Here is a 57671-nt window from a genome sequence, read left to right as displayed (position 1 = left end):
GAGCTGGAGTAGATTTAGCTGGCGTCAATATCATGACAATGGATTATGGGGGAAGTCGTAATTCAGAACTCTCTATGGCAGACAATTCGATTAATGCCTTGAAAAAAACCCATCGCCAACTAAAGATTATTTATCAAAAACAAGGAGTTAACTTGAGTGATAAAGCATTGTGGAGAAAACTCGGCGCAACACCAATGATTGGCCAAAATGACATCCAAGGTGAAGTTTTTGGTTTAGAAGATGCTGCTAAGCTGAATCAATTTGCCGTAGAAAATGGTTTGGGACGATTGTCTATGTGGTCAGCAAACCGTGACAGGAAGTCCAGTGAGAATAGTGTTGGAATTCAAAGTGTTTCCAACTTTTACAGTGGTGTTAAACAAAACAATCAAGAGTTTGCAACGATTTTGAAACAGAATATGAATGGTAGTGTTTCTAGTGATGCAAAACGGACAACCAAGTCAGATGTAACGGATATAGATTTGAATAAACCGGATGATCCGAAAACTTCTCCGTATGAGATATGGAATGAATCTACAACCTATTTAAAAGGTACTCGTGTTGTATGGAAGCACAATGTGTATAGAGCTAAATGGTGGACAAAAGGAGATGCTCCTGATGCACCTATTTTAGATGAAAATACAATTCCTTGGGAACTTGTTGGTCCGGTATTGCCTGGAGAAAAACCATTGCCAAAAGTTAGCTTGCCTAAAGGAACCTATCAGGAATGGGAAGAAGGAGCAGTCTATGGAGCTGGTGATCGTGTAATGGTTAATGGCATCCCGTATGAGGCAAAATGGTGGAACAAAGATGAAAATCCTGAAAAACCCCTTGCTAATGATGATGCAGCACCATGGGAACAGTTGACTCAGGATGAAATTAAGAAAGTGTTGAAGGAAATTAGGAAATAATATAATAGGAGATTAATTAATCTTTATAGTCATAGTTTACGACATAAAATCGAAGAACTTCCGAATTATCCTAAATAGATTAAAACGATTAAAGGAAAAGGCTATCGGTTTGAATCGCTTCTTAATTGAATAGAGTAAAATTAAAAAGCTAGGTGAATTCTTTTAAAGGATCCATTTTAGCTTTTTTATTTTTATAAGGCAGAGGCTTGGATAGAGAAATGCACTTTTATTGTTTTTAATAAAAAAATAGACAAATTTTTTATTAAAAATTAAATAAAAAATTTTTTTTTTTGTACTAACCCTATTAAACAAAATGCTAGGGTAAAAACGTACAAATTGTATACAATTTTTATAACTAAACAACAAAAATAACCAATCTGTTTATTTACCATATATTGGTAATATTAAAATTTCGATATAACAAAAAGATGCATAAGAAATACTCTTTTAAAATTTTTGTATCTCAAGTTGAGGTAAATAGTCAGAGAAGTAGGAATTTTGTTGTCTTTTGTTTTATCGAAAATAAGAGGAAATATAAGTAATTGGATACAGCATTTACATATGAAACATTGGTAAATGAAAAAGCTAGGTGAATCCAAATTAGGAAGTTCACCTAGCTTTTTATTTTATAAGTGCAGTAAACCAAAGTTGTAAGATCTTACTCAGAGTGATGTAACATATACGTATAAGCCGTGTCGTAAAGGTGCTCTAAATCAGCATCTGTCATGAAAACTAAGTCCTCAGTTGATAATCCTTTTGTTAATTCCAAAAATTGAACCATGTTTTTACGCTCTTCTCTACTCATCATTAACAACACTCCCTTTGATTTAAATGATTGATTAATTTGTATTCAATCTGTTTTAATACAGTATATTTATTTATTAGTTATTATATAACAGTAAAACCAAAATGTGCTAGTGATTTTTACTAAAAAGGTAAAAAAACATTTTTACGATTTCAGTAATTATTATTCAATTTACAACATATGAATTATTCTAATATAATATCTATTGTTACAATTTTCATTAATGAATGTAACATAACTAGACCAGTTTGTAAGGGTTTCCATAAAGTGGGTAAATAATCCGACAAAATACCTTTTTTTATGGTAAATTTAACCAAAATCCCCTATATGTTGATTAATTTTTACTTAACTTTTTGTTAAGTAATTGTTATACTAGGCACTGTTGAATCTGAGTGTATATTTTAATAGAATAATAAACGTATAGAATTTAAGGAGGAAGCGATGGAAGAGACGATTAGTTTACAGGAATTATTCGGCGTTATTAAGAAACGTCTAATCATGATAATTAGTATTACAGTTGTAGCCACGGTGGTTACAGGAGTCATTAGCTTTTTATTTTTAACCCCGATTTATCAATCTTCAACACAATTATTAGTTAATCAAAAAGAAACAAAAGATTCTTCGATTTATCAAAATAACCAAGTACAAACAAATGTTCAATTGATCAACACATACAATGTAGTTATAAAGAGTCCAGCTATTTTAAATGAAGTTATTAATCAATTAAATTTAGATTATACAGTTGCAGAACTGACGGATAATATCACAGTTGCAAACGAAGCAAATTCACAAGTATTTACTGTTTCTGTACAAGATCCTGATCCAAAGCAAGCACAAGCGATTGTGAATACGATTGCAAGTGTATTTCAGGCAAAAATTAAAACAATTATGAGTGTAAATAATGTAACTGTTTTAGCAAAAGCAGATTTAAGTGAAAATCCGATTAAACCAAATAAGAAATTAAATATTGCAATTGGTTTTGCTGTTGGATTAATGCTTTCAGTTGGTATTGCATTCTTACTTGAGTTTTTAGATAACACAGTAAAAACTGAAAAACAACTTGAAGAATTATTAGAATTACCAATTTTAGGTGTTATTACTGAAGTATCAAAGGGGAAAATTACTCCTAAAATAAATTTAAAAATGGGAAAGGGTGCGTAAACGTAAAATGGTTAGAAAAATGGCTAAAGAAAGTTTAAAAAGATTTCTTATTACATTAACAAACCCTAAATCACCATTTGCAGAGCAATATAGAACGGTTCGTACTAATATCCAATTTTCTTCAATCGATAAAAAAATAAAATCGATTTTAGTAACATCTTCCGAGCCTTCAGAAGGTAAAACAACGACAATTGCCAATCTTGCTGTTACATATGCTCAGCAAGAAAAGAAAGTTCTTTTAGTAGATGCAGATCTACGTAAACCTCAATTGCATTCCGATTTTAAATTAGAGAATTTTAAAGGTTTAACAACTGCAATTGCGCAAGAAAAGTCCTTAAAGGACGTTATACAAAAAACTGATATTAGCAATCTATCCATTCTAACTTCAGGACCAATACCGCCAAATCCATCTGAGCTATTATCTTCAGAAAAAATGAAGAAGTTGATTGCACAAATGTATGAACAATATGATGTGATTCTTTTTGATGCTCCTCCATTGTTAGCAGTTACTGATGCACAAATCATTTCACAAGTATGTGATGGTACGATTTTAGTTGTCCGTAGAGGATACACGGCAAAAGAAAAAATTAAAAAAGCAAAAGAGCTATTAACATTAGTAAACGCAAATATTCTAGGTGTTGTGTTAAATCGAGCGGAACAGGATAAAGACGGTTATTACGATTATTATGGTAGCGAAAAATGATTGATCTTCACTGTCATATTTTACCAGGCCTAGATGACGGTCCAATTACAATGGAAGATAGTATTAATATGGCTCGAGCAGCCGTGGACAATGGGATTCATACAATTGTTGCATCACCTCATCATCAGAACGGACGTTACAATACAGACAGAAAAAAGATTTTAGAAAAAGTAGAAGAGCTAAATTATGTATTAAAACAAAAAGCTATACCTTTAACAATATTACCAGGGCAAGAGGTAAGGCTTTATGGGGAATTGATTCAAGACTTTGAGCTTAATCGAATTGTTTCAATTAATGATGGAAGACGCTATTTACTATGCGAGCTTCCGTCATCCCATATACCACATTTTACTAAAAAGTTATTTTATGAGATGCAAGCAAATCGAATTATACCGATACTTGTACATCCTGAACGGAACAAAGTTCTTATAAACGAACCAGATATTCTTTTTGAATTTGTCCAAAAAGGGATTTTAACTCAACTAACTGCTTCATCAATAACAGGAACATTCGGTAAAAGAATTCAGAAGTTTGCTTTTAAATGTATTGATGCGAATTGGGTACATACAATTGCATCAGATGCTCACAATACGAAAAATCGGAATTTTGAGTTATTAGATGCGTATGGGATCATTCGAGAAAAATATGGAATAGAAACTGAGTTCCTAATGAGAGAAAATGCACAATCAATTGTAAATGGTGATATTCTTTATCCAGAACAACCTTTTAAAATAAAACAAAATATTTTTAGTCGTTTATTAGGAATTTAATAAATGAATGGTGATATCTCCTTACCGTTATCAATGGAGGTACTCGGCTTTACTGTGGTAGATGATTTTAAAAGTGTTTTGCTTACTTTAGACATGTGATTAGTTCCAGTGAAAAAATTCAATCATCGGACTAATACTTCATATTCTGTAAGATAAAACATGTATTATAAATATTCCTTTACTTAGACGCGAGTCGTCAAGAGTATGGTGTGAGGATGGGTTAGATGCCCTAAATTATATTTGATATAAATGAAAATAAAGTTTCTTTTTGTGTATTTATTCGCATGAATATAGAAGGAGAAACTTTATATTTTTTGGGGAAAGAAAGCGATGGGGGGACTTAGAGAAATGAAGAAAGTAAGAAAAGCAATCATACCGGCTGCGGGATTAGGAACACGCTTTTTACCTGCAACAAAAGCAATGCCGAAAGAAATGCTACCAATCGTAGACAAACCAACAATTCAATACATTGTTGAAGAAGCAATTGAATCAGGAATTGAAGATATCATTATCGTAACAGGTAAAGGAAAACGTGCAATTGAAGATCATTTTGATTATTCATATGAGCTAGAACAAAATTTATTAGAAAAAGAGAAATATGCGTTATTAGAACAGGTTAAAGCGCCGTCTAATATCGACATTCATTATATAAGACAAAAAGAACCTAAAGGACTAGGTCATGCGGTGTGGTGTGCACGTAATTTTATCGGTAACGAACCATTTGCAGTATTGCTTGGGGATGACATTGTTGAAGCAGAAACACCAGGATTAAAGCAGTTAATTGACCAATATAACAATACTTATTCATCTGTTATTGGTGTACAAAGTGTTCCGGAAGAAGAAACGCATCGTTATGGAATTGTAGAACCAATTATGCAAGAAGGTAGAAGATATGAAGTACAAAACTTTGTTGAAAAGCCAGCACCAGGTACAGCTCCTTCTAATTTAGCAATCATGGGTCGCTATGTATTTACACCTAAAATTTTTATGTACTTAGAAGAGCAATCAATTGGTGCAGGTGGCGAAATTCAATTAACAGATGCCATTCAAAAATTAAATTCAATTCAACGTGTGTTTGCATATGACTTTGAAGGAAAACGTCATGATGTTGGTGAGAAATTAGGGTTTATTAAAACGACAATTGAGTTTGCTTTACAGCATGAGGACTTAAAAGAAGATTTATTGAAATTTATGGATGAAGTTTTAAAAAAAACTGATTTTAGTTTAAGAGAAATAAATTAAAGTTATGTGAGTAATTTAGTTGATTTTTTTGGAATTGAGTAAGGGGGATATATAATGTCATATCAAAAAAGAATTTCACTTTTAGCATTTCTCGATTCTATAATCGTTCTTACCTCTGTTTATTTAAGTTATTGGTTTTTATATCCAAATATATTTGATGATATCCCACCTTTTTTAATTATAGGTTCAGTTACAATTTTAATTTGTCATCATATTTTTGCTTTCTATTATAAGCTCTACAAGAAATCGTGGGAATACGCAAGTGTTGGAGAACTATTTCATATTTTTAAGGCAGTATCATTTTCTATTGCGATTACTGCAATTGTGCAGTTAGTTTTTACAAATGGAATTTATATTCGTGTCTTAATGATAACTTGGATGCTTCATATATTACTAATCGGCGGTTCTCGTTTTGTTTGGCGGATGATCCGTGATTCATTTATTGCTAAGTCTACAAACAAAAAGAGAACTTTAATTATTGGGGCTGGAAAAGCAGGGACAATGGTAGTACGTCAGTTAATTAGAAGTAATGATACAGAACTATGTCCTGTTGCATTTATAGATGATGATCCAGCAAAGTTTAAATTAGAAATAATGAATATTCCAGTTGTGGGTAAAACAAATGAAATTGAACAAGTTGTTGAAGATTACAATATTGAAACAATCATAATTGCTATGCCATCTTTAAATAAAAAAGGAATTAATTCCATTTTTCAAGAGTGTAGTAAAACTAAGGCTAAAACCCAAATTGTTCCAATGTTAGAGGATATACTACAGGGGAAAGTTGCAGTAAATGAATTTAGAGAAGTAAAAGTAGAAGAGTTATTAGGAAGAGATCCAATTCAACTAGATGATGAAGGAATTCTAGATTCTATAAAAGATAATACGATTCTAGTAACAGGAGCAGGTGGATCAATAGGTTCAGAAATCTGCCGTCAAGTTTTAAAATACCAACCATCAAAAATTGTTCTATTAGGTCATGGGGAAAACAGTATTTATACAATAGAAATGGAATTAAGAGAAACATATAAAGATAGTATTGAAATAATTACTGAAATTGCTGATATTCAAGATCGAAATAAGATATTTGAGGTCATTGATAAACATCGACCATATGTAATATATCATGCAGCGGCGCATAAGCATGTACCGTTAATGGAAAGAAATCCTGAAGAAGCGGTAAAAAATAATGTGTTTGGAACAAGGAATGTGGCAGAAGCTGCAGATACATTTGGAGTTAATACATTTGTTATGGTATCAAGCGATAAAGCAGTTAATCCTACAAATGTGATGGGAGCAACAAAAAGGGTCGCAGAAATGGTAGTCCAACAAATGGCTTCTGCTAGTAATACAAAGTTTGTTGCGGTTCGATTTGGAAATGTCCTTGGTAGTAGAGGTAGTGTTATTCCATTATTTAAAAAACAAATTCAAAAAGGAGGCCCTGTTACGGTAACCCACCCAGATATGATTCGTTACTTTATGACAATTCCAGAGGCTTCACGGTTAGTAATACAGGCTGGTGCCATTGCTAGGGGTGGGGAAATTTTTGTCCTGGATATGGGTGAGCCAGTTAAGATTGTGGATCTAGCAAAAAACTTAATTACAATGTCAGGCTTTTCAACTGAAGAAATAGAAATCGAATTCTCAGGAATTCGCCCTGGAGAAAAATTGTTTGAGGAATTATTGAATGAAAATGAGGTTCATCCAAAGCAAATTTTTCCTAAGATACATGTGGGTAAGGCAGTCCTTTTGGATCGTGAAATTATTGAAATGTTTATGAATGATTTTGATAATATGAGTAAAGAAGTAATACGTGAAAGACTCTTAGATATGGCTAATTATAAATCTCTAGTTCATATTCGATGAAATTGATATTTAATACTAACTAGATTACATTTCATATAAAACACATAGAAAATTAGCCATTAGGTAATCGAGAACTTGAAAAAAATATCTGGTCAAAGCATTATGTAAGTATTGAAAAAATAGTGAGAAAAGTAGTGAGAGGTTATTAGTATTTTAGTAGATTTTTAAAAGTGCTTATTTCTAATTAAACACTAAGCTACTCTCCTAGGATATAATAATGGAGCTGATTTTCTTGAAAGAAAATTTACTAATACTGGGCGCTGGTGGTCATGGAAGAGTAGTTAAAGAAACTGCTATTGCAATGGATTGTTTTGCCAAAATTGATTTCCTAGATGACTACTCTGATATAGCGATAGGAATTTGCAATGATTATAGATTGTTTGTTAACAAATACAACTATGCTTTTGTTGCTATAGGTAACAATGAGCAGAGGATGAGATGGCTTGAAGAATTGATTGAAGCAGGCTTTCAGATTCCAGTGCTGATGCACCCTACTGCTTATAAAAGTCCGTTAGCGAGGGTTGACCTAGGATCTATAATTTGCGCAAAGGCAGTTGTTAATACAAATGCAAAACTAGAGAAAGGCTGCATCATTAGTATAGGAGCATTAGTGGATCACGATAGTTTTGTTGGTGAGGGTTCACATATTAATTCAGGTGCTATTGTTAAAGCAGGATGCAGAGTTGACCGACAAAAGAAATTAGATGCTGGTAGGGTTTATTCTAAAAAAAAGAAATTAAGAGAATATAGTTTTGAAGCTGGGGTGTGAGAAAAATGTATTTGAAGGTAAAAAGGTTTATTGATATTATTCTTTCTTTCTGTGGGTTATTCTTTTTATCACCAATATTTTTACTTCTTATCTTGGCGATAAAATTGGATTCAAAAGGTCCAGTGTTGTTCAAACAAAAACGTATCGGTATTCATAAAACTCATTTTCATATATTAAAATTCCGAACAATGAGTATAGATACACCAAATGACACACCAACACATCTTTTGGAAAATCCAGAGCAATACATTACAAAAATGGGTAAATTTATGAGGAAAACTTCTTTAGATGAGTTACCACAAATATGGAATATATTTGTTGGACAGATGAGTATTATTGGTCCAAGACCAGCACTGTGGAATCAATATGATTTAATTGCTGAACGAGATAAATATGGAGCTAATAATGTGCTACCTGGACTCACTGGGTGGGCGCAGATTAATGGTAGAGATGAGCTACCTATAAAAATAAAGGCAAGGTTGGATGGGGAATATGTTAAGAAAATAAGTTTTTGGATGGATGTTAAGTGCTTCTTTGGGACCATCGTAAGTGTTGTAAAGAGTGAGGGCGTTGTTGAAGGTAAGACTGGAACATTGGAAGAAAAAGAGGTCGAAGAAAGTGTAGTATAAAATGACGTCCATTAATTCAAAAATAGGAGGAAATTAAGATAATGGCAGTGGGGATTGTTAGCTTTAATAACCTCAATGATTTTGAGGATGGTAACAAATTGGTTGTACTACCGCTAGTTAGCGTAATCGTTGCAACCTATCGACGGGATACATCCTTGGAAAAAGCACTGGTCTCACTTATGAGACAAACATATGAACATGTAGAGATTGTTGTGGTTGATGATAATGCAGATGGTACATGGAATAATAAGGTCAAATCTATCATTGATAATTTTGAGCCTCAATTAAATAAGAGGATTAAATATATTCAGAACAAAGTTAATAAGGGTTCAGCCGAAACCAGAAACATTGGTATTAAAACTGCTTCTGGTGAATATATTACATTTCTTGATGATGATGATATTTATTTACCAAACAAAATTAAAAATCAGGTAGAGTTTATGATAGAAAACGAGACTGATTTTTCCATAACTGATTTATTCCTTTATGGTGAAAATGGCAAACTGCTTGAAAGGCGTAATCGGAAATATATCAAGAAAACAACTAAAAGTGATTTACTTAGGTACCATCTCATGCACCACATGACAGGAACCGATACAATGATGTTTAAAAGAGAATTTATAGTGAGTATCGGAGGCTTTCCTCCAATTAATGTAGGTGATGAATTTTATTTGATGCAGAAAGCTATAGAGTCTGGAGGTAAATTTGGCTATCTGTCTGTCTGTGATATTAAGGCATATGTTCATACAAATACAGATGGACTATCAAGTGGGAAAAGTAAAATTGAGGGTGAAAATAATTTGTTTGAGTATAAGAAGCAATTCTTTTCACAGCTAACTAAAAAGGATATTCGATATATAAAAATGAGACACTTTGCCGTACTGGCTTTTGCAGAGTTAAGAAGAAAAAAATATACTGACTTTGCTAAGTATTCAATCAATGCATTTATCACATCACCTATTTATAGTTTGAAACTATTATTAAAGATAGGATAGGAGAAAATTATGAAATTAGAAGTTTTAGTTTCAACCATGCATCAGAAAGATAATAGTTTGTTAGAAAAAATGAACATTCATTCAAATGCAATATTTATTAATCAGTGCGATAAAGTTATATTTGAAGAATTTCCATATAAGGGAAATATTATAAGATTTTTATCTTTTAATGAACGTGGAATTGGTTTAAGCAGGAATAATGCACTTATGAGGGCAACAGGAGATATTTGTTTATTTGCTGATGATGATGTTATATATAATGACGAATATGAAAATATTGTATTAAATGCATTTAAGGGTGATCCAAATGCAGACATAATAATTTTTAATGTACCAAGTTTAAATAAAGAAAGAGAGAACACTGCTGAAATTAAAAGAAATTCACAAGTCAATTATTTTAATTTTATGAGGTATGGGGCAGTTAGTATAGCGTTTAAAAGAGAAAGTATAAAAAAAGCAAATGTATATTTCTCCTTATTATTTGGTGGTGGAGCTAAATACAGTGCAGGTGAAGACACACTCTTCTTATTTGAATGTTTACAAAAAGGATTAAAAATATCTACAAATACCGCTCAAATAGGTACAGTTAGTCAAAAAGACTCAACTTGGTTTAGGGGCTATAATAAAAAATATTTTTATGACAAAGGGATTTTATATGCTACTCTTTCCAAAAAACTCTCTTATTTGTTAATTTTACAGTATGCAATAAGAAAGCATAATTTGTATAAAAACGAAATGGGCATGATTCAAGCAATAAAATATATGAGTGAAGGTAGAAGAAATAATTTTGTATAATGTTAAGTCATCTAGCAGTAGAAAATTAAAATCATATAGGGTTGATGACTTGTATGAAGATATAAAAATTATTTTTATATTAAAATACCGAATATGAAAATATTTTGTTAAGCATTCAATAAAAATTTCTATTAGTAATGATTCAGAAAAGATGGATTAATAGATTTAGATTATATTTATATTTTTATTCTAGAAATGAAATAAAGTTGGAGGATCGTATGGCTAATGGAAAGAAAAAAGTGCTTATTGTGAATAATAACCTTGCAACTGGTGGAGTACAGCGTTCTTTAGTAAATCTTATTAACCAAGTAAAAGATCAATATGATCTAACACTATTTGTATTTGATTACAGTGGAGACTATTTAAAATTAATACCTTCACAGATAAAAGTAATCGAGGCACCACCATTATTAAAATTGCTCGGTATGTCACAAGCACAAACAAAAAAAATGGGGTTTTTGTTCTATGCTATTAGGGCTACTTTTGCTTTATATACAAAAATTTTTAGTAATCATTTACCTATCTCCTTACTTGTTTCGACTCAGAAGAAGTTATCAGGGTTTGATATTGCAATTTCATTTTTGCACAATGCTGATAAAAAATCCTTTTATGGTGGGTGCAATGAGTTTGTGTTAAAAAGAGTAAATGCAAAACAAAAGATTACATTTTCTCACTGTGATTTTTTAAATTATGGAGGGAATACATCCCGAAACCGGGAAGTATATAGGTATTTTGACAAGATAGCCGCTGTATCAGAAGGGTGCCGACAAAGTTTTATAAAAGCCATTCCAGAGCTGGCGAAGAGAACTCATTGTGTTTATAACTGTCATAACTATAATGAATATATTAATAAGGCTAACGTTAACCCTGTTAAATACCCCAGAGAAAGTTTAAATATTGTGACAGTTGCTCGACTAAGTCCTGAAAAAGGGATTTTAAGAGGGATAGATGTCATAAATAGACTCGTTAAAGAAAATTACAAGATACGATGGCATCTCGTTGGTGACGGTTCACAAAAAAGTGAAATTGAGAATCAAATTTTAATTAATGATTTGTCAGAGCACGTTATTTTATATGGCAATCAGGATAATCCATATCAGTATATTAAAAACGCAGACCTATTTTTTCTTCCTTCATTTCATGAAGCAGCGCCAATGGTATTTGATGAGGCTAAATGCCTTGGGGTACCAATATTTACCACAAATACTACATCTGCAGAGGAAATGGTAAGAGAGGGATTTGAAGGTTTTGTTTGCGAAAATAATGAAGAAGAAATATATAACAAATTAAAAAGAGTTCTTGACGAGCCTCTTTTTATTGAAAAGTGTAGAGAATATCTAAGTGCACAAAACCACACAAACGAAACAGCAATCGAACAGTTTAGTAAGTTGGTATCAGATGAGGAGCTGTAAAAAAATGGAGCAAGTTAGGAAAAAAAATGTAAAATTATTAATTTTAGCCTTAATAAGCGTACTTAGCCTCTCAATTGGACATGTTTTTAACAATCAAATATTACTATTGGGTTCATTGCTGATGTTTACAGGAGTAGCATTGGTTCCTCACAAAAAATACTTTTTACCAATTATGCTGTTTTATCTTCCATGGTCCCCAGTTCTAAAGACGAATCCAGGTACGCTTACATTCTTTACTCTAGTTGTACCTTGTGTCTTCCTTCTTATGATCTTGAATGGGTTTACCAAGTCAATATCTTCAAAAGTGCATATATTTCTGCCACTTTTTTTTATAGCATATACACTGGTGGTTAAAATGTTGAAGGGCCTCTCCATTGATATGTCTTATTTATTTTTTATCATGATGCTCTTTTTTATTCCTATTTACGTCAATAGATACAGGAAGGAGATGGACTTTGAAACGTGTGTATTGTATTTAACGGCAGGCGTTTTGTCGGCTTGTATTGCTGCAAAAATACTGATGAATTTTCCACATATGCTTGAATATATAGATGTTTATGAATGGGAAAACATTGGTTTAACAAGATTAAGTGGTTTTTATGGTGATGCTAATTTTTACTCAGCGAACATCCTTGTAGCAATCGGGTCACTTCTAATAGTTATGTACAAAACGAGAAATAAAACATTGATAGCATTTCAAATTTTTTCCATAATGGCCTTATTGTATTATGGTATGCTTTCTGTTTCAAAGATGTTTATAATATGTATCGCTTTAATAGCTGTCCTTTGGATGTTTGGTCTTATATTAGCAAAGCGTAATTTTTCATATAAGATTGGAATGGTGTTGACCATATTTTTTATTGTGGGAATCGCTATTGCAAGTAATTTGTTCTCCGAACAGTTTGATCTTTATTTATTAAGATTTGGAATGGTTACGGATACTCAGTCATTAACCACCGGGAGAAGCGTATTGTTTGATATGTATATTAATTATTTGTTTTCAAGTAATTTCAAGTTGTTTTTTGGAGATGGACTTTCTTCATTGGAATTTGTTAACGAAAGAGCCTCTCACAATACTTTAATACAAAGTATATATCAAGTCGGTGTAATTGGTTCAGTTTTTTTAATTGTTTGGTGGGGAATGGTTTATTCTACATTATCTAATAAAGTGAAACTAGGCAATATTGAAAAATACTACTTTTTGATATTAATAATTGCTTACTTTTTTTCATGGTTTTCACTGGATATGTTATTTTTTGATGAGTTTTTCTATATAACACTCTTGTCAATATTAGCAAAAAATTATTTGGCGACAAATCATTAAGTGCGGGGTTTTGTAAGAGGTAGATTTGATGAGACTTTAGGTGATTTCACAAAAATATATTAATAATTAAGTACAAGGCGGAATTCTCATGAAATATAAACTTATTGGAATATATATGATTTTAAAATATTTCCTTTTTTTGATATTGGGGTCGCTACTTAAAATACATCCAAGTTATAGAAATATTTGGATTATAGCGGAAAGAGGATATGATGCACGTGATAATGCATACCACTTTTTTAATTATATTATGTCGACTTCTGATCGACATAATATTTATTACGTAATAGACAAAAATTCTGAAGATTTTTCAAAAATTCACCAACACTCAAATATTATACAACATAATAGTTTTAAACATTGGTTATATTTCGCTATTTCTTCCTATAAAATTAGTACACATATAATGGGCTATTCCCCTGATATGTATATTTTTTATTTGCTAGATAAATATTCTCTTATTTTTGGTAAAAAGGTATTTCTACAGCATGGAATAATTTATAATGATTTTCCTCAACTATATTATCCTAATGCTAAATTAAATTTATTTATATGTGGTGCTAAGCCCGAATTTGAATATGTTAGTAAGAATTTTAATCATCCCCAAGGAGTGGTGAAATACTTGGGCTTATGTAGATATGATAATCTGTCAAATAACAAAACTGATCGCATTATTTTGATTATGCCAACTTGGCGCAGTTTTCTATCAAATTGTAAAAGTGATATTGAGTTTATGGAAACAGATTATTATAAGAATTATAATAGTTTAATTTGTTCACCGAAGCTATTAGATGTTTTGACTAGGAATAATTATCGGTTAATATTTTATCCGCATTATGAAATGCAAAAATTCGTACATTGCTTTAATAATATAAATGATAGAGTTACTATTGCAAGTAAGACACAATATGATGTACAGCATTTACTTAAGAAGGCACGATTATTAATTACTGATTTTTCAAGTGTGTTTTTTGACTTTGCCTATATGAAAAAGCCCATTCTTTTTTATCATTTTGATAGTGATGAAAATTATAGAAAGCCTGGATATTTAAATTTGAAAAGTTGTTCATTTGGAGATTGGTACTCTAATGAAAGTGATCTAATTAGTGCTATAAGTGATATTATCGAGAAAGATTGTAAATTACCTAAGAATACAGAGAATGAAATTAATGATTTTTTTATCCTACGTGATTCTAATAACTGTAAGAGAACCTACGAAGCAATATTAGATTTATGAGGAGGATAAAGGAAAAGAACAAGAGGTAAAGAAATAAATGAGAGTGGAAAATTCGATTAAAAATTCATTATTTGCAATATCTTTGCAGATTATAACAATAATATCAGGTTTTGTTGTTCGTACGATTTTTATAAAAATGTTAGGTACTGAATACCTTGGTATTAATGGATTATTCAGTAATCTACTTCAAATGCTGTCTCTTGCTGAAATGGGAGTTGGAACAGCCATTGTTTATTCGATGTACAAACCAATGGCTGAGGATGATAAAAAGAAACTGCGGCTCTTAATTAATTTGTATGCTAAATTATATAGTTACATTGGTATCATAGTAATTACAATCGGTTTATTATTAATACCATTTCTAGATAACTTTACCTCTGATGCATCTAATATACCGCATTTGAGATTATACTTTATCATATATGTTTTAAATTCTGCATCCTCATATTTCTTTGTTTATAAAGCATCAATAATAACTGCTGCACAAAAAAACTACATCATTTCAGCTAATAGAATGAAGTTTATATTACTAATGTATATTTTTCAAATACTAGTTTTGTTGTTTTATAAAAGTTATGTTTTATTTTTGTTAGTTTCTTTAGTTGTAAATATTATTATTAATATTAATATATCATTAAAAGCAAATAGAATGTTTCCCTTTATTAAACAAAAAACAAATTCTGTACTACCAAAAAAAGAAATAAATCTTATATTTAAAAATATAGGAGCTTTATTTTTTCATCGCATGGGAACGGTTGTAGTAAATGGAACAGATAGTTTAGTAATATCTAAATTTGTAGGGATAAATATGGTTGGGCTATTTTCCAACTATGTTCTAATTATCGAAGCAATCAATACAATTATTACATTAATTTATAACGCATTAACTGCAAGTGTAGGAAATCTAAATGTTACGGAATCGAAAGAGAAAACATACACCATTTACAAAAATATTCTTTTTTCGAATTTTTGGATTGGGGGAGTATCTTCAATATCTCTCATTATTTTGCTAAATCCATTTATTTCTCTGTGGATTGGTAAGGATTTTACCTTCAAATTATCAGTTGTAATTTTAATTGTAATAAATTCTTATATGACAATTATTAGAAAAACTACATTGGTGTTTAGAGATGCGATGGGGCTTTTTTGGAAGGACAGATATAAGCCTATATTTGAATCTATTATTAATTTAGTAGTATCAATCATTTTAGCACAAAGAATTGGGTTAGCTGGTGTTTTTATAGGTACCTTAGTATCAACACTATCTACTTGTTTTTGGATAGAACCATTAGTTCTATTTAGATACGGTTTTGAAGTTAGATTAAGAGAGTATTTTAAAAGTTTTTTTGTATATTTACTTGTTACTCTTGGGGGAGCAATTTTAACGTGGTCACTTGCAAATACTTTTAATAGTACAAATTTAATAACTTTTATTTATAAATTAATTATTTGTTTAATTGTACCAAATGTAGTGTTTTTAATTGCTTATTATAAGAGACCAGAGTTTATTTATTTAAAAGTTTTATTGTATGGTGTACTAAAAAGAATAAACTTAACTTTTAAAAACTAATGTTCATATATTGTTCATGGAATTTGAAGCTTTATTAGAAATGGAGGATTAGCATCGCATGATCATAAATCCATGCCGTTTTTTATCATCTGTTTCTCATTATCACTTAAGAGTATTTATACTTATTAGTTACATTAGAAAATAACTTCTAGTGCCTGACACCACTATGGAATTTGTCGAAAAGTGGTTGGTACAAGTATAGAAAATTGTAAATTATTGTATTAATACATGTTCTAATGATATTAATCATTAATAGAAAAGAGGAGGGCTTTAATCATGGCTATACTTGTTACAGGTGGAGCAGGATATATCGGTAGTCATACTTGTGTTGAACTGCTAAATTCCGGCTATAAAATTATCGTCCTAGACAATTTTTCTAACAGTAAACCTGAATCATTAAATAGAGTAAAAGAGATAACAGGTAAAGATTTTAATTTTTATGAGGTTGACCTACTTGATCGAGATGCCGTTGAAGAAGTGTTTTCTATTAATCAAATTGAGGCTGTTATCCATTTTGCAGGTTTAAAGGCAGTCGGTGAATCAGTTGAAAACCCTATTAAATATTATCATAACAACATTACTAGTACTCTAATACTCACTGATGTTATGCAAAAGTACAATGTGTATAATATTGTATTTAGTTCTTCCGCTACCGTATATGGAATGGCAAAACAGGTTCCAATTTCGGAAGATTTCTCTTTGGTAGCAACGAATCCTTATGGTCGTACAAAACTTATGATTGAAGAAATTTTACAAGATATTTTTTATTCTAAAAACGACTGGAGTATAGCGTTATTACGATACTTCAATCCAATCGGAGCACATGAAAGTGGATGTATTGGTGAGGATTCTAACGGTATTCCAAATAACCTTATGCCTTACATTACACAAGTAGCGGTTGGAAAATTAAGTGAACTTAAGGTGTTTGGCAACAATTATCCTACTCCAGATGGGACAGGTGTAAGAGACTATATTCATGTTGTAGACCTAGCTAGGGGACACTTGAAAGCATTAGAAAAAGTCATGTCTAGTAACGGAGTTGAGGCATATAATCTGGGGACCGGAAGAGGATATAGCGTACTTGATTTAGTACACACTTTTGAAGAGGTTTCAGGTAAGAAAGTTCCATATGAGTTTGTTGGTCAAAGATCTGGTGATATTGCAGAATGTTATGCGGACCCAACAAAAGCCAAGAGGCAACTAGATTGGGAAGCGGAGAAAGGAATTTCTGAAATGTGTATAGATTCCTGGAGATGGCAAGAAAAGAATCCGAATGGGTATGAACAAAAGTATTAATAAAATCATAGCTGTAAAGAACGGCAAGAAATAGAAAAGTATGAATACACAATTTAAACAAAAGCGAAAGAATAATGCTTAGGCATTTTTTGAACATATATATACTGATGGAAAATCAATTGTGGTGGGGAACATATATTTTCTAAACATCTTGCTTAAAGTATAAAACATAATGACCATCCAATGTAAACATGATAATACAAAATATTATTATATAAATTTGCAGAAAAAGGAGAAAAAATGTTTAACAGGACTTCGAAAGTTTACAGAGCGATAGGAAGAATAAATCGAAAAACTTTTATCAACCCAATAAATAGAAAAAAACTAAAAAACCATGATTTTTCAATAATTTCAAATAACTGTACCGGTTCTCTTATTACTCATGATTTGGGAAAAAGATTTTTAACACCTACAGTAAATCTTTTTCTTTCTACTAGAGATTTTATAAAATTTATTGAGAATATTGATTTTTACTTACAACAGAAAATTGAAGAGATATTTAAGGAAGGTATTAATTATCCAATTGGTAAACTAGGAGATATTGAACTTCATTTCATGCACTTTGAAACTATAATTGAAGCTAAAGAAAAATGGTATGAACGTAGTAAAAGGATAAACTATGAGAATTTGTATATTATCATGGTGGATGGCGATGGTTGTTCTGATGAAATAATCCAACGTTTTGAAAAATTACCATTTAAGAAGGTTTTTTTGACGAATAAAAATTATAAACAATATAATTCGTCTTTTTACATTAAAGGATTTGAAAAGAAACCAAATATTACTGATTTATCTTTGTATAAAAACATATTTGGCCAAAAATTCTACGATAACTTTGATTATGTTAAGTGGCTTAATAATGAAATGTAAAGCATATCAATTAGTTCATTAGGAGGAAATTATGAAAACTCCAAAAACATCAAAATATGATATGTCTTTTAAATATTTCCTTGATATAGCTCCAGAAGAATTAGTGATTAATCCAAGTTCTTTAACGAAATTTCGTAAGCTTCGTTTAAAAGATGTTGGATTATTAGACATGTTAATTGATAAAACAGTCGAAATCGCACTCGAAAAAGAACTAATCAAAAGTACTTTCATTATAGTTGACGCAACTCACACAAGAGCGCGCTTCAATCAAAAATCACCAAAAGAATTTTTAATGGAAAAATCAAAACTACTTCGAAAAGCTGTTTATCAAATTAATGAAGTAATGAAAGAAAAATTTCCTCAAAAACTAACAACTGATGATGTAATCGAAGAACTTGCCTATTGTCAAAACGAAATTCAGGCTGTGGAAAACGAAGAAGCGATTCGTGAATAATCCAAAAGTAAAAGAAAAACTTAACTACTTAAAAGAAATCGTAGAAGATTATCATGATCACCTTGATTTATCAAATGATCCCGACGCACGGATTGGTCATAAAACTACTGATACCTCTTTTTTTGGATATAAATCACATTTAGCGATGAACAAATAACGAATCATTACAGCTGCAGTCATTTCAACGGGCGAGAAAACTGACGGAAGATACTTAAAAACATTGATTGAAAAGAGTCTTGATACAGGAATGAAGATTGAAACTGTTATTGGAGATACAGTTTATTCAGAGAGGGAAAATATCCAATTAACTAACGAAAATAACTTACGATTAGTTTCAAAATTACATCCAACCGTTATACAAGGAAGACGTAAAGAAGAAGATAAATTTGAATTCAACAAAGATGCAGGAATGTACGTTTGTAAAGCTGGACATATAGCGATTCGTAAAGAATATTGCGGAAGAAAAAATGGGAAAAGAAATAAACGTTATAAATATTACTTTGAGATTGAAAAATGTAAAGTATGACCATTCAAAGACGGATGTTATAAAGAAGGCGCAAAAACTAAATCGAATTCTGTCACGATTAAATTAACCGAACATAAGGAACAAGAACAATTTCAGGAAAGTGACTACTTCAAAGAGAAGTCAAGAGTACGTTATAAAATTGAAGCGAAAAATAGTGAATTAAAACACAGAAACGGGTACAATGTTGCAAATTCCTCGGGTCTGATTGGCATGGAAATACAAGGAGCGAAAAAAATAAAAAAGAATAAAGAAAAAGGAGGTATTTCGTTCAATTTTGAACGAAATACCTCCTTTTAAATTTACCATTTTTAGTAGGAAAATTAAATATAGGTGTTTTTCAGTGGCCTCAGTTTTGAAGTGAGGGGTGTAAAAGCCATTAGGAAGGTAATACTGCTTCAAATCATTCTCATGTCAATGGTCTATTATAACAAGATTTTGCCCCAATAAGCCAATGACTTTCTAGGGGGCCGACATATTTCCATCAATAACGAAACGAACTACCCCAAAAAACGGTGAAAATACTCTTCTTACTGTATTATATTCAGGAAGTATGGCATTTTTTTTGAATTGCTCAATTTCAGAAGAATTACATCTGTTCCAAACATAATCCGATATTCGGAAGTTGATTCTGTTATTCGTTTAACTAGGGGGGCAAATCATACATACCAATTCAAGCCAAAAAATAACTTCAAAAAAATATAGTTTTTGAAATCTGAAATAAAGGCTGAAAAAGTCTTTATTTATTTGTTTTTCACGAATGAAAATGCAGTTTTGTGACTGGTCATAATTTATTAGCATAAGAAGAATTGTTAAAGCAAACAGAGTGAAAAGGTATTAATATTTACACGCAATTTGAAATGCTTCCAGCTCATGATTTTCCAGCATTGAAAAACTATGCACATATAAAAGGAAAAAGAAAAATTGGGAAAGTTTGGTTTGATCAAAGTCATTTATTTGAAAAATTCCCTGGAGCTATTTTGGCAACAACAAACTGTGTGATGCCAAAAAAAGGAAGTTATGCAGATCATTTCTGTTCTTATGAAGTAGCTGGATTAGAAGGAGTTACAAAAATTGAAGGAGAAGATTTTTCACCTTTAATTCAACGTGCTTTAGAGTTTTTAAAAGCAAATATGGAATCAGAAGAAGTAATGACAACTGGTTACCATCACGAAACAGTTTTGGCTATTGCACCTGAAATTGTACAAGCTGTAAAAGTTGGGGAAATTCAATGTTTATTTGTTGTAGCAGGTTGTGATACCCAAGGAAAAGGTGGAGAATATTATCGTGAACTTGTGACATCATTACCAAATGATACAGTGGTTCTAACAACATCTTGCGGTAAATTCCGCTTTAATGATGTAGAGTACGGCACAGTAAATGGGACAAACATTACTATAGTTAGATAATATATCATTCACTCTATATCACAAATTCGCTTTTTGAAAAAACCCTGTCACTGGTCTAGAAAGACCCTCCTTTTCCAGAGTGGTAACAATACTGATTTGACTTTTAATCTACTGGCTATAGCAAAATTCCTTAAGATGATCTTTCGCATATTGAATTGCTCTCTTCGGACTTGCTTGAAATCTTTCTGCAAGTAGACCTCCAAGCCCATTTGTATCAAAATCACGTCGTTTGACAGTTTGCAATTGTTCTAGTGATGCAAGTCCTTATTTATTTACAAACAGCCAACGAAAAGCAGTAACAAGAGTTGCAATTGGTTACGAAGGTTATTGGAAAGACCTTTGAACTTGGAATAGGTTAACTGAAGAAATGGGCTCAGATACACTAGGTCAAGTTTTTAAATGGGGTAATTGTGAAAATACTCGCGTCATTAACGAAATACAGAAGAGCACTCCGCATTCGAATTAAGTATTCAGTATGGTGAGCAAGTGAATGCAGACGTATTAATTACAACTGATCCAGATGCAGACCGTTTAGGTGTTGCTGTACGCAACTCTGAAGGTGAGTTTACGATTTTAACAGGTAACCAAACTGGTGCGTTAATGCTTGAGTATTTATTATCTCAAAAGAAATCACTTGGAACTTTACCTGAAAACGGAGTAGTTTTAAAAACAATCGTTACGTCTGAAATTGGACGAGTAATTGCACAAAACTATGGTATTGATACGATTGATACACTTACAGGGTTTAAGTTTATTGGCGAGAAAATTAAAGAGTATGAACAAACAGGTGAATACAAGTTCCAATTTGGCTATGAAGAAAGCTATGGTTATTTAATTCGTGATTTTGTAAGAGATAAAGATGCAGTTCAATCTGTTATTTTAGCTTGTGAAGTAGCTGCATACTATAAGGCACAAGGTAAAACATTATATGATGGATTACTAGAAATCTTTGAAAAGTATGGTTTCTTTAAAGAAGATTTAGTTTCTATGACATTAAAAGGAAAAGATGGAGCGGAGCAAATTCAACAAATGATGAATGAGTTCCGTATGAACCCACCGAAAGAGTTTGCTAGTCTTGAAGTTTCAATAATTGAAGACTATAAGGAAAGTACTAAAACAAGTCTCGAAGATGGTACGACAGTTGACATTAATCTACCAAAATCAAATGTTTTAAAATACATTTTATCAGATGAATCATGGTGTGCATTACGACCATCAGGTACAAAGCCGAAAATTAAATTCTATTTTGGCGTAAAAGGAAATTCTTTAGAAAATAGCATTGAAAAATTAGAAGCTATTAAAAAAGATTTATTAAGTCGCTTTGATCAATAGATAATAAATGCGGATATATTTAAATATACGGCCTTTTAAAATGAGGTCGTGTAATTTTTTTATTTTACTTTATTAAAATTAGTTAACAAACAAATGCAAAAAGTTGTTTAATCAAGTAAGATAGAATAGTATTGTTAAATTTTTACAAATTAAATTCCTAATCAAAGGAGAAAAATCTTGTCCAGATCAGAAAAAAGCTCATCTAAAAAAATGTCCACAACAAAAAAAGTACTATTAATCCTAGTTAGTGTAGTAGTCCTAATCGGTCTAGGAATAGGCGGTTATGCGTATTCAATTTACCACAATGTAAATAAGACAACAGACGCAATCTATAAAGACATAAAGAAAACAGATAAACGAAAAGAAGAAGTAAATGTTGAAAAGAAAGAACCTTTCTCTCTTTTACTATTAGGGGTTGATCATCGCCCTGGAGATAAAGGTCGTTCGGATTCAATGATTGTGATGACGGTTAATCCAAATACACATACAACAAAAATGGTAAGTATTCCGCGTGATACAAGAACTGAAATTGTTGGAAAAGGTAAAGAGGATAAAATTAACCATGCATATGCGTTTGGCGGAATTCAAATGTCTGTTGATACGGTTGAAAACTTCTTGAACATTCCAATTGATTATTATCTTGAAGTTAATATGGAAGGCTTTAAAGATATCGTTGAAGCAGTAGGTGGAGTTGATGTAAATAATGACTTAGACTTTACTTATGATGGTGTTCACTTTACGAAAGGACCAATTCATTTAAATGGTGTAGATGCCTTAAAGTTCTCTCGGATGCGTAAGTTAGATCCTCGTGGTGACTTTGGTCGAGAGCTTCGTCAAAGAGAAATTCTTGAAGCGGTTATTAAACAGGGGGCTTCAATTTCTTCTTTAACAAACTATCAATCTATTTTACAAGCAATTCAAAAGAACGTTGTGACGAATATTACTTTAGATGATATGGTTTCGATTCAAAAGGATTACCGTGAGGCTGCGCAGAATATTAGTAAAACTCAAGTTAAAGGTGAAGGCAAGATGATTGATAAAATTTATTATTTTATTGTATCCAAACAAGAAAAAGATAGTATATCTAATGATCTTCGCCAGCATTTAGAACTACCTTCGGAAACAAAATAACATCTAAATCTTTGATGAAATATTCTTCAAGAACCACCGTTAAAAGTTATCTTTTTAACGGTGGTTCTTTTTTTATGCCTTTTTTACTTCCAATGAGATTTCAACTGAATTCGTCATTCATTCCAATCTCCTAAGAATTTAACCTACACATCCATTTAATCACCAACATAATAATATATATATTTCTAAATGTTTAGGAGGTCTTTGCGATAAAAGGAATTATACTTGCAGGTGGTAGTGGTACTCGACTTTATCCATTAACGATGGTGACTAGTAAGCAGCTATTGCCTGTGTATGATAAACCAATGATTTATTATCCGTTATCTACTTTAATGCTGGCGGGTATTAGGGAGATTTTAATTATATCGACTCCAGAGGATCTGCCTCGTTTTGAGGCACTATTAGGTGATGGTTCTCAGTTTGGAGTTTCGTTGAAATATAAAGTACAGCCAAGTCCAGATGGATTGGCTCAAGCGTTTATTATTGGTGAAGAGTTTATAGGAAATGATTCTGTTGCGATGATATTAGGTGACAATATTTATTATGGCAGTGGGTTACGTAGTATTTTGAAGAAAGCAGCGATGAAGGAAAAAGGGGCAACAGTATTTGGTTATCATGTCCATGATCCTGAGCGATTTGGTGTTGTAGAATTTGATGAGTCTGGGAAAGTGTTGAGCATTGAAGAAAAGCCAGTGGCTCCAAAATCAAATTATGCAGTAACGGGATTGTATTTTTACGATAATCGTGTCATTGAAATTGCTAAAAACGTAAAACCATCTAATCGGGGAGAATTGGAGATTACTTCTGTAAATGAAGCTTATTTAAATTTAGGTGAACTAGAAGTGGAGTTACTTGGTCGCGGTTATACATGGTTAGATACTGGAACGCATGAAAGTTTAGTGTCGGCAACAAATTTTGTCAAAACAATTGAAGAGCATCAAGGAATTAAAATATCTGCTCCAGAAGAAGTCGCTTATATTAATGGGTGGATTGATAAAAAACAATTAGTACGTTTAAGCGAATCACTTAGTAAAACAAGTTATGGTAACTATTTACGAAAAGTTGCAAATGGTGAGATTAAATATTAGCTTAAGGGGTCATTATCAATGAAAATTACAGAAACTTTTATAAAAGGAATTGTAGTTATTGAGCCAACTGTTTTTGGTGATCACCGTGGTTGGTTTATGGAAACATATAATGATTCTAAAATGAAGGATTTTGGAATGGATTTAAATTTTGTTCAAGATAATCAATCATTTTCAGCATTGAAGGGCACGTTGCGTGGATTACACTATCAATTGTCTCCAAAAGCACAAACGAAATTAGTTCGTTGTACAAGGGGTTCCATTTTTGATGTGGCTGTCGATATTCAAAAAGGGAGTCCGACATACGGAAAGTGGTTCGGAATTGAGTTAAGTGCAGAAAATAAAAAACAATTATTCATACCAAAAGGATTTGCTCACGGTTTTATGACTTTAACAGATGATGTGGAAGTCCAATATAAGGTTGATGAGCTATATTCCCCTGAATGTGATCGAGGCATTCTTTGGAACGACCCGGTTATTCAGGTGCAATGGCCAATCAATATTTCACCATTATTATCTGCAAAGGACAAAATCGCACCATTATTAAAGGATGCTGAAAATAATTTTATCTATAAGGAGTAAGATAAATGAAGGTTTTAGTAACTGGATACGGTGGGCAATTAGGATACGATGTCGTTCAAGAATGTGAGCGGCATGGTTTAAATGTTAAAGGCTGCGGTCGACAAGAGCTGGATATTACTAAGAGAGAATCCGTATTTTCTATAGTAGATTCATATAAACCAGATGTTATTATCCACTGCGCTGCCTATACAGCGGTAGACAAAGCTGAAGATGATAAAGAGACTTGCTGGAATGTGAATGTTGAAGGAACGAGATATTTAGTTGAAGCTGCGAAAAAGCATCATTCAAAGTTCATCTATATTAGTACAGACTATGTATTTAATGGGAAAGGTGAAAGTCCTTTTAATGAAGATGGCCAACCAGACCCAATCGGTTATTATGGTTTAACAAAGTATGAAGGTGAAAAAGTTGTTCAATCACTGATCGAAAACTATTTTATCATTCGTATTTCGTGGGTATTTGGAGTTAATGGGAATAATTTTATTAAAACAATGTTAAGACTATCAGAAACTAGAAATGGATTAAATATCGTCGGAGATCAAATCGGATCCCCAACCTATACAGTTGATCTAGCTATATTAATAGTAGATTTAATTAAGTCAGATAAATTTGGAATCTATCACGCAACAAATGAAGGCTTTACTAGTTGGGCTGATTTTGCAAAAGAAATATTCAAACAAACCGACAGTAAAACTTTAGTAAAACCGATTGCATCCGAAGACTACCCTACTCGAGCAGCTAGACCGAAAAATTCGAGATTATCAAAACAAAAGCTAGTAGAAAATGGCTTTCAATCTTTACCTACATGGCAAGATGCATTAGCTAGGTATTTAGTTCAATTAAATAAAAGAGACGAGGTACAATAAAACATGAAAGTAGCTGTTACAGGCGGTGCCGGGTTTATCGGTGGAAACTTTATTCAATACATGATAAATAAATACCCGTCCTATTGCCTATATAATCTGGATGCTTTAACCTATGCAGGTGACTTAACAAAGCATAAAAATATCGAACAAAATGAAAACTATCATTTTATCAAAATTGATATTTCGAATCGTGAAGAAATCATGACATTATTTAAAAAAGAAAAGTTCGACTATGTCATCCACTTCGCAGCAGAAAGTCATGTTGATCGTTCAATAACTGACCCGGGTATATTCGTGACAACAAATGTATTAGGAACTCAAGTTTTACTAGATGCTTCAAAAGCAATAAACGTTAAGAAATTTGTACATGTATCTACAGATGAAGTGTACGGTGATCTAGATTTTGATCCTACAACTTTTTTTACAGAAGATACACCTCTACAACCGAATAGTCCGTACTCTGCAAGTAAAGCCTCATCTGACTTATTAGTTCGTGCCTATCATGAAACATATGGATTTCCTATCAACATCACACGTTGTTCTAATAATTACGGACCATATCATTTTCCAGAGAAGTTAATTCCATTAACCATTTCTCGTGTACTTAATGACCAAAAAGTTCCTGTTTATGGTACTGGTGAAAATATTCGCGACTGGTTACATGTTCTTGACCATTGCTCTGCAATCGATTTAGTAATGCATAAAGGAGAAAATGGGGAAGTTTACAATGTAGGTGGCCATAACGAACGGACAAATTTAGAGGTCGTTAAGCAAATCATTTCTACTCTAGGTAAATCTCAAGATTTAATCCAATTTGTACAAGATCGCTTAGGTCATGACAAAAGATATGCGATTGATCCAAGTAAACTAGAAAGACTAGGCTGGAAACCAACTTATAATTTTGATACAGGGATTGTTCAAACAGTTCAATGGTATGTAGATAATAAGGAATGGTGGGAAACGATTGTTTCTGGTGGGTATAAACAATATTTTGAAAAACAATACGGTAAATAATTAGAAATGAACATGATGAGGGAATTTCATTAAAATAATAAGAGTAATTTAGACGGTTTCTTTTAATTTGAAAACGTCTTTTTTAATTTCATATGTATAGTAATTTAGACTTCTTAATATATGTGATTTATGAGTAATTTTGACTAAAACTAATAACCTAGTTAATTCCAAAAAAATTCTAATGTTTCGGTAAATATTCCTAAATATGATTCTTTTAATCATTTTCTAACTATAATGTTACTTACCATTTATAAGTAACATTTTTTTATGTTATAATACATTTTGTATCAATAAATGACAATTTCATTACAAAATTGTAAGTTTTTTTTTGCGAAATTTACAATTTTTTTATGTTCAAATATGTTTCATTAATGTTATGTTTTTTCAGAAAAATATAATGTTGTAGATTACTAGTTTCACCATTAAAAACTGATTAGAAAAAAATACTTATTCTAATGAAAAATTAATTATTAATTCAAGGAGGACAAGGGATGAATCAACCGTTAATCTCGGTAATTTTACCTATTTATAATGTAGAAAATTATATTCATGAATGCTTAAATTCATTATTAAACCAAACCATTGGCTATGAAAATTTAGAAGTAATTATGGTAAACGATTGCTCTAAAGATCGTACTCCTCTAATTATTGATGAATATGCAACGAAATATGAAAATTTTAAAGCCATTCATTTCACAGAGAATTCTGGTGCTCCAGGTAAACCAAGGAATGTTGGAATGGAAAATGCCACAGGTAAATATACAATCTTTTTAGATCCGGATGACGTATTACCATTGGATGCATATGAAAAACTAATTAATATCATTGAAAACAGTGAGTCTGATTTTGTAATGGGTAAGATGATCAGCTTTGATGATGAAACAAAGCGCAGACATGAACACGTTACATTTAAACAATATCAATTACAAAAGAAATATATCGATGTAAATATAGAGAATGTTCCATTTTTCTATCAAGTTAAAACGGCTGTTTATTTAAAATTAGTGAAAACTGAGTTTCTATTAAAAAATAAAATTAACTTTATTGAGGGTATGAAAAACGGTGAAGATAAGTATTATGATATTCTATTATTCTCTAAAGCAAAAAAATTCAGCTATATACCTGAAGTAATCTATCTATATCGAGGAAGAAATGATGTGAAAAATTTATCTCTAACACAAAGAGATATTATTAGTACAGTTGAAAATGATGTGAAATCTGCTTTAACGATTAAGCCTTTACTTTCAAAAAGCGATTACAAGTATTTTCAAATAAATGTATTTAGATCAATTTTTTGGAAAACCGGAGATGCAGACTTTAAGCGTTTAAAAAAAGAACAACAACTTTATCTTTTTAATTTAGTAAAAGATGTAATGGTGGGCTATGATCCAGATTTAGCGAAGGACTATATGGAAGTGGAAGAACCAATTCTTAGTCTGATTAGCTCGGGCCATATTGAAGAAGCTTTAGAATATAATCTTTTATTAATTGCTAGAAGATGGTGGTTTAAAAGAAGCAAAGAACTAGAGAAAGACTATAAAAAGTCATCAAAAATAAGAAATAGTAATTTTTGGAAAGTGACAAGTCCATTAAGAAAAGTGATCAGACTTGTGAAGAGGGTGTCGTAAGTTGCAATTTAGCATCATAATTCCATTTGGAAAAGAGGAGATCAATCAAGCTCTTGATTGTATTAATTCAGTTAAGGATCAAAGTATTAAACAAAATCAAATTGAATTAATCCTTTTTAATACAGAAAATGAAGTACTGAATGAAGAGACTGAGAAAACATTAACTAATCAGTTTAATGACCTAAGTGTAATAAATACAAAATTGAAGCCAGAAGACTTAAATGGCAAATATGTCTTTATTTATGATCGTAAAATCAATATTAATAAGCATTTATTAGAAGTATTTTTGAGAATAGCAGATTCTGGTAAATATGATTGCATTTTTCCTACTGAAAATACAAAAAAATTAGAAGTGAACCCAGTAAATATAAATGATTTTACTTATTCAGATCTAATGAGTATGAATTTACTGAGAACTGTTACCTTAAAGGATTATCTTGTAAAAAATAAAATTCAAGCGTTCAATTATTTTGAATTAAAGTATTTTCAATTAAAGCAATATTTTAAAAATAAAAATATTGGAACGAATGATGTATTAGAGATTAAAAATACTGAGATTAATGATGAGTATATCCATAATCAAGTTCAAGAAATTAACTATTTATTTGTAAAAGTAAGAGAAGAATCCGATAAAGACCTTCAAAAATTTACATATGATATGTTCATTAAGCAACTAATGATTTTAGTTGATAAAAAGATATTTGTTGATGAATTAGATGAAGGGCTTCAAATTCAATTATTAGAACTATTATATTTAATAACAAAAGAAGTCAATTTACCTGAAACTTTAAAGAATATAAAACTAGAAGGCTATAAAGGTTTTTTTGCAATCTTAAATATGAAAAAGTATTCTGAAGCCAATAGTTATATGAAGTTGTTCAGGAGTAAGAGATACCAATATCAAACGGCAAACAAATATAGCAAATATTTAGAGAAGCATCCAATCGATCCTAGTGAAGACTTAACATGGAAAATGACGAAACCATTACGTTTAGCAAAACCAACAATGCGCAAAGTAAAAGGATTTATATTTAAATATTTATTACTGCTAATTGTATCTTTCTATAAACTTCTATATTTAAATAAAGAGGTTTGGTTAGTTTGTGAAAGAGCTGATCAAGCTGAAGATAATGGATATTTCTTTTTTAAGTATTGTAGAGAGCAACATCCAAACAGAAAGATCTATTATATAATTGAGAAAAATTCTCCGCATTATGATAAAGTAGCTAAATTAGGAAATGTTATTCATCACTCTTCCTTTAAACATAAAATTTACACACTATTAGCGGATGTATATGTTAGTGCTTGGACATTTAGTGAAAGTGGTTTTCCAAATCCTTCAAAATATTTCACCTCAAGATTTAGAAAGCAATTAAAGAATAAGTTTCAAGTATGTATCCAGCATGGCGTTATTATTCATAATATTTCTCCGTATTTATCAAAGAAAAAGTATCAACAAAATTTAATTATAGCTAGTTCAGAATTTGAAAAAGAAATTATTATGGAAACTCTAAACTATTCAAAAGATGAAGTTGAAGTAACAGGATTAGCAAGATTTGATAATTTACATGATGCGATTACGAAGAGACAAATATTAATTATGCCAACTTGGAGACGTCATTTATTTAAAATAAATAAAAAACAATTCTCTAATTCGGAATACTTTAAGACGTATAAAAACTTGATATCAAATAAAAAGTTTCAAGATTTTATTAGTAAGGAAAATATTCAAGTTAAGTTCTATATTCATCATCAGATGCAGCGCTTCTTAGAAAACTTTATTGTAGAGCATCCAAACATTGAATTCTTATTAAAAAAAGATGCCAAAGTTTCAGATTTACTAAAAGAATCGAAGTTATTATTAACTGATTACTCATCAGTTTCAAGTGATTTCTTTTATATGAATAAACCAGTAGTATTTTATCAATTTGATCCACATAAAAATCATCATGCACCTACTGAACAAATTAAATATAGCGATCTTGGAATTATCGTTAATAATGAAGAAAAGTTGCTTGATGAAATCATTAAAATCTCAAATAGAGATTTTACAGCAGATCAACTATATCAACAAAATTCGAGAAGAATTTTTAAATATAAAGACACAAATAACTCACAGAGAATATTTGATGCAATTGAAACATCTTATCACAATTTCAAAATTAATAAGAACGTTGAATAAATCAAAAAGAGGGTGATTGAAAATCACCCTCTTTATTTATTTCGTTAATTTTATTAATTGAGCTAGAAAATTCTTATAATAATTTGGTTCAAAATGTAAATGGAAAATACCCCAAGCATGATCTGCAATAGAAATATAGTTTTGTTTTACATTTATTGTTGAAACCTCGTAATTTGAAATCACGTATTCATCCAATTGGTCCCAAAAGGCATTTAATAATTCGATATCAGTGTCGGAATTAATTTTCTTAATGTTTTGTTCCTGATCGTAGTACATCCCAGTAAATCTAGCTTTGTGAAGTATGATTTTACAATTCGGAATTTCTCTATTAATAATTTGTAAAAATTTATCAATCGATTGCTTCCAAAGTGTAAAGTATTCGCTAAGATTAGTATTCAAATTAAATGTAGTGACTTCGTTTAATTCTCTATAGAATGAAGTTTTAGTGATCTTCCAACGATTATTAGTAAAATATGAACTATTCGTCTTTAAACAGCCAAAATAAACATCCCCAAAGAAATCAAGAATGAGAGCTTCAGGTTGCTTATTGATTAGATCATTTAAAAAGTTCTTTTCTAAGTCATCGAAAACATCATTTTGCTCATATTGATTTAGGTTGTCAATTTTCTCTCTATTATATGGAATCGGATTACCCATTAAACTAATGATTGACGATTGGTTTTGGTAGCGAATTAATTCGAAATGATTTTTATAATTTAAGTTAAATTTACTATTAAAATTATCGCGTGTAACACACGATCCAAATGCAGCGACTTTTAATTTCTTTTCATTACTATTAATTGAAATAACGTTCTTATTTAGTAAAAGTGAAAAGTGTTTAGTTTGATGATTAGATTCATTCTCGGTTAATAAGTTAATTAAAACTTTAATATTTTTGTTTAAGGTAATTTGAGCATATAGTTCTAATTCAGTCGATTCAGGATAGCTATTTAATAAATCAAATACATTAAACGTTGAACACAAAATTTCATTGTTATTTCCACTACGCGCACTATATGAATGAGTATTAATCGCTAGTTCGGTTTTGATTTGATTGTATTGTTTTTGATCAGAAATAGAGAGTTGAACAAAATCTTCAAAACAATCTGCTTTAACTAGATTAAAATGTAATTTATCTTGTGTTAAGTAAAGCGCAATACGATTATCATTTGTTATATATGTCTTTACATAATAAATGTTTAGTAGTTTCGTGCTCATATATTTAGCTGGCATTTCAAGATTACGACTAATTTCTAATGGTAATAATTCAGCATCTTTAGCTAAATATAAATCAAAAATCTCGATTGGATATAATGTGATATTTTTCAAATCAGAAAAGTTAATATGTACTATATATTGGTTATCAATCTTTTTTATTAAGCACTGCAATATTTCATTGCTTACTTTCACATGTTTATTTGACCTCTGTTTTACGACTAATGAAGATGCTTCATTTATTTTCTCATTTAGATCTTCTATGCATAGTCTAATTCCATCATTTAAGTATTCAATTTTTTTAAGCATAAAACAGCCCATCCCATTTAATTAAAATATTTTTTGAATTCGTAAAAAAATTTACGAAATGCTAACAGATATTAACATTAACATAATGATTATAATTATTAAACAAGGCATTAGTTTTTTTAGTATTAAATGAACGAATGTTAACAAGAATTTAAGATTATGTATCTATGGATCATATTTTACAAGAAATTACACCCCGGTTGTAGCACTCACTTTCCATTGGAAAGGAACGTTACAGTTGGGGATTTTTTATATTTTAATACTTTCTGATACATTACTAATTTGGAAAATCATCTTATTATATCTTTTACATACTTTTAACATGGATACTCATTAAGATTCACAAAAATTCGTTAATCTCTAATTAATAATAATATTTTCCTTTTTAATAAACACGTCTTACTTACGGTGTTTATCTTATTGTTCTGGAGGTTTGAAATGAAGAATAGTGAATTATTGAATAGTAGTCATGTTGATTCAACAACTGTAAATTTTAAACCGAGTTTAATAGAGGTTTCGACTGAGGATTTCGATGCTAATATTCTACGGAAAAATGAATTATTAATGAAAGAAAATGAGTTCCTCTCTAATAAAGTGATGGAATTAGAGAAAAAAATGGAAGAGCAATTATTTCGGCAGTTGGATTTAATCGTAGAGCATGAGGAATTTATGATGGGACTCGATGATTATGTTCTTGTAAACGAAGTAAAGCAGTCGTTTGGTTCGTATGAATATGAAAAATTACAAGAGGAATATCAAAAGCTTCAAATAAATTACGAAACGTTTAGGAACTCAAAATTTGGAAAATTGGCAAGGAAGTATTGGAAGATCTTGAAGTATTTAAAAAGAAAATGAGGGGTCATTTATGTTAAAAGAATTAATTGAAAAACAAATAACTAGATTACGTAATGAAAAATATGACACAAAAATGATGCTGCAAGAATTAATGAACGTGGATGAACCCTTCTATTTTCAAAACCATGAGTTACTTCTATTTTCAGCTGATGATTTTACAGTTAGTAAAGGTATTCAAAGGTTTCAAAAGGAAAAGAAAACATTATTTCATAACAAACTAATAAAGCAGACTGCGGTCATTGATTATAAAGACGAAAAAAAATTAATGGAACTACTTTTTAATGAAGGAAGAAGTCAATTATTTACTAAATTTGGCATCACAGGCTTTGTCAGCGGTAAGTGTGAGGTAGTTTGTGAATTGCGATTTATAGATCATGAGCATAACGCTAGCACAGTCAGTTTTCATATGGACGAGTTAGTTGATCTATCTCAATTTAATCAAAATGAGATACAATCGGCTTCTTTTTCAATTTACATGACAGGTGCTGCCACACTTCATTTATTTCATGCTAAATTAATGGGTTCATATAAAAATAGTACGATAGACAATAGTCAATTGAAGAAACAAAAGAAAGAAATTAAGGACTTTCGTGTTGGATTTATTGCAGACGAATTTACGACACGATGTTTCGATTATGAGTTTCAACTTGTAAAAATCACGCCAGAGAATTGGTTGACTGAATTTAAAAAACATCGAATTGATTTATTCTTTTGTGAGTCTGCGTGGCTTGGAAACGATGGAGCTTGGAAGGATAAAATCGGTACGAAAAATCACAGAAATCATACGAAACTATTAAAACTAGTTTATTGGTGTAAAGAGCACAATATCCCAACCGTCTTTTGGAATAAAGAAGATCCGTTTCATTACCAAGCTTTTATTGATACGGCAAAGCATTTTGATTATGTATGTACGACTGATTTTGAATCAGTTCAGAACTATGTGGATGAAGGCTGTGAAAATGTTTATTGCTTACCTTTTGCAGCTCAACCGAAAATTCATAATCCAATTGAATATATTCCACGTAAAGAGAAAGTAGTTTTTGCTGGAGCTTATTATGGTAAAAAGTTTCCTGAGCGTACGAGTGCAATGGAGAAACTAGTAAATTCGTCGAAGGAATACGGACTAGATATATATGATAGAAACTATCATAATCCAACAAGTCCTAATCAATTTCCAGATGAGTATAAACCATTTATTGTTGGAAACTTAAAACAAAATGAAATCGATCTTGCGTATAAAGGATATAAAGTAGCACTAAATGTAAATAGTATTACGAAATCTCCGACAATGTTTGCCCGGAGAGTATTTGAGTTATTGGCAAGTAATACGCCGATTATTAGTTCCCATTCAGAGGGGATTCATCGAATGTTTGGTGAAATTGTAACGGCTACAGACGATGAAAAAATAATGAAACAACGACTATCTAACTATTATTCAGATGAGACCTTTTATAAAAAAAATCGTTTACTCACATTACGAAAAGTATTAGAAGAACACACTTATACGAATCGAGTGGAAGATTTATTTAACATTATTAATCTGCCATTCGAAAAATATGAAGAAACTGCTACGTTAGTTGGCGTTGTTCGAAGTAAAGCCGACTATGAAAAGTTAATCGCAATTTACAATAGACAAGGAATCAAACAGAAAAAACTAGTGATCTTACTCGATTTGTTTGAGGGCTATTTAGATATTTTTAATCAAAACAATCATGGGGAAGTAAAAACTTACCTAATTGATTATTGCCATCATTACTTCAGCTTGAATGATCTCGTTGATTCGAATTATATTGCTCCAATTAATCTAGATCATTATTATGGAGAAAATTATTTAAGAGACTTGATGTTAGCTACTAAGTATACGAATGATACGATTATCGCAAAAGGGAATGGAAATAGCTATAACTACGTAAATGATTGCCAGATTGACGAATCATTGATTTGCAAAAAGGCGACTAGATTTCTACATCCAAATGAATTTATAAAGCTTTTAGATGATAAACCATCAATTGGACACTTCTCAAAAGCTGGCGTTCAATTTTTTGAAATTGATGAGTTTAATTTTTATCGAGATGCCTATGAACAAGCCATTAGCCGAGACAAAATTGAGAGAATTTTAGTATAAGGAGCTGTTTTTATGAAACTGGCGATTATAGGGCATGATTTAAAATTTATAAACGATGCCATTAAGAGGTTTGAAGCTAAAGATGATATTGAAATAAAAATTGATTTATGGGAAGGGCATACAATTCATCAAGTTGCAAAAAGCTTAGAGGTCGTTAATTGGGCCGATGTTCTTTTTTGCGAGTGGGGACTTGGAAATGTGATATGGTACCAGGAGCATAAAAAAGATCATCAAGTACTAATTGTTAGAATGCACCGTTTTGAAATGAATACCCCTTTTCCAGAGCAATTTGATTTTACGAAAATCGATAAGATTATTGCGATTTCTTCTTATATATATGAGGAATTTCATCGTGTTGCAAAGATTCCTAGAGAAAAGATGATTGTCATTCAAAATGGTGTTGATGTAGATCGATTCCATTTGCCTAAGCAGTATGATGCAGATTTTCGAATTGGATTACTTGGTTATGTACCGAAGTTAAAACGGTTAGATCGAGCGCTTGAGATATTTGAAAAGTTATACGAAAAAGACAGCCGATATACTCTTTCGATAAAAGGAAAGCATCCGAAAGAGTTTCCATGGGTATGGAATAATCAACAAGAGCAGGATTATTATACAAGTTTATTCCGAAAAATTGAGAAATCCCACTATCGTAATCAAGTGCAGTTTGAAGAGTGGGGAGATTCAGCGGAATGGCTCGAGTCGATTGGTTTTGTCTTATCAGTCAGCGATTATGAAAGTTTTCATTTAGCACCCGTTGAAGGGATGGCTTCTTGCGCTGTGCCAATTGTTTTAAATCGTGAAGGAGCTCGAACGATATTCCCTGATGAGTATATTTTTGTATCACTCGATCAAGCAGTGCAGTACATTGCGGATAGTAAAAAAGGATCTAGGAAAGAGCTAGTTGAATTTGTGAAGGAAAATTACTGTATGGATAAAATGTGTTCAGAGATTTTGAGTCTAATTGATGAGTTACAAGTAAAATTAGTTCATTAAGTATTTCGGAGAGCACAGTGAATTCTTTTAGTAGAAGGAACTGTGTTTTTTTCTTCTATTATTATTTACATCGAGTATGAATGATTTCAATATGTGGGAAACTAAGTATATAAGACTTTGTCGTAAGTGATGAATAATCGAATAATTACTAGTTAAAGAACTTATTAGGGTTAAGACGATCAATTTTTACAATTAATCATGTATATAGAGGAATAAAACGGTATTTTTCATGGTAAAAAATGTCTTTATTTCCTTAGTTAAGATACAATAGATAGATATATATTTCAATAAGCCGATTTGTTTTTGAAAGGGGAAAGAATTTTGACTGTTAAAGTAATGACAATTTTTGGAACAAGACCAGAAGCGATTAAGATGGCGCCACTTGTGCTTGAATTAGCTAAACATCCGGATGAAATCGAATCAATTGTGACGGTTACAGCTCAACATCGACAAATGTTGGATCAAGTTCTCGAAATTTTTGAAATCACGCCTGATTATGATTTAAATATAATGAAAGATCGCCAAACTTTAATCGATGTAACAACTAGAGGTTTGGAAGGTTTAAATAAGGTTATGCAAGAAGTGAAACCGGACATCGTATTAGTTCATGGTGATACGACAACGACTTTTATTGCTAGTCTTGCAGCTTTTTATAATCAAATTGCAATTGGGCATGTTGAAGCCGGTTTACGTACTTGGGATAAGTATTCACCATACCCAGAAGAAATGAACCGTCAATTAACTGGTGTCATGGCGGATTTACATTTTTCTCCTACAACAAAATCAGCACAAAATTTATTAGCTGAAAATAAAAAGGAAGAAACAATTTTTATTACTGGTAATACTGCAATCGATGCACTAAAAACAACAGTAAAAGAAGAGTATGCTCATCCGGTTCTTGATCAGATTGGTAATGACAGATTAGTCTTAATGACTGCACATCGTCGTGAAAATCTAGGGGAACCTATGAGAAATATGTTTAAAGCGATTAAGCGTTTAGTCGAAAAACATCATGATATTCAAGTTGTGTATCCTGTACATATGAATCCTGTTGTTCGTGAAATTGCAAATGAAGTTTTAGGAAATGACAAGCGAATTCATTTAATCGAACCACTGGATGTCATTGATTTCCATAACTTTGCTGCAAGATCGCATTTGATTCTAACTGATTCTGGTGGTGTGCAGGAAGAAGCACCTTCATTAGGCGTACCAGTCCTTGTTTTACGTGATACGACAGAACGCCCAGAAGGTATTGATGCTGGTACATTAAAGCTTGCGGGAACTGATGAAGAAGTGATTTTCTCATTAGCAGATGAACTATTATCAGATGAGGAAGCTCACGCAAAAATGTCGAGAGCATCAAACCCATATGGGGACGGTGAAGCTTCAAGAAGAATTGTTGAAGTGATTATTCAACATTTTAAAAATAAGAATAAATAAGATTTAACGTTGAACGACTATTTTTGCAAATTTTGCAGGGATAGTCGTTTTTAATCTTTTATTTTTGTCAAAATAAAAAGCTGATTTTTGAAATAGATCAAAAATCAGCTTTCTTTATTTAGCGTGTTTTGTAATATTGAATTGTTTTATCTAAACCTTCTTTAAGTGTATTACTTGGCTTCCAGTTTAGTAATTGAATTGTTTTTTCATTGTTTAAGTAACTGTGTTTAATATCGCCAGATCTTTCTTCTGCAAATACCATTTCAATTTTATTATTAATAACTTCCTCTGAAATTTTTAATAAATCAATTAAAGATGTTTGTGTATTTGTCGATACGTTACAAATCGTATTGACTGGATTTTTACTTGCAAGAAGATTAGCTGCAACGATATCATCTACAAAGATAAAGTCACGAGTTTGCTCACCGTCTCCAAAAATAGTAAATAATGAATTAGATGTTATGCAATCCACTAAAATACTAACAACTCCGCCTTCACCTTTCGGATCTTGACCAATGCCATATACATTTGCATAGCGGAATACAGTATATTGAATGTTGTGTAGTTTATTATACATATCAAAATAAAATTCAGGAGAAAACTTAGAAGCACCATAAGGTGACAGTGGTTGAATTGGATGCTTTTCATCTACACCAAGATAGTGAGGTTCTCCGTATACAGCTGCAGAAGAAGCATAGACAAGTGTTACATCCTTTACTTGTTTTAATTGACGAGCTGATTCAAGTACATTGATTGTTCCTAAAATATTGATGCTAGCATCTTCCATAGGATTTTTAACTGAGAATTGTACATCAATTTGTGCAGCATGATGATTAATAATATCTGGTTGCTCTTTTAGAACTATTTCAGCAAAGTTATTACTTCTAATATCCTCTTCATAAAAAGTTACATCTGATGGAATATTATGTATAGAACCTGTCGATAAGTTATCAACGACAACTACTTTATAACCTTCATTTATATATGCTTTTACTAAATTAGAACCAATGAATCCGGCCCCACCAGTAACTAATACCTTTTTCATACTTATTTCTCCTTTTGATCTCTAGTTTATCAATATATGTAAAATTAACTTAGGAAAACAATGGTAGTAGATTGTAAACATAATTAATCATTTTTAGTCTATCAAAAATAAATAAAAATATCCATATTCATCTATTGAGATTGGGCATATAGAGTTGTGGTTAGACAAAAAAATTAAAACATCAAAAGGTTAAAATGTTATTAATCTGTTCCTATATTCTGCAGAAATATTTGTACAAGAATTCAAAAATGGTTTTTAATTTATTGTTCATTTTAAAAATGGTATGATAAACTAGATTTTTTGAAAAAATAATAATATTACAATTCGCTTTTTTAATGAAAGCCTTATATTGGCAAAACAAAACAATCATTAGAATAATGAATCGTTCTTTTATACAGTATGATATAATAATTTGGCAATTGATGAGTAAAACATAATATGAAAATCATATTGCGAATTAAATTTAAATAAATATAGGAGTGCAGTACTAAATGAATTCTATTGATAAAAGTCATGATTATCTATTTTCAATCATTATGCCAATATATAATGTTGAAAAATTTCTTGTAGAGGCTATTGATAGTGTAATAAACCAAACAATAGGTTTTGAAGAAAATATACAACTTATTTTAGTTAACGATGAAAGTCCAGATGATAGCGAAAAAATCTGTGTAGATTATCAAAATAGATATCCTAAAAATATTCAATATTTAAAGAAGCCAAACGGTGGAGTAAGTAGCGCTAGAAATTATGGAATAGATTATATCAAAGGAAAATATGTTCAGTTTCTTGATCCAGACGATACGATTTCAATTGATACATTGTTAAACGTGTATACATTCTTTGAAGAGCACGAAGAAGAGATTGATCTTGTTGCGATTCCAATTAAATTCTTTGAAGCTAGAACGGGTAATCACACATTAAACAATAAATTTGGTAGAACTCGAGTGATTGATATCATTGAACAACCAAATCTATTATTAACTCACGCAGCTTCAGCTTTTATTAAAAGTGATTTAATGAAGAAATATCAATTTGACCGTAATTGTAGAATTGGTGAGGATTGTAAGTTAGTAAGCCATGTTATTTTAGAGAAAAATAAATATGGTGTTTTAAAAAATGCTAGTTACAACTACCGTTTAAGAAATGACGGTACTTCGGCAATGCAAAATGCTATGAAAAATGACTGGTTTATCCATTCATTAGATACGTTTAGTTTAGATCTTATTCATAAAAGTATTGAACAAGTTGGGGAATTACCCGAGTATATTCAATATATAATCATGCATGATTTAAAATGGAAGTTTTCTATTAAAAGCCAGGCAGATACTCCATTAAGTGATGAAGACTATATTGAATTTAAAAATAAGATAAAAGAAATTTTGACTTATATCGACGATGAAGTAATTTTAAAAACGAAAAAGATTAGTCAGTTCTATTTACATTTTGCACTAAGTCTTAAACACAATATACCTTTAAAAGAAGTTTTTACAAAATCGATTGAAGAACTAGAGCAAGGTCAAGATATAGGATTATATCGTGACGAGTACTTAGTTACTAAGCTATCTAAAAACAAAGTTACAATCGAATTTATTGAAGAAAAGAATTCAAACCTTATGATTGAAGGGTTCTTTGGATCGTTATTTGATCGTGAAGAATGTAAAATTATCGCTAAGATCAATGGTGTTGATTATGTAGGCGAAGATGTAGATCGTACGGTTAATCAATATAAAAGTTTAGATGAAATTATTAAACAATATAAGGGATTCAAAATTTCAATTCCTTTCTCTAAACTTCCAAATGAATATAAAATCGAATTTTTTGTTGAAGTTGATGGAGTACAAGTTCAAGTAAATTATAATGTGAATAAATTTACAGGTCTTTCAAAAAGAATTAGAGGTTCTTATTCAGCAAAAGAAAGATATATCTACTCTTGCAGAACGCATCATATAAAGGGAACGAAAAAAAGTGGTGCCAAAAAGCTTATTAACGAACTTAAGATTATGCGTGGTTTATGGAAACTTGGTTCAGTTCATGCGAAAAAGGCAATCGTTACGAGACTTGTCGCAAAGACATTGAGAAAGCTAGAGTCAAAACCAGTATGGTTATTCATGGATCGACAAGATAAAGCAGATGATAATGCAGAACGATTATTTAAATTTGCTAATTCTCAGCAAAAATCAATTAAAAATTATTATGTCATCAAAAAAGACGCACCTGATTTTGAAAGAATTTCAAAAGTAGGAAATGTCGTTCCTTATGGTTCTTATAAGCATAAATTCTTAATGTTAAGAGCGTCAAAAGTTATTTCGTCCCATGCAGACCAATGGGTAACGAATCCTTTCTTTAAAGCGGAGATTTATTATCGTGATTTGATGACGTTTGATTATATTTTCTTACAACATGGTATTACAATGGCCAACTTAACACATTGGTTAAATAGATTTAATAAAAACATTCGTAAAATGTTTACTTCAGCTCACTTGGAAGCTCAATCTTTAATTGAGGGTGACTATAGCTATACAAGTGAAAATATAAGATTAACTGGTTTTCCAAGATATGATGGTCTAGTTAATAATGACCAAAAACAAATTTTAATTATGCCTACTTGGAGACAGAATTTAGTTCTAAGAAAAAACCAGGCTTTAGGGGTAAGACCTTATAATGAAGCATTCAAAAAATCAGAGTATTTTAAGCGTTACAATGATTTGATTAATGATCCGAGATTAATCGATTTTGCGAAAAAGAATAATTACAAAATTATCTTTTTCCCACATCCAGAGATTCAAATTCAAAACAGAGATTTTGATAAAAATGATTATGTTCAATTTGCTGAATATAACACAAGTTATCAAAAACTATTTAATGAATCGAGTATCTTACTGACAGATTATTCTTCTGTTGCTTTTGATTTTGCATATCAGAAAAAACCAGTTATCTACTATCAATATGATTACTATCATTTTGAAAAAGGTTATTTTAACTTTGAGACGATGGGCTTTGGGGATATTATCGATAACCACGATGTGTTAGTGGATAAATTTATCTCATATATGGCTAATCAGTGTGAAATGGAAGACAAATACAAAGAACGTGTTGATTCTTTCTATGCTTATACAGATCGTCATAATTCTCAAAGGGTATTTGATGAAATTTTAGAAATTGAAAATGGTTTAAAGTAATCGATGTGATCAACGAGGGACTGTTCAAATTTGGACAGTCTCTCTTTTATCGACAGAGTTTGTCAAACTGTAACATGAATACAATGGGCATTTAATGGAATTATAGGTCTAATTATGTTACAATACCTCTTGTTTTGTAGTTTCCGAATGTAATATTACTGTTTAGGAGGTGTATTAATATTACAGCTAACAAAAAGAAAATTTTATTAATTACTCAACACTTCTATCCTGAAATTGGGAGTGCTGCAAATCGATTAAAAAATATTTATCTAGAATTAAAAGAAAAAAATTACGATGTGAAGGTACTTACTTTACACCCTAGATATCCAAGCCGCGAACTTTATGAAAATAAGCGATTCTGGAATGAAAAGCTAATCGATGAAGATGATATTGTTCGAGTTGATACATCAATTAAGACTCATTCTACAAGTATTATTAAGAGACTTTATTTATACTTAGAAGTTATGTTCCGTTTTATAGGAGCTATTTTTAAATATAAAAAGGAATTCAATTATATTTTTGTAACATCACCACCAATTTTCGTTGGTATTGCTGGATTAATCGCAAAGTGGAGATTAAAAGCACCTTTAATATTAGATATTAGGGATTTATGGCCAGAATCCTTAGTAGGTGTAAAAGTATTCTCCAATAAATTAATCCTATCTACGGCATATAAAGTAGAAAAACTATTATATAAAAAAGCAACAAGAATCATAGTTAATAGTCGCAGCTTTATTAACTATATGACAAATAAAAATGTCCCGGCTGACAAAATCAAGTTCGTTCCAAACTCACTATCTGAAGAAGAACTTTCTATTGAAGTTCCGAATAATGAGGATCGCAAAAAAATTGAAGTTACTTATACAGGTAACCTAGGTTTTGCTCAAGACTTGAACAAACTTTTAAGTGTTGCTGAAATGTTCAAGGAAAATCAAAATATATTTTTTACGATTGTAGGGTACGGTAAAAATACGAATGAAGTAAAAAAATATATTGAAGATAAAAAATTAGAAAACGTAACATTACACACTGCAAAGTCTCGTAATGATACACTTAAAATCGTATCAGAATCTGATATTGCATATGTCAGTCTTGTTGAACAGGAAGTTTTTAAAACTGTATTACCTGGAAAAATCATCGATTATATGAGCGTAAAGAAACCTATTATTGGAAATGTATCAGGTTATGCAGGTGAAATTATTGAAAGTGCAAATTGTGGTATTGCTCTGAAAGAGGGATCAGTACAAGAGTTGTATGAAAAAATAATTGAATTAGCAAATAATCCTACAGCAAGAAAAACTCTTGGTGAGAATGGATACAATTATGCTTATAAAAATTTAAGATGGAAAACGAATATTAATGTGTTAATTCAAGTGATGGAGGAAATCCATGAATAAGAAAGTTTGTGCATTTGTGTTTAACCACTTTACAAATGACGCGCGTGTATTACGTGAGTGTTCAGCATTAGCCGAAGTAGGTTATGATGTAGATTTAATTGCATTACACGATGATTCGGATACATTACCGAAGAGGGAAAGATATGAAGAAGGTTTTAATGTCATTCGTGTAAATAATCGTTTACCATTTGGAATCTATCATCTAATCAACTTTTGTGCAAAGCTCATCATTTTCTTTAAATCAAATATAATGACAAAATTACTTGCGGCAATCTTATTAGTTGCTGGGTTATTTGTTAACATCATTGCAACGATTATTATTGCAGCTGTTATTATATTATTTGGGAATCGTTATGTAAGAGTGATTTTAACGAGGGGTTATAATATTCTTCAAATGATCTACCATGGCAGTAAAAAGAAATATGATATATACCATGCAAATGATTTAAATACATTACCACAAGGTATTTTATGTGCTAAAGTATTTCATCGTAGTAAATTAGTGTATGATTCACATGAAGTACAATCTAGTCGATCTGGCTACGAAAATCCAATCTTTGGTAAGATTGAAAAGTTTTTAATACGCTACATCGATATTATGATTCATGAAAATTATACTCGTGCGAAATACACTCAAGATTTATATCATATTGATTTACCTGAGGTGATCCATAACTATCCATTCGTTTCAAAACCTGAAGAAAAAAAGGCAATCAATTTACATGAAGTGCTTGGATTAGATCCGAATGAACCTATTTTGTTGTATCAAGGTGGGATTCAAAAAGGGCGTGGCTTAGAGCTAATCGTTAAGGCTACTCCTCAGTTTAAACGAGGGACAGTTGTATTTATCGGAGACGGTAAAATTAAGCCTGTACTTTTAGATTTAGTAGATCAATTGAATTTAGAAAATCGAGTGAAATTTATCGATAAAGTTCCAGTAGATGAGCTTTTAAATTATACTCGAAATGCTTATCTAGGTTTTCAAGTATTAAATAATATTAATTTCAATCATTACTCTGCATCTTCTAATAAGTTGTTTGAGTATTTGATGAGTGGTGTACCAGTTGTAGCATGTAGCTTTCCTGAGATTCAAAAGGTTGTTGAAAAAGAAAATGTCGGTGTATGTGTTGATTCACATGAAGTTGATTCAATTGCTGAAGGTGTGAACTATCTTTTAGATCACCCAGAAAAAAGGGATAAAATGAGTGCGAATTGTTTAGAAGCACGTCATCATTACAACTGGAATAATGAGAAAAAGATTTTTATCGATATTTATGACAAAGTCTTAAATGGTCAAAAGTTAGCGACTAACGTAGGATAAAAAACTATTTACTTCCTAATATGGGGTGTAATTTAATGACAGTTTACAGTCTAAGCGTAATCTTAATTAATTTTAATAACGAAATGTTTATTAAAGATACAATTGAATCAGTTCTAAATCAACGAATGAATAATTTAGAGTTGATTATAGTAGATGATGGTTCGACAGATGGTAGTTTAGAAATAAGTAGAAACTTTACTGAAAGACACCCTAATGTCAAACTCATTTCTCAAAAAAATAGCGGTCCTAGTGCCGCTAGAAATAAGGGGATTCAAGAAGCAACTGGAAAGTATATCACCTTTCTAGATAGTGATGACCTGACAATTAAAGGTGCTTATGAAAAATTACTGGAAATAGCAAATGAAAATGATGCAGATACAGCAATCGGAAATTTTATTTGTTTTAATGATTTAAAAAAGTGGCGCCTAGCATATATGGGGAAGGTTTTTGAGAAAAATCTACCTTCCATTAGACATGTAAGAAAAAATAGCGAACTACATTTTACACCTGCTGTTTGGAATAAACTTTATAAAAGAGAGTTTATTTTACAAAAAAATATTCAATTTGATGAATCATTAAGAATAGGCGAAGATTTACTCTTTACAGAGAAAAGCTTATTACTTTCGAATAAAACAGTAGTGAAAGATATTGATATGATTCAATATCGTGTAAATGATTTAGATAGTAGTTTAGTAAAAAAAGTAAGTCTAAGTTTTTTCGAACAATTATTAAAAACGCAAAACGAACTAAATAACCTTTATAATGAATTAGAGTTAATACAAGAGATAAAAACGATTGAAAATAGACAATTAAGATTCTTTTTTGACTCAATTTATCTTAAAGCTTCTAAATTAAGTAAGGAAGAACAATTTTCTTTATATAATATTTGTGTTGATTTTATTAACATAATTAATAATAAGGAGATCTTTACTAATTTAAAAAATCGGGATTTGTTATTACTTCAATTAATATTAGATGAAAACAAAGATGGCTTTTTGAAGTTTTTAAATGTATTAACAAACAGTGATGTTCCAAAAGACCAAATAAGAATGAATAGTGAGTATCATAAATACTTGATCGAGCATTTTCCAGATTATGCTGTTAATTTATCGAAAAATACTTTTCTTATCGGTCAAAACATCAAAAATATTAGTTTAGAAAAAGGGATCTTTACATTTGGTGGTTCCATTTATTACGCGAATATCCCATCAACAATTAAAAGTATGGAAATAGTTTTTACTAATAAAAAAAGTAATGAAAAAATCAACATTAAACTAGTAGATAATGCAACGAATGAACGTAAAGAAACGCATTCCAAACAATATAAATACGTTGATTTTAATACAGTAACGATTCCCATTCTATCGTATTTGTCATCAGGTGATTGGAAAGTCTCAATTAAGACGGAAGTAGAAGAATTATCCTATCAAACTGATCTTCAAATTTCTAAAAACGATAGAATTCACTTAAAATCGTCAATTATAGGTAAACAACAAATTACACCTGTTTATGTAAATCATGAGTTAACTTTATCTATTAAAGAAGTAAGTACTAGTGGTAGAATTAAATTTTTAGGCAATAAGCTTAAAAGTTTTACTAAAAGATTTGTATAAAGATATAAAATCTATTTAAATGATAGGGACCAAATAATTTGTATTAAAAATTTTATAAAAGTTTTGTTAAGTGGATATAAAATTGTAAAATTTATATTATATTTCGCATTTGGGTAATACTGAAAATATTAATTTATTGTATTATTATTGTTACGGTGTATATCTATTTTAGAAAATAATTATAAAATAGCATTAATGTAATTAATACAAATTAAGTGATTTTATTGAAAGAGGTAATCTAAATGAAAATTTGTACAATTGGTCTAGGATATATTGGTTTACCAACATCAGCAATGTTTGCGAAACATGGGGTAGAAGTAGTTGGTGTAGATATACATCAAAGTGTTGTAGATAAACTAAATGCAGGGGAAATTCATATTGAAGAACCTGGATTGGCAGAAGTAGTGAAAGATGTAGTGTCTAAAGGTTTATTTAAAGCTTCTTTAACACCTGAAGCTGCTGATGCATTTATTATCGCTGTACCAACACCAAATAATGATGATGAGCATAAATCTTGTGATTTAACTTACGTATTAAGTGCAGTTAAATCGACAATTCCTTATTTACAAAAAGGGAATGTATTGATTGTGGAATCAACAATTGCTCCACGTAGTATGGATGACTTTGTAAAACCATTAGTAGAAGCATCAGGTTTTACAGTTGGTGAAGATTTATTTTTAGTACATTGTCCAGAACGAGTATTACCTGGTCAAATTATGCACGAATTAATATATAATAACCGTATTGTTGGTGGAATTACACCTCAGTGTTCTGAAGCAGGGGCAAAAGTATATAGTACTTTCGTACAAGGTGAAATTATTCGTACTGATGCAAAAACAGCGGAAATGTCTAAGTTAATGGAAAACACATTCCGTGATGTTAACATCGCACTAGCAAATGAACTGACAAAAGTATGTAATACGCTTGATATCAATGTACTAGATGTAATTGAAATGGCAAATAAACACCCACGAGTTAATATACATTCACCTGGTCCAGGTGTTGGGGGGCATTGCTTAGCAGTAGACCCTTACTTTATTGTGGCAAAAGCACCTGATCTTGCTAAAATAATCAATCTTTCTCGTGAAACAAATTCATCTATGCCTAGCTATGTTGTTGAAAATGTTAAGAAAATTATTGGAAATGTTGATCATCCAAAAGTTGCTGCTTTTGGTGTAACGTATAAAGGTAATGTTGATGATATGCGTGAAAGTCCAGCAATGGATATCATTGAACTATTAAAAAATGAAGGCATTACTGTAGCAGCTCATGATCCACACGTTGCTAGTACAGAAACATTTACACTTCTATCTGCAGAAGATGCAGTAAAAGATGCTCATTTAATTTTAGTATTAACTGATCATAATGAATTCAAAAACATGAATTATGATGAATTAGCACCTTTCATGAAAAATCCAATCGTTTTTGATACTAGAAACTGTGTTAATCCTTCAAATAGTTCAAAAATGAATTTTGTAAACTATGGTAATATAAATAAAGTAATTAAAGAGAATGTGGTAAATCTATGAATAGTATAAAAACAGTTTTGCAAGAACAGATTAATAATCTATCACTCATATTCCGATTATCGTCATATGAGACGCGTAAAGAGTATGCTGATAGCCAACTTGGCGTTATCTGGGTTTTCTTAAACCCACTATTTCAAATTGCAGTATATTGGATAACTTTCGGTACAGGTATAAGAGGCGGTGCTCCAGTTAATGGTATTCCATTTCTAATTTGGATGCTTTGTGGACTTATTCCTTGGTTTTTTATTAGTAACTCAATCATGCAAGGATCAAGTTCTATTTTCAATCGTATTGGGACCGTTTCTAAAATGAATTTCCCATTAAGTATCATTCCTACTTATGTAGTACTTTCAAGATTTAATACCCATGTATTTATGATGGGAGTTCTATTTATTGGGGTTGTTGTAAGCCAAGGTTTTGATCAAATGAATATTTTTGCTTTGATTTATTTTATGATTGCAGGTTTAATATTCAATATTGTATTAGGGCTATTTACCTCTACACTTTCAACAATGATTAGGGATATTCATCTTTTTATTCAGTCCTTTACTAGAATGCTCTTGTATTTAACTCCTATTCTGTGGGAGCCATCTAGAGGTTCTGGTGCATCAAAAATTTTATTTTTTATAATGAAATTAAATCCTTTTTATTATATTGTAGAAGGTTATCGTGGAGCTCTTTTATATGGTCATTCTGATATTATTTTCTCAAAATATACAGTTTATTTTTGGGCAGTGTTAATAATCATCTTTACAATTGGCTCTATTTTCCATATCAAGTTTAGAAAGCAATTTGTTGATTTCCTATAGAAGGTGAACACAATGACAAAAAAAGTTATTTTTAAAAATGTTACAAAAAAGTTTAAAATGTATAGTAAGCCGACCGACAAGCTAAAGGATTTATTCTTTGGCGGTAAAGGTGGCGAATTCTTTCATGCCCTTAAAGATGTATCCTTCGAGGTTGAACAAGGTGAAATCGTAGGGATCATTGGATTAAATGGATCTGGTAAAAGTACCATGTCAAACTTAATTGCGGGTGTGACAATGCCAAATGAAGGTGAAGTCGAAGTAAATGGTGTTGCTTCACTAATTGCGATTCAAGCTGGTTTAGATAATCGACTAACTGGTTTAGAAAATATTAGACTTAAAGGTTTAATGATGGGTCTAACGGTAAAACAAATTGAAAAAATTACGCCTGACATTATTGAGTTTGCTGAAATTGGTAAGTTTATTAACCAACCAGTTAAATCATATTCAAGCGGTATGAGATCAAGATTAGGATTCGCAATTTCCGTAAATATTGATCCAGACATTATGGTAATTGACGAAGCATTATCTGTTGGTGACCCAACATTTACAAAACGTTGCTTAGATAAAATGAATGATTTTAAAGAACAAGGAAAAACAATCTTCTTTATTAGTCACTCATTAGGTCAAGTAAGAGATTTTTGTACAAAAGGATTATGGATTCATTACGGAAAAGTGGTAGAGTATGGAGACATTAGTCCTGTATGCGATAACTATCAAAAGTTCCTTACTGAGTACAATAAATTATCTACTGAAGAACGTACAAAAGATCGTGAAAAAAATATGCATTATAATTAATTAAATAGTTTATGGGATACCTAAGTTTGAAAAGCTTAGGTTTCCTTGCATTATATATGTGAAATACTTTATTATTCACTTGAGTGATGATTAAAGGCTTAAACTTGATTAATATAGACTATAAAAAATATTAGGTGATTATTGTGGAAAATAATAACAAAGTAAAAAAAGTACGTAAAGCCATTATCCCAGCAGCGGGATTAGGTACTCGTTTCTTACCGGCTACAAAAGCAATGCCAAAAGAAATGTTACCAATCGTAGACAAACCGACAATTCAATATATTATTGAAGAAGCAATTGAAGCTGGTATTGAAGACATTATTATCGTAACTGGTAAAGGTAAACGTGCAATCGAGGACCATTTTGATATTTCATTCGAATTAGAACAAAATCTATTAGAAAAAAAGAAATTTGACATACTTGAAAGAGTACAAGAGTCTTCAAAAGTAGAGATTCATTATATTAGACAAAAAGAGCCAAGAGGATTAGGACATGCTGTATGGTGCGCTCGTAAATTTATTGGAGATGAGCCATTTGCTGTACTACTTGGTGATGATATTATTCAAGCTGAAGTACCAGGTGTTGAACAATTAATTCAGCAGTACGAGTTAACTCATTCATCAGTAATCGGTGTGCAAGAAGTTCCTGAAGATGAAGCGTATCGTTATGGTATTGTTGACCCGGTTGAGAAAGATGGACGACTTTATCAAGTGCGCAATTTTGTTGAAAAACCAGCAAAAGGAACTCAACCATCAAACTTAGCAATTATGGGCCGTTATTTATTAACTCCTGAAATTTTTGAATTCCTAGAAGAACAAGAAATTGGAGCTGGTGGAGAAATCCAATTAACAGACGCAATTCAAAAGCTGAATAAAATTCAACGAGTATTTGCATACGACTTTGAAGGTAAGCGCTATGATGTTGGTGAAAAATTAGGATTTATTACAACATCGATCGACTTTGCACTCCAACGTGATGATTTAAGAGATGACTTATTAGACTACTTAAAACAAAAAATTAATGAATTAGACCAATAGATCAATTAGAATGAAAAATTCTAGTCCTTTTAAAACATTTATTAAATATTGGATACCTGTAATCCTTATAGCGGGTATTATCTTTTATTCATCGGCAACACCATATGAAAAACAAGATATAAGACCAGAAATAAATCATTTTACATTTTTATATGATCTAATGAAACATTTCACCTTTGTCCACTTTAACTACGCTGGACATGAAGTAAGTATAAAAGAACTTGGAGTAGCAGGATTTACAGAATTCTTTATTCGTAAACTATCCCATTTCTCAATCTATCTCTTACTTTGCTTTTTTGCTACAAGATTAGCAAAGCTTTATGTGAACAAAGCCTTTTTAGTAGGCGAAATTTTTTCAATCATTTATGCAGCTTCTGATGAATTTCACCAATCATTCACTGCAAATCGAACTCCGTTAGTTCAAGACGTAGTAATTGATTCAATTGGTGCTCTAGTAGGGGCATGTTTATTTCTATTAATAAATAAGAAACTTAAAGCAAAAGTTCAAAAATCCATTCGAGTTTAATCGAATGGATTTTTTTTTGTATGAAATAATTTTTTGAAGTACAACAAAAAATCTTATCTAAATTCAATTAGATAAGATTTCGTTTTTCACAGCTTTATAAAAGTAGGTTCTGTACCTGCTTTCTCTACATACCCGATTTTAACTGGATTCATTTGAATCAATACATAGTTAGGATCTTCGGGACCTTCAAGCCATCTAGACAATTCTTCTGTCCATACTTTCTCTTCAGGACTTGCATTTTCAATCACTTCAGCTCTTGCAAACATCTCAACAAAGTTATCGTCTAATCGGTCACCATCATGGCCAAGAAGTATATGTACATTTGGATTATTTTTTATATCTTCTACTTTTTGTGAATTCTTATTTGTAGCGATATAAGGCGTTAAGCCTTTAAAGAAAAATACCATATAACAACTATGCGGAAAGTCTTCACGAATGGTTGTAAATAGACCTAATTGTTTCGCTTTAAGTACTTTCATAATATTTTGTTGAATCATTTTTTTAACTCCCTCCTAGTTCAGAAGAAGGGAAGGTAGAAATTTATTCTACCAACCGAATCTCCAACATAAGTAATTCTATTTCTCGAGGTTATAATCCTCCTGAGCAATATAGGTGAAAAGGAAACTTTTATCCAAGTGATCGAAATCATTTAGCCAACAACACTTTAAGTGTTTGTTAATTGTTTTGCATTTAAACCTATTTTTTTAAGTCTTTTGCATATGATATTTATAAGGATATTTATTTAGGAGGTTTTTATGGCTCATCGTTTATTTTTTATTGTTACATTTATCGGTGTACCATTATCGGTAATCGGCAGCTTGATGCATTGGAGCGAGATTTTATTATTTATCATTTTCTGTTTAACGATTATTGCATTAGCTGGCATTATGGGAAGAGCTACTGAAAGTTTAGCGATTGCAGCTGGCCCAAGAATTGGGGGACTTTTAAATGCGACATTCGGGAATGCGGTAGAGTTAATTATCGCGATTTTTGCATTACAAAATGGTTTATCGGAAGTAGTTTTAGCATCATTAACTGGTTCTGTAATAGGAAACTTACTTTTAGTAGGTGGACTATCCTTTTTTATTGGTGGATTAAAATATAAACGCCAAAGCTTCAATGTTTACGATGCGAGACATAATTCAGGATTGTTGATCTTTGCGGTCGTACTAGCCTTTGTTATTCCTGAAATTTTTTCAGTTAAAATGACTGCAAATGATAAGATGACACTTAGTGTAGGCGTTTCGATTGTTTTAATGGTTTTATACTTAGCAGCACTTTACTTTAAATTAGTTACACATCGAGGGGTTTACGTAGCTAAAAATCAAGAGATCGTAGAAGAGCATGAAGAAGCTGAGTGGGGAACAGGGAAAGCCATGATTGTTTTAGCGTTAGCTACTGTAGCGGTTGGATATGTTTCAGAGAAGCTAGTTCACACGTTTACAACAGTCGGAGATAAGTTCGGATGGACTGAATTATTTATCGGTATCATCGTTGTTGCAATCGTTGGTAACGCGGCTGAGCATGCATCTGCAATTGTAATGGCATATAAAAATAAAGTAGGGGTTTCAGTAGAAATTGCTGTTGGTTCATCATTACAAATTGCTATGTTCGTAGCACCGGTATTAGTGATTTGTTCATTGTTTATAGGGGAAAGAATGCCATTAATATTTTCTATGCCTGAATTAATTTCCATGATCACTTCCGTATTTTTAACAATTGCCATTATGAATGATGGAGATACAAACTGGTTTGAAGGGTTAACATTATTAGCAGCTTATTTCATTATGGGGATTGGGTTCTATTTATTATAAAAACGAAAGTTGAAGGTGGTAATACTTGAAAATAATAATAAGAGTTCTATTTTATTTAATTGGATTACTATTTTTAACTTTAGGAATCAGTTTAGCGATTAAAGCTGGCCTAGGAGCTAGTGCATGGGATGCATTAGCAGTTGGAGAGTCGAAAACCTTTGGCTTATCTGTTGGAAATTGGATTATCATAAACTCATCCGTACTATTGTTTGTAAATGCTTTTTTGCAAAAGAAAAGACCGGATTGGCTTGCAGCGATTACGTTTATTTTAATTGGACGATTTCTAGATTTTTGGCTAACTGTAGAGTCGGAGCATTTATTTGATTCAAATATGGTCACTAGATATATCCAATTAGTACTAGCCATTTTAAGTATGACAATTGGTATTGCGATTTATTTGCAAGCAAAGTTTCCTTTAAGTCCAATAGACGATTTAATGATCTCGCTCAATAAGCGGTTCGGCGTAAGTTTAGGAGTCGCAAAAACGATTGGTGAAGTGTTTGCTTTAATATTGGCATTTCTACTACAAGGTCCAATTGGAATCGGAACCGTCTTAATTACATTCAGTATTGGCCCTATTTTGCAGAAGTTAAGAGGTCCAATTGAGAAACTATATAGTAAGCTTTAGTTCATAGCAAAATTTTCATTTTAAGGAATACATATATTTACATAAAATGTTCATGCTAAGAGTAATAATTTCCTTATTTGTGAAAGGGGCATGAATATGTCTAAATGGTTTAAGCCATTCGTTCTTATTACTATAGCTATTTTAATTATTTCTTTAAATAATGGACAAACAACTTTTGCAGCTAATTCAGATATTAAAGTCCCACGTTCGGCTGCAAATGTGACAAAAGAGAATACTTACCCTAATCCAACTCAGGACCTTCCAGAACTTCAACCAGGGGGATTAGCTAAGCAGTTGTTAAATTCATCAAATGTCAAAATTGAGAATCCAAATCTCATTCGTATGTTTAATGAATCCTATGTCAGTAAAGCGCCATTTGCAATAGGCTATAATGCGAAAATTTTCTTAGGGGTTTGGCCTTTAAATTACGAGTCAAATGAGACAACAATTAATTGGCAATATAAAAAAATTAATACAAACTTTCTAGATAATAGAGGGGAAAGAGCGTACAAACGAATAAAATACTACCAAAATTCTCAACAGATTGTTAAAGGTGGCTTAACTGCTAAAGTAAGAAATTCGGATGACGTGATTAATTTAATGATGCATGATGCATCAGAAAAAACAACTCTTCCACTAGCATTCCAAACAGTAGTTGGAGCTGGAACTAAAAACGAAAGAGTATATAATGTTCCTCCAAAGCAACTCGGCTATTTATATGCTTATGCTCCTGCAGTTAATGAAAAAGGGAAAGTTACATTTGGAGAAGTGTACTTAATCTTAAAAGGGAATAAAAGAACTCTACAAGTTAAAAATGTAGTATCACAAGGTGTAGGTGCATGGATTCCTGTTCAGGATTATGTTTCATTTGGTTATTTTGCTTCTCCACACCCTAGATAATAGAGAAATCCACAAGGTAGATCACTTTCCTTGTGGTTTTTTGTGTTTGAAAAAAAGTACATAAAAAAACATGCCATCAATATGACATGTTCTTTTTTAGGGATTTAATTTCCTTTTAAAATCTTAGTACTTCTATTCGAAAAATCAGTTTCAGGATAATAGCTGTTTTTTACAAGAATATTAGGTCCTAAGCATTTAACTGCTGGGCAATGACAGCTAAGTTCTTTTGCTGTTTTTGATAATGTCCAAGTATCATATGCTTCTTGTAATGTATGGGTTTGAATATTTCCAAGATGAGGTACATCACCAAAGTCAGTAACGATGATGCTACCATCAAATACATTTACATTTAAGCGAGAACGACCATCAGGGTCATTTCGTAATGTTACATTTTTACTATTATATAATCTCTGAATGATGTCTAAATCGTTTTGATCATCGCTACATGGATAAAATGGTAGAGTACCAAATAGCATCCAAATATTTTCATCACGTACATCAAGTAAAGTTGAAATTGCTTCGCGAAGCTCTGGTTTTGTCAGGACTTCTAATGTACTAGCGAAATCGCTGGCATACATAGGGTGAATTTCGTGTCTATGACATTTCATTTCTTCTATGATTTGACGATGGATTTTTTCTAAGTATGGAAGAGTACGTTTGTTTAACATTGTTTCAGCGGATACCATAACTCCAGCATCAGCAAGGCGTCGGCTGTTTTCAATCATGTTTTCGAATAATTTCGCACGCTGCGCATATGTCGGCTTACGATCCATCATCGCAAATCCTGCTTCTACAAATTCATCAACAGTTCCCCAGTTATGAGAGATATGTAGCACGTCTAAATAAGGAATTATTTTTTCGTATCTTTCAAAATCTAATGTCAGATTTGAATTAATTTGCGTACGAACTCCACGTTCATGTGCATATTTCAATAAAGGCACAACATAACCGTTCAACATTTTATTTGAAAGCATCGGTTCTCCACCAGTGATACTAATACAACGTAGCTTTTCAATTTCTTCTAAGCGGTTTAATACTAGCTCAATAGGTAGTGGATTTGGATCCTTTGGCTGTAAAGTATATCCGACTGCACAATGCTCACAGCGCATATTACAAATCGTTGTAGTCGTAAACTCTACATTTGTAAGTATGTTCTTACCATACTCTTCAACATCTAAATATGCTTCCCAAGGATCATATGTAGGTGTTATTTGTTGTAATAATTTTTTCATGTGATTACTCCTTTAGATACAATAACTGCATCCATAAGTATTAGACTAAATTAATTTTCCTCAACTATTATAAGAAAGAAAGTTAAGCGTTGTATAGAAATAAATTCCTAAAATATAAAAAAATGTCGAAAGTTTACGATATATAGGAGAAGAAGGGTATAATATAAACTATAATTGTATTAGAAAGGACGATCATTTCATGTCAAACACAGTTGAACAATTATCTTATATTAAAGAACGTTTTAATTCAGTAATGGAAACAATCGAATCATTAGAAGCTGAAGAAGTGAGCTTAGAAGAACTAGATCAATTATTATCAGTTTTAGATGACTTAGAAAGTAAATGTCGTGAAGTAAATCGCCCAGATTGAGTCCATTATAATGGGCTTTTTTTATTGGAACGAGAACATAGTTTAATTGTGATCAAAAGAAGTAGCTAAATATTTGCCCAAATCAGAAACTAATTCTGAAGGGCTTTTTTTATTCCGTTTATTAAAAATTGTATTATAATGAAGAGGGGAACATTCAGTATTTTTATAAAGGGTTTTAAGGGGGAGCATGAATGCAACACATACAGGAAAGTATTTATCAATTAATTGTCGAAACATCAACAAATTTACCAAAAGACGTACGTAAAGCAATCAGACAAGCTAAAGCAAGTGAAACTGCGGGTACAAGAAGTGCCATCGCATTGGAAACGATTACAAACAATATAATGATGGCAGAAGGTGATGTTTCACCGATTTGCCAAGATACTGGTATGCCAACTTTTAAAGTGAAAACACCAGTTGGGGTAAACCAACTTGTGATAAAAGAAGCAATTTATGCTGCAATTGAACAAGCTACAAAAGATGGTAAGCTTCGTTCTAACTCTGTAGATTCTTTATTTGGTAAAAACAGCGGAAATAACTTAGGACCAGGTACTCCTGTTGTTAAATTTGAACAACACGAGGGTGACTATATCGATATTCGCTTAATCTTAAAAGGTGGCGGATGTGAAAATAAAAACATCCAATACAGCTTACCATGCGAACTTGAAGGACTTGGAAAAGCAGGTCGTGATTTAGATGGTATCCGTAAATGTATTTTACACAGCGTATACCAAGCACAAGGACAAGGCTGTAGCGCAGGTTTCATCGGAGTTGGTATTGGTGGAGACCGTACTAGCGGTTATGAGCTTGCAAAGGATCAATTATTCCGTTTATCTGATGATGAAAATTCAATTCCAGAGCTTAAAGCAATGGAAGATTACATTTTGGAAAATGCTAACAAGCTAGGCGTAGGAACAATGGGCTTTGGTGGAGAAACAACGCTACTTGGCTGTAAAATCGGTGTGATGAACCGTCTACCTGCGAGCTTCTTCGTATCAGTAGCGTATAACTGCTGGGCATTCCGCCGTTTAGGAATGAAAATCAATCCTGAAACTGGTGATATTTCAGAATGGTTATATAAGGAAGGCGAAGAAATTAGCTTTACAAATGAAACTGATGAAACAACTGAAGCACCTCGCGAAGTGAAATTAGTAGCTCCAATTACAGAAGAACAAATTCGTGATTTAAAAGTTGGAGATGTAGTTTCAATTAGTGGCATGATGTACACAGGACGCGACGCAATCCACCATCATTTAAAAGACCACGATTGTCCAGTAGATTTAAATGGACAAATTATTTACCACTGTGGACCTGTAGTATTAAAAGACGAAGAAGGCAAATATCACATTAAAGCAGCTGGTCCAACTACAAGTATTCGTGAGGAGCCATACCAAGGCGATATCATGAAAAAATTCGGCATTCGCGCTGTTATCGGTAAAGGCGGAATGGGTGCTAAAACATTAAAAGCTCTAGAAGAGCACGGCGGCGTTTATTTAAATGCAATCGGTGGAGCAGCACAATACTACTCACAATGTATTAAAGAAGTAAAAGACGTAAACTACCTAGAGTTTGGTATTCCTGAAGCTATGTGGCACTTACAAGTTGAAGACTTCAAAGCAGTTGTAACAATGGATTCTCATGGTAATTCGCTGCATAAAGATGTAGATAAGAGTTCACTTGAGAAATTAGCTACTATGGCTGAGAAGGTGTTTTAATAATTGAGTTTTTAGGGCAATGTCATTTTTTTTGGCATTGCTTTTTTTGTGTGTAGGGACTGCAAATAAAGTGAGGAGAGCTGCAAATAAAAATGTGATAAGTGCAAATAAACGTTTTAATTCTGCAAATAAGAATAGAACTGCAAATAAAAATACGAAAACTGCAATTAAAAATAGCATAATAGCAATTAAAAATACGAAAACAGCAAATAAAAATGGCATATCTGCAAATAAAAATGTAATAAGAGCAAATAAACGTT

The 57671-nt window shown here is 31.4% G+C and carries 46 protein-coding genes and 4 pseudogenes (1 of these 50 running past the window's edge); 44 read left to right on the top strand and 6 right to left on the bottom strand.

Annotation, left to right across the window (positions count from 1 at the left end):
* Positions 1-908, top strand: partial view of a chitinase gene (locus AN960_RS00320; RefSeq protein WP_056465339.1) — the 3' portion only. The gene continues 664 nt to the left of window position 1, outside the view; the window shows 908 of its 1572 coding nt (coding positions 665-1572); its start codon lies off the left edge, out of view; its stop codon occupies positions 906-908.
* A 658-nt stretch (positions 909-1566) separates the two neighbouring features.
* Here AN960_RS00320 and AN960_RS00315 read toward each other — a convergent pair.
* A complete protein-coding gene (locus tag AN960_RS00315) occupies positions 1567-1716 on the bottom strand; it encodes a BH0509 family protein (RefSeq protein ID WP_172795377.1) in 150 nt (49 codons plus the stop codon).
* 438 nt (positions 1717-2154) lie between these two features.
* Between AN960_RS00315 and AN960_RS00310 the strand changes: the two genes are divergently transcribed.
* From AN960_RS00310 to AN960_RS00185, 25 genes and pseudogenes are all read left to right on the top strand, one after another.
* Complete coding sequence (locus tag AN960_RS00310; RefSeq protein WP_056465337.1) at positions 2155-2874, top strand: YveK family protein; 720 nt, start codon at positions 2155-2157, stop codon at positions 2872-2874.
* A 7-nt stretch (positions 2875-2881) separates the two neighbouring features.
* Positions 2882-3577, top strand: a complete 696-nt coding sequence (locus AN960_RS00305; RefSeq protein WP_056465335.1) for a CpsD/CapB family tyrosine-protein kinase — start codon at positions 2882-2884, stop codon at positions 3575-3577.
* The gene (locus AN960_RS00300; RefSeq protein WP_056465333.1) at positions 3574-4347 is read left to right on the top strand and encodes a tyrosine-protein phosphatase; all 774 of its coding nucleotides are present in this window, start codon (positions 3574-3576) and stop codon (positions 4345-4347) included. The genes AN960_RS00305 and AN960_RS00300 overlap by 4 nt, the downstream gene beginning before the upstream one ends.
* Before the next feature lie 348 nt (positions 4348-4695).
* The gene (gene galU, locus AN960_RS00295; RefSeq protein WP_056465380.1) at positions 4696-5589 is read left to right on the top strand and encodes a UTP--glucose-1-phosphate uridylyltransferase GalU; all 894 of its coding nucleotides are present in this window, start codon (positions 4696-4698) and stop codon (positions 5587-5589) included.
* Between the two features lie 54 nt (positions 5590-5643).
* Entirely contained in the window at positions 5644-7455 is a 1812-nt protein-coding gene (locus AN960_RS00290) for a polysaccharide biosynthesis protein (protein WP_056465331.1), read from the top strand.
* A gap of 232 nt (positions 7456-7687) precedes the next feature.
* Complete coding sequence (locus tag AN960_RS00285; RefSeq protein WP_156339570.1) at positions 7688-8224, top strand: PglD-related sugar-binding protein; 537 nt, start codon at positions 7688-7690, stop codon at positions 8222-8224.
* A 5-nt stretch (positions 8225-8229) separates the two neighbouring features.
* Entirely contained in the window at positions 8230-8853 is a 624-nt protein-coding gene (locus AN960_RS00280) for a sugar transferase (RefSeq protein WP_056465327.1), read from the top strand.
* Between the two features lie 41 nt (positions 8854-8894).
* On the top strand, positions 8895-9848 hold the full coding sequence (locus tag AN960_RS00275) for a glycosyltransferase family 2 protein (RefSeq protein ID WP_056465326.1): 954 nt from the start codon (positions 8895-8897) through the stop codon (positions 9846-9848).
* A gap of 9 nt (positions 9849-9857) precedes the next feature.
* Complete coding sequence (locus AN960_RS00270; protein WP_056465324.1) at positions 9858-10643, top strand: glycosyltransferase family A protein; 786 nt, start codon at positions 9858-9860, stop codon at positions 10641-10643.
* Between the two features lie 218 nt (positions 10644-10861).
* On the top strand, positions 10862-12055 hold the full coding sequence (locus AN960_RS00265) for a glycosyltransferase (RefSeq protein ID WP_056465322.1): 1194 nt from the start codon (positions 10862-10864) through the stop codon (positions 12053-12055).
* A 4-nt stretch (positions 12056-12059) separates the two neighbouring features.
* Positions 12060-13379 (top strand): O-antigen ligase family protein, encoded by a 1320-nt coding sequence (locus AN960_RS00260; RefSeq protein ID WP_056465320.1) that lies wholly within the window; start codon positions 12060-12062, stop codon positions 13377-13379.
* Between the two features lie 88 nt (positions 13380-13467).
* A complete protein-coding gene (locus AN960_RS00255; protein WP_056465318.1) occupies positions 13468-14616 on the top strand; it encodes a CDP-glycerol glycerophosphotransferase family protein in 1149 nt (382 codons plus the stop codon).
* A gap of 37 nt (positions 14617-14653) precedes the next feature.
* Positions 14654-16186: a lipopolysaccharide biosynthesis protein gene (locus AN960_RS00250; RefSeq protein ID WP_056465315.1), complete on the top strand. Its 1533-nt coding sequence runs from the start codon at positions 14654-14656 to the stop codon at positions 16184-16186.
* Positions 16187-16462: 276 nt separating this feature from the next.
* Complete coding sequence (gene galE, locus AN960_RS00245) at positions 16463-17482, top strand: UDP-glucose 4-epimerase GalE (protein ID WP_056465313.1); 1020 nt, start codon at positions 16463-16465, stop codon at positions 17480-17482.
* 240 nt (positions 17483-17722) lie between these two features.
* Entirely contained in the window at positions 17723-18352 is a 630-nt protein-coding gene (locus AN960_RS00240) for a DUF1919 domain-containing protein (protein ID WP_056465311.1), read from the top strand.
* A gap of 49 nt (positions 18353-18401) precedes the next feature.
* A pseudogene (locus AN960_RS23805) lies at positions 18402-19629 on the top strand (transposase); the annotation flags it as partial.
* 467 nt (positions 19630-20096) lie between these two features.
* A pseudogene (locus AN960_RS00225) lies at positions 20097-20723 on the top strand (anaerobic carbon-monoxide dehydrogenase catalytic subunit); the annotation flags it as partial.
* Between the two features lie 450 nt (positions 20724-21173).
* Positions 21174-22070: pseudogene (locus AN960_RS00220) on the top strand (phosphohexomutase domain-containing protein); the annotation flags it as partial.
* A 210-nt stretch (positions 22071-22280) separates the two neighbouring features.
* Entirely contained in the window at positions 22281-23201 is a 921-nt protein-coding gene (tagU, locus tag AN960_RS00215) for a polyisoprenyl-teichoic acid--peptidoglycan teichoic acid transferase TagU (protein ID WP_056465378.1), read from the top strand.
* A gap of 209 nt (positions 23202-23410) precedes the next feature.
* Positions 23411-24289 (top strand): glucose-1-phosphate thymidylyltransferase RfbA, encoded by an 879-nt coding sequence (rfbA, locus tag AN960_RS00210; RefSeq protein ID WP_056465307.1) that lies wholly within the window; start codon positions 23411-23413, stop codon positions 24287-24289.
* Positions 24290-24307: 18 nt separating this feature from the next.
* Positions 24308-24868, top strand: coding sequence for a dTDP-4-dehydrorhamnose 3,5-epimerase (gene rfbC, locus AN960_RS00205; RefSeq protein WP_056465305.1), 561 nt, complete (start codon positions 24308-24310; stop codon positions 24866-24868).
* Between the two features lie 5 nt (positions 24869-24873).
* On the top strand, positions 24874-25734 hold the full coding sequence (gene rfbD, locus AN960_RS00200; protein ID WP_056465303.1) for a dTDP-4-dehydrorhamnose reductase: 861 nt from the start codon (positions 24874-24876) through the stop codon (positions 25732-25734).
* A gap of 3 nt (positions 25735-25737) precedes the next feature.
* Complete coding sequence (rfbB, locus tag AN960_RS00195) at positions 25738-26748, top strand: dTDP-glucose 4,6-dehydratase (protein ID WP_056465301.1); 1011 nt, start codon at positions 25738-25740, stop codon at positions 26746-26748.
* Between the two features lie 491 nt (positions 26749-27239).
* Positions 27240-28376, top strand: coding sequence for a glycosyltransferase family 2 protein (locus tag AN960_RS00190; protein WP_082459297.1), 1137 nt, complete (start codon positions 27240-27242; stop codon positions 28374-28376).
* Position 28377: 1 nt separating this feature from the next.
* Positions 28378-30558: a CDP-glycerol glycerophosphotransferase family protein gene (locus tag AN960_RS00185; RefSeq protein WP_056465300.1), complete on the top strand. Its 2181-nt coding sequence runs from the start codon at positions 28378-28380 to the stop codon at positions 30556-30558.
* Between the two features lie 36 nt (positions 30559-30594).
* On the opposite strand, the gene AN960_RS00180 is transcribed toward AN960_RS00185, so the two are convergent.
* Positions 30595-32082 carry a DUF6270 domain-containing protein gene (locus AN960_RS00180; RefSeq protein ID WP_056465298.1) on the bottom strand — a complete coding sequence of 496 codons (1488 nt, stop codon included), beginning with the start codon at positions 32080-32082 and terminating at the stop codon, positions 30595-30597.
* A 438-nt stretch (positions 32083-32520) separates the two neighbouring features.
* Between AN960_RS00180 and AN960_RS00175 the strand changes: the two genes are divergently transcribed.
* The 4 genes from AN960_RS00175 (at position 32521) to wecB (ending at position 37498) form a co-directional block, all read left to right on the top strand.
* The gene (locus tag AN960_RS00175; protein WP_056465296.1) at positions 32521-32937 is read left to right on the top strand and encodes a hypothetical protein; all 417 of its coding nucleotides are present in this window, start codon (positions 32521-32523) and stop codon (positions 32935-32937) included.
* A 10-nt stretch (positions 32938-32947) separates the two neighbouring features.
* Positions 32948-35062, top strand: a complete 2115-nt coding sequence (locus AN960_RS00170) for a CgeB family protein (RefSeq protein WP_056465294.1) — start codon at positions 32948-32950, stop codon at positions 35060-35062.
* 12 nt (positions 35063-35074) lie between these two features.
* Positions 35075-36058, top strand: a complete 984-nt coding sequence (locus tag AN960_RS00165; protein WP_056465292.1) for a glycosyltransferase family 4 protein — start codon at positions 35075-35077, stop codon at positions 36056-36058.
* A gap of 336 nt (positions 36059-36394) precedes the next feature.
* Complete coding sequence (wecB, locus tag AN960_RS00160) at positions 36395-37498, top strand: non-hydrolyzing UDP-N-acetylglucosamine 2-epimerase (RefSeq protein ID WP_502692477.1); 1104 nt, start codon at positions 36395-36397, stop codon at positions 37496-37498.
* 118 nt (positions 37499-37616) lie between these two features.
* On the opposite strand, the gene AN960_RS00155 is transcribed toward wecB, so the two are convergent.
* Entirely contained in the window at positions 37617-38543 is a 927-nt protein-coding gene (locus AN960_RS00155) for an NAD-dependent epimerase/dehydratase family protein (protein ID WP_056465289.1), read from the bottom strand.
* 491 nt (positions 38544-39034) lie between these two features.
* On the opposite strand from AN960_RS00155, the gene AN960_RS00150 reads away from it, so the two are divergent.
* From AN960_RS00150 to AN960_RS00110, 9 genes and pseudogenes are all read left to right on the top strand, one after another.
* Entirely contained in the window at positions 39035-41725 is a 2691-nt protein-coding gene (locus AN960_RS00150; RefSeq protein WP_056465288.1) for a CDP-glycerol glycerophosphotransferase family protein, read from the top strand.
* A 296-nt stretch (positions 41726-42021) separates the two neighbouring features.
* Positions 42022-43122, top strand: coding sequence for a glycosyltransferase family 4 protein (locus AN960_RS00145; protein WP_502692476.1), 1101 nt, complete (start codon positions 42022-42024; stop codon positions 43120-43122).
* Complete coding sequence (locus tag AN960_RS00140; protein WP_056465286.1) at positions 43115-44443, top strand: glycosyltransferase; 1329 nt, start codon at positions 43115-43117, stop codon at positions 44441-44443. The genes AN960_RS00145 and AN960_RS00140 overlap by 8 nt, the downstream gene beginning before the upstream one ends.
* A gap of 35 nt (positions 44444-44478) precedes the next feature.
* On the top strand, positions 44479-46056 hold the full coding sequence (locus tag AN960_RS00135) for a glycosyltransferase (RefSeq protein ID WP_056465284.1): 1578 nt from the start codon (positions 44479-44481) through the stop codon (positions 46054-46056).
* Between the two features lie 242 nt (positions 46057-46298).
* A complete protein-coding gene (locus AN960_RS00130; protein ID WP_056465283.1) occupies positions 46299-47585 on the top strand; it encodes a nucleotide sugar dehydrogenase in 1287 nt (428 codons plus the stop codon).
* On the top strand, positions 47582-48394 hold the full coding sequence (locus AN960_RS00125) for an ABC transporter permease (protein WP_056465280.1): 813 nt from the start codon (positions 47582-47584) through the stop codon (positions 48392-48394). The genes AN960_RS00130 and AN960_RS00125 overlap by 4 nt, the downstream gene beginning before the upstream one ends.
* Positions 48395-48406: 12 nt before the next feature.
* Positions 48407-49171 (top strand): annotated as a pseudogene (gene tagH / locus AN960_RS00120) (teichoic acids export ABC transporter ATP-binding subunit TagH); the annotation flags it as partial.
* A gap of 161 nt (positions 49172-49332) precedes the next feature.
* Positions 49333-50226, top strand: a complete 894-nt coding sequence (galU, locus tag AN960_RS00115) for a UTP--glucose-1-phosphate uridylyltransferase GalU (RefSeq protein WP_056465277.1) — start codon at positions 49333-49335, stop codon at positions 50224-50226.
* Positions 50227-50236: 10 nt separating this feature from the next.
* Complete coding sequence (locus tag AN960_RS00110; RefSeq protein ID WP_056465275.1) at positions 50237-50752, top strand: VanZ family protein; 516 nt, start codon at positions 50237-50239, stop codon at positions 50750-50752.
* 86 nt (positions 50753-50838) lie between these two features.
* Here AN960_RS00110 and AN960_RS00105 read toward each other — a convergent pair whose 3' ends face one another.
* Complete coding sequence (locus AN960_RS00105; protein ID WP_056465273.1) at positions 50839-51249, bottom strand: pyridoxamine 5'-phosphate oxidase family protein; 411 nt, start codon at positions 51247-51249, stop codon at positions 50839-50841.
* A 258-nt stretch (positions 51250-51507) separates the two neighbouring features.
* Between AN960_RS00105 and cax the strand changes: the two genes are divergently transcribed.
* The 3 genes from cax (at position 51508) to AN960_RS00090 (ending at position 54094) form a co-directional block, all read left to right on the top strand.
* A complete protein-coding gene (gene cax / locus AN960_RS00100; RefSeq protein ID WP_056465271.1) occupies positions 51508-52566 on the top strand; it encodes a calcium/proton exchanger in 1059 nt (352 codons plus the stop codon).
* A gap of 25 nt (positions 52567-52591) precedes the next feature.
* The gene (locus AN960_RS00095; RefSeq protein ID WP_286131512.1) at positions 52592-53194 is read left to right on the top strand and encodes a YczE/YyaS/YitT family protein; all 603 of its coding nucleotides are present in this window, start codon (positions 52592-52594) and stop codon (positions 53192-53194) included.
* A 96-nt stretch (positions 53195-53290) separates the two neighbouring features.
* A complete protein-coding gene (locus AN960_RS00090) occupies positions 53291-54094 on the top strand; it encodes a YfkD famly protein (RefSeq protein ID WP_056465269.1) in 804 nt (267 codons plus the stop codon).
* A 104-nt stretch (positions 54095-54198) separates the two neighbouring features.
* On the opposite strand, the gene yfkAB is transcribed toward AN960_RS00090, so the two are convergent.
* A complete protein-coding gene (gene yfkAB / locus AN960_RS00085) occupies positions 54199-55326 on the bottom strand; it encodes a radical SAM/CxCxxxxC motif protein YfkAB (protein ID WP_056465268.1) in 1128 nt (375 codons plus the stop codon).
* A gap of 199 nt (positions 55327-55525) precedes the next feature.
* Here yfkAB and AN960_RS24240 point away from each other — a divergent pair, with 199 nt between their 5' ends.
* Together AN960_RS24240 and AN960_RS00080 are read left to right on the top strand one after the other, a co-directional pair.
* Positions 55526-55696, top strand: coding sequence for an SE1561 family protein (locus AN960_RS24240; RefSeq protein ID WP_088013361.1), 171 nt, complete (start codon positions 55526-55528; stop codon positions 55694-55696).
* Between the two features lie 191 nt (positions 55697-55887).
* Complete coding sequence (locus AN960_RS00080) at positions 55888-57411, top strand: fumarate hydratase (RefSeq protein ID WP_056465266.1); 1524 nt, start codon at positions 55888-55890, stop codon at positions 57409-57411.
* Here the strand turns inward: AN960_RS00080 and AN960_RS24715 are convergent.
* Positions 57382-57671 (bottom strand): hypothetical protein (locus tag AN960_RS24715; protein WP_172795376.1); only part of this gene is annotated, 290 nt, incomplete at its 5' end. The two genes, AN960_RS00080 and AN960_RS24715, sit on opposite strands and share 30 nt — an antisense overlap.

Source organism: Bacillus sp. FJAT-25509, from assembly GCF_001420605.1.
In the GTDB taxonomy this organism is placed as follows: domain Bacteria; phylum Bacillota; class Bacilli; order Bacillales; family Bacillaceae_G; genus Gottfriedia.
The sequence above is the reverse complement of the archived record's forward strand: the minus strand, read 5'-3'. Positions and strand labels throughout refer to the sequence as shown.

Bases quoted from the DNA above. Each gene is read 5' to 3' on its own strand.
- AN960_RS00315 (WP_172795377.1), bottom strand. From the start codon at position 1,716: ATGATGAGTAGAGAAGAGCGTAAAAACATGGTTCAATTTTTGGAATTA.
- AN960_RS00310 (WP_056465337.1), top strand. From the start codon at position 2,155: ATGGAAGAGACGATTAGTTTACAGGAATTATTCGGCGTTATTAAGAAA.
- AN960_RS00305 (WP_056465335.1), top strand. From the start codon at position 2,882: ATGGTTAGAAAAATGGCTAAAGAAAGTTTAAAAAGATTTCTTATTACA.
- AN960_RS00300 (WP_056465333.1), top strand. From the start codon at position 3,574: ATGATTGATCTTCACTGTCATATTTTACCAGGCCTAGATGACGGTCCA.
- galU (WP_056465380.1), top strand. From the start codon at position 4,696: ATGAAGAAAGTAAGAAAAGCAATCATACCGGCTGCGGGATTAGGAACA.
- AN960_RS00290 (WP_056465331.1), top strand. From the start codon at position 5,644: ATGTCATATCAAAAAAGAATTTCACTTTTAGCATTTCTCGATTCTATA.
- AN960_RS00280 (WP_056465327.1), top strand. From the start codon at position 8,230: ATGTATTTGAAGGTAAAAAGGTTTATTGATATTATTCTTTCTTTCTGT.
- AN960_RS00275 (WP_056465326.1), top strand. From the start codon at position 8,895: ATGGCAGTGGGGATTGTTAGCTTTAATAACCTCAATGATTTTGAGGAT.
- AN960_RS00270 (WP_056465324.1), top strand. From the start codon at position 9,858: ATGAAATTAGAAGTTTTAGTTTCAACCATGCATCAGAAAGATAATAGT.
- AN960_RS00265 (WP_056465322.1), top strand. From the start codon at position 10,862: ATGGCTAATGGAAAGAAAAAAGTGCTTATTGTGAATAATAACCTTGCA.
- AN960_RS00260 (WP_056465320.1), top strand. From the start codon at position 12,060: ATGGAGCAAGTTAGGAAAAAAAATGTAAAATTATTAATTTTAGCCTTA.
- AN960_RS00255 (WP_056465318.1), top strand. From the start codon at position 13,468: ATGAAATATAAACTTATTGGAATATATATGATTTTAAAATATTTCCTT.
- AN960_RS00250 (WP_056465315.1), top strand. From the start codon at position 14,654: ATGAGAGTGGAAAATTCGATTAAAAATTCATTATTTGCAATATCTTTG.
- galE (WP_056465313.1), top strand. From the start codon at position 16,463: ATGGCTATACTTGTTACAGGTGGAGCAGGATATATCGGTAGTCATACT.
- AN960_RS00240 (WP_056465311.1), top strand. From the start codon at position 17,723: ATGTTTAACAGGACTTCGAAAGTTTACAGAGCGATAGGAAGAATAAAT.
- tagU (WP_056465378.1), top strand. From the start codon at position 22,281: ATGTCCACAACAAAAAAAGTACTATTAATCCTAGTTAGTGTAGTAGTC.
- rfbC (WP_056465305.1), top strand. From the start codon at position 24,308: ATGAAAATTACAGAAACTTTTATAAAAGGAATTGTAGTTATTGAGCCA.
- rfbD (WP_056465303.1), top strand. From the start codon at position 24,874: ATGAAGGTTTTAGTAACTGGATACGGTGGGCAATTAGGATACGATGTC.
- rfbB (WP_056465301.1), top strand. From the start codon at position 25,738: ATGAAAGTAGCTGTTACAGGCGGTGCCGGGTTTATCGGTGGAAACTTT.
- AN960_RS00190 (WP_082459297.1), top strand. From the start codon at position 27,240: ATGAATCAACCGTTAATCTCGGTAATTTTACCTATTTATAATGTAGAA.
- AN960_RS00180 (WP_056465298.1), bottom strand. From the start codon at position 32,082: ATGCTTAAAAAAATTGAATACTTAAATGATGGAATTAGACTATGCATA.
- AN960_RS00175 (WP_056465296.1), top strand. From the start codon at position 32,521: ATGAAGAATAGTGAATTATTGAATAGTAGTCATGTTGATTCAACAACT.
- AN960_RS00170 (WP_056465294.1), top strand. From the start codon at position 32,948: ATGTTAAAAGAATTAATTGAAAAACAAATAACTAGATTACGTAATGAA.
- AN960_RS00165 (WP_056465292.1), top strand. From the start codon at position 35,075: ATGAAACTGGCGATTATAGGGCATGATTTAAAATTTATAAACGATGCC.
- wecB (WP_502692477.1), top strand. From the start codon at position 36,395: ATGACAATTTTTGGAACAAGACCAGAAGCGATTAAGATGGCGCCACTT.
- AN960_RS00155 (WP_056465289.1), bottom strand. From the start codon at position 38,543: ATGAAAAAGGTATTAGTTACTGGTGGGGCCGGATTCATTGGTTCTAAT.
- AN960_RS00150 (WP_056465288.1), top strand. From the start codon at position 39,035: ATGAATTCTATTGATAAAAGTCATGATTATCTATTTTCAATCATTATG.
- AN960_RS00140 (WP_056465286.1), top strand. From the start codon at position 43,115: ATGAATAAGAAAGTTTGTGCATTTGTGTTTAACCACTTTACAAATGAC.
- AN960_RS00135 (WP_056465284.1), top strand. From the start codon at position 44,479: ATGACAGTTTACAGTCTAAGCGTAATCTTAATTAATTTTAATAACGAA.
- AN960_RS00130 (WP_056465283.1), top strand. From the start codon at position 46,299: ATGAAAATTTGTACAATTGGTCTAGGATATATTGGTTTACCAACATCA.
- AN960_RS00125 (WP_056465280.1), top strand. From the start codon at position 47,582: ATGAATAGTATAAAAACAGTTTTGCAAGAACAGATTAATAATCTATCA.
- AN960_RS00110 (WP_056465275.1), top strand. From the start codon at position 50,237: ATGAAAAATTCTAGTCCTTTTAAAACATTTATTAAATATTGGATACCT.
- AN960_RS00105 (WP_056465273.1), bottom strand. From the start codon at position 51,249: ATGATTCAACAAAATATTATGAAAGTACTTAAAGCGAAACAATTAGGT.
- cax (WP_056465271.1), top strand. From the start codon at position 51,508: ATGGCTCATCGTTTATTTTTTATTGTTACATTTATCGGTGTACCATTA.
- AN960_RS00090 (WP_056465269.1), top strand. From the start codon at position 53,291: ATGTCTAAATGGTTTAAGCCATTCGTTCTTATTACTATAGCTATTTTA.
- yfkAB (WP_056465268.1), bottom strand. From the start codon at position 55,326: ATGAAAAAATTATTACAACAAATAACACCTACATATGATCCTTGGGAA.
- AN960_RS24240 (WP_088013361.1), top strand. From the start codon at position 55,526: ATGTCAAACACAGTTGAACAATTATCTTATATTAAAGAACGTTTTAAT.
- AN960_RS00080 (WP_056465266.1), top strand. From the start codon at position 55,888: ATGCAACACATACAGGAAAGTATTTATCAATTAATTGTCGAAACATCA.